This is a genomic window from Haematospirillum sp. 15-248 (assembly GCF_012102665.1).
In the GTDB taxonomy this organism is placed as follows: domain Bacteria; phylum Pseudomonadota; class Alphaproteobacteria; order Rhodospirillales; family Rhodospirillaceae; genus Haematospirillum.
Genome location: NZ_JAAVTF010000004.1, coordinates 1 through 56447, shown reverse-complemented (window position 1 = coordinate 56447; position 56447 = coordinate 1). Strand labels below are relative to the sequence as shown.

Annotated in this window: 56 protein-coding genes, 1 tRNA gene and 1 pseudogene; 10 read left to right on the top strand and 48 right to left on the bottom strand. The window is 63.1% G+C overall.

What is annotated here, in order from left to right; genetic code table 11:
* Positions 1 to 34: 34 nt before the first annotated feature.
* Positions 35 to 2896, top strand: a complete 2862-nt coding sequence (locus tag HEQ72_RS11595) for a M10 family metallopeptidase C-terminal domain-containing protein (protein ID WP_168022819.1) — start codon at positions 35 to 37, stop codon at positions 2894 to 2896.
* Positions 2897 to 4425: 1529 nt separating this feature from the next.
* A complete protein-coding gene (locus tag HEQ72_RS05585) occupies positions 4426 to 5580 on the top strand; it encodes a tyrosine-type recombinase/integrase (protein WP_168022818.1) in 1155 nt (384 codons plus the stop codon).
* 104 nt (positions 5581 to 5684) lie between these two features.
* On the opposite strand, the gene HEQ72_RS05580 is transcribed toward HEQ72_RS05585, so the two are convergent.
* From HEQ72_RS05580 to HEQ72_RS05435, 30 genes and pseudogenes are all read right to left on the bottom strand, one after another.
* Positions 5685 to 7661, bottom strand: coding sequence for a restriction endonuclease-like protein (locus HEQ72_RS05580; protein WP_168022817.1), 1977 nt, complete (start codon positions 7659 to 7661; stop codon positions 5685 to 5687).
* A gap of 1 nt (position 7662) precedes the next feature.
* Positions 7663 to 9675: an McrB family protein gene (locus HEQ72_RS05575; RefSeq protein ID WP_168022816.1), complete on the bottom strand. Its 2013-nt coding sequence runs from the start codon at positions 9673 to 9675 to the stop codon at positions 7663 to 7665.
* Between the two features lie 21 nt (positions 9676 to 9696).
* Positions 9697 to 10704: a DNA-methyltransferase gene (locus tag HEQ72_RS05570; protein ID WP_209316198.1), complete on the bottom strand. Its 1008-nt coding sequence runs from the start codon at positions 10702 to 10704 to the stop codon at positions 9697 to 9699.
* Between the two features lie 59 nt (positions 10705 to 10763).
* Complete coding sequence (locus HEQ72_RS11800) at positions 10764 to 10958, bottom strand: ribbon-helix-helix domain-containing protein (protein ID WP_168022815.1); 195 nt, start codon at positions 10956 to 10958, stop codon at positions 10764 to 10766.
* Between the two features lie 393 nt (positions 10959 to 11351).
* The gene (locus HEQ72_RS05560) at positions 11352 to 11591 is read right to left on the bottom strand and encodes a hypothetical protein (protein WP_168022814.1); all 240 of its coding nucleotides are present in this window, start codon (positions 11589 to 11591) and stop codon (positions 11352 to 11354) included.
* Positions 11588 to 12253 (bottom strand): structural protein P5, encoded by a 666-nt coding sequence (locus HEQ72_RS05555; RefSeq protein WP_168022813.1) that lies wholly within the window; start codon positions 12251 to 12253, stop codon positions 11588 to 11590. Before HEQ72_RS05555 ends, HEQ72_RS05560 begins: the two co-directional genes overlap by 4 nt.
* A gap of 42 nt (positions 12254 to 12295) precedes the next feature.
* On the bottom strand, positions 12296 to 13453 hold the full coding sequence (locus HEQ72_RS05550) for an SPASM domain-containing protein (protein ID WP_168022812.1): 1158 nt from the start codon (positions 13451 to 13453) through the stop codon (positions 12296 to 12298).
* A gap of 1 nt (position 13454) precedes the next feature.
* The gene (locus HEQ72_RS05545; RefSeq protein ID WP_168022811.1) at positions 13455 to 14477 is read right to left on the bottom strand and encodes a radical SAM/SPASM domain-containing protein; all 1023 of its coding nucleotides are present in this window, start codon (positions 14475 to 14477) and stop codon (positions 13455 to 13457) included.
* A 6-nt stretch (positions 14478 to 14483) separates the two neighbouring features.
* Positions 14484 to 15368, bottom strand: a complete 885-nt coding sequence (locus tag HEQ72_RS05540; protein WP_168022810.1) for a hypothetical protein — start codon at positions 15366 to 15368, stop codon at positions 14484 to 14486.
* Positions 15369 to 15379: 11 nt separating this feature from the next.
* Positions 15380 to 16450, bottom strand: a complete 1071-nt coding sequence (locus HEQ72_RS05535) for a hypothetical protein (RefSeq protein WP_168022809.1) — start codon at positions 16448 to 16450, stop codon at positions 15380 to 15382.
* Between the two features lie 12 nt (positions 16451 to 16462).
* Positions 16463 to 17644, bottom strand: a complete 1182-nt coding sequence (locus HEQ72_RS05530) for a hypothetical protein (RefSeq protein ID WP_168022808.1) — start codon at positions 17642 to 17644, stop codon at positions 16463 to 16465.
* Positions 17645 to 17648: 4 nt separating this feature from the next.
* The gene (locus HEQ72_RS05525; protein ID WP_245184179.1) at positions 17649 to 18140 is read right to left on the bottom strand and encodes a hypothetical protein; all 492 of its coding nucleotides are present in this window, start codon (positions 18138 to 18140) and stop codon (positions 17649 to 17651) included.
* 9 nt (positions 18141 to 18149) lie between these two features.
* Entirely contained in the window at positions 18150 to 20645 is a 2496-nt protein-coding gene (locus tag HEQ72_RS05520; RefSeq protein WP_168022807.1) for a phage tail protein, read from the bottom strand.
* On the bottom strand, positions 20543 to 22102 hold the full coding sequence (locus tag HEQ72_RS05515) for a hypothetical protein (RefSeq protein ID WP_168022806.1): 1560 nt from the start codon (positions 22100 to 22102) through the stop codon (positions 20543 to 20545). The genes HEQ72_RS05520 and HEQ72_RS05515 overlap by 103 nt, the downstream gene beginning before the upstream one ends.
* Positions 22092 to 22508, bottom strand: coding sequence for an NlpC/P60 family protein (locus tag HEQ72_RS05510; protein ID WP_168022805.1), 417 nt, complete (start codon positions 22506 to 22508; stop codon positions 22092 to 22094). Before HEQ72_RS05510 ends, HEQ72_RS05515 begins: the two co-directional genes overlap by 11 nt.
* Positions 22508 to 22975 carry a DUF1833 family protein gene (locus HEQ72_RS05505; protein WP_168022804.1) on the bottom strand — a complete coding sequence of 156 codons (468 nt, stop codon included), beginning with the start codon at positions 22973 to 22975 and terminating at the stop codon, positions 22508 to 22510. Before HEQ72_RS05505 ends, HEQ72_RS05510 begins: the two co-directional genes overlap by 1 nt.
* Positions 22972 to 23328: a hypothetical protein gene (locus HEQ72_RS05500; RefSeq protein WP_168022803.1), complete on the bottom strand. Its 357-nt coding sequence runs from the start codon at positions 23326 to 23328 to the stop codon at positions 22972 to 22974. The genes HEQ72_RS05505 and HEQ72_RS05500 overlap by 4 nt, the downstream gene beginning before the upstream one ends.
* Before the next feature lie 3 nt (positions 23329 to 23331).
* Positions 23332 to 26418, bottom strand: coding sequence for a phage tail length tape measure family protein (locus tag HEQ72_RS05495; RefSeq protein WP_168022802.1), 3087 nt, complete (start codon positions 26416 to 26418; stop codon positions 23332 to 23334).
* Positions 26405 to 26731 carry a DUF1799 domain-containing protein gene (locus HEQ72_RS11795; RefSeq protein ID WP_272487524.1) on the bottom strand — a complete coding sequence of 109 codons (327 nt, stop codon included), beginning with the start codon at positions 26729 to 26731 and terminating at the stop codon, positions 26405 to 26407. Before HEQ72_RS11795 ends, HEQ72_RS05495 begins: the two co-directional genes overlap by 14 nt.
* The gene (locus HEQ72_RS05485; protein WP_168022800.1) at positions 26728 to 27090 is read right to left on the bottom strand and encodes a hypothetical protein; all 363 of its coding nucleotides are present in this window, start codon (positions 27088 to 27090) and stop codon (positions 26728 to 26730) included. Before HEQ72_RS05485 ends, HEQ72_RS11795 begins: the two co-directional genes overlap by 4 nt.
* Positions 27087 to 28037: a phage tail tube protein gene (locus HEQ72_RS05480; RefSeq protein WP_168022799.1), complete on the bottom strand. Its 951-nt coding sequence runs from the start codon at positions 28035 to 28037 to the stop codon at positions 27087 to 27089. The genes HEQ72_RS05485 and HEQ72_RS05480 overlap by 4 nt, the downstream gene beginning before the upstream one ends.
* 68 nt (positions 28038 to 28105) lie before the next feature.
* Positions 28106 to 28528 carry an acyl-CoA transferase gene (locus tag HEQ72_RS05475; RefSeq protein ID WP_168022798.1) on the bottom strand — a complete coding sequence of 141 codons (423 nt, stop codon included), beginning with the start codon at positions 28526 to 28528 and terminating at the stop codon, positions 28106 to 28108.
* A complete protein-coding gene (locus HEQ72_RS05470; protein WP_168022797.1) occupies positions 28518 to 29222 on the bottom strand; it encodes a DUF6441 family protein in 705 nt (234 codons plus the stop codon). The genes HEQ72_RS05475 and HEQ72_RS05470 overlap by 11 nt, the downstream gene beginning before the upstream one ends.
* Positions 29219 to 29533: a hypothetical protein gene (locus HEQ72_RS05465; protein ID WP_168022796.1), complete on the bottom strand. Its 315-nt coding sequence runs from the start codon at positions 29531 to 29533 to the stop codon at positions 29219 to 29221. Before HEQ72_RS05465 ends, HEQ72_RS05470 begins: the two co-directional genes overlap by 4 nt.
* Positions 29530 to 29835: a hypothetical protein gene (locus HEQ72_RS05460; RefSeq protein ID WP_168022795.1), complete on the bottom strand. Its 306-nt coding sequence runs from the start codon at positions 29833 to 29835 to the stop codon at positions 29530 to 29532. The genes HEQ72_RS05465 and HEQ72_RS05460 overlap by 4 nt, the downstream gene beginning before the upstream one ends.
* Positions 29836 to 29861: 26 nt before the next feature.
* Positions 29862 to 30197 (bottom strand): DUF2190 family protein, encoded by a 336-nt coding sequence (locus HEQ72_RS05455; protein WP_168022794.1) that lies wholly within the window; start codon positions 30195 to 30197, stop codon positions 29862 to 29864.
* A gap of 105 nt (positions 30198 to 30302) precedes the next feature.
* The gene (locus tag HEQ72_RS05450; protein WP_168022793.1) at positions 30303 to 32252 is read right to left on the bottom strand and encodes a prohead protease/major capsid protein fusion protein; all 1950 of its coding nucleotides are present in this window, start codon (positions 32250 to 32252) and stop codon (positions 30303 to 30305) included.
* Positions 32253 to 32262: 10 nt separating this feature from the next.
* The gene (locus HEQ72_RS05445) at positions 32263 to 33786 is read right to left on the bottom strand and encodes a phage portal protein (protein ID WP_168022792.1); all 1524 of its coding nucleotides are present in this window, start codon (positions 33784 to 33786) and stop codon (positions 32263 to 32265) included.
* A pseudogene (locus HEQ72_RS05440) lies at positions 33783 to 35804 on the bottom strand (phage terminase large subunit family protein). Before HEQ72_RS05440 ends, HEQ72_RS05445 begins: the two are co-directional and overlap by 4 nt.
* Positions 35752 to 36297 (bottom strand): elements of external origin, encoded by a 546-nt coding sequence (locus tag HEQ72_RS05435; protein ID WP_168022791.1) that lies wholly within the window; start codon positions 36295 to 36297, stop codon positions 35752 to 35754. The pseudogene HEQ72_RS05440 and the gene HEQ72_RS05435 overlap by 53 nt, the downstream one beginning before the upstream one ends.
* A gap of 104 nt (positions 36298 to 36401) precedes the next feature.
* Here HEQ72_RS05435 and HEQ72_RS05430 point away from each other — a divergent pair, with 104 nt between their 5' ends.
* Positions 36402 to 36623: a hypothetical protein gene (locus HEQ72_RS05430; protein ID WP_168022790.1), complete on the top strand. Its 222-nt coding sequence runs from the start codon at positions 36402 to 36404 to the stop codon at positions 36621 to 36623.
* Between the two features lie 103 nt (positions 36624 to 36726).
* Entirely contained in the window at positions 36727 to 37320 is a 594-nt protein-coding gene (locus tag HEQ72_RS05425; protein WP_168022789.1) for a DUF3489 domain-containing protein, read from the top strand.
* 28 nt (positions 37321 to 37348) lie between these two features.
* Here the strand turns inward: HEQ72_RS05425 and HEQ72_RS05420 are convergent, their stop codons facing one another.
* Genes HEQ72_RS05420 through HEQ72_RS05410 form a run of 3 tightly spaced genes read right to left on the bottom strand, consistent with a single transcriptional unit; the run spans position 37349 to position 40219 of the window.
* A complete protein-coding gene (locus HEQ72_RS05420) occupies positions 37349 to 37573 on the bottom strand; it encodes a hypothetical protein (RefSeq protein WP_168022788.1) in 225 nt (74 codons plus the stop codon).
* A 17-nt stretch (positions 37574 to 37590) separates the two neighbouring features.
* Positions 37591 to 38841, bottom strand: a complete 1251-nt coding sequence (locus HEQ72_RS05415) for a site-specific DNA-methyltransferase (protein ID WP_168022787.1) — start codon at positions 38839 to 38841, stop codon at positions 37591 to 37593.
* Complete coding sequence (locus HEQ72_RS05410) at positions 38831 to 40219, bottom strand: site-specific DNA-methyltransferase (protein ID WP_168022786.1); 1389 nt, start codon at positions 40217 to 40219, stop codon at positions 38831 to 38833. Before HEQ72_RS05410 ends, HEQ72_RS05415 begins: the two co-directional genes overlap by 11 nt.
* Before the next feature lie 318 nt (positions 40220 to 40537).
* Here HEQ72_RS05410 and HEQ72_RS05405 point away from each other — a divergent pair, with 318 nt between their 5' ends.
* On the top strand, positions 40538 to 40678 hold the full coding sequence (locus HEQ72_RS05405) for a hypothetical protein (protein ID WP_168022785.1): 141 nt from the start codon (positions 40538 to 40540) through the stop codon (positions 40676 to 40678).
* Here the strand turns inward: HEQ72_RS05405 and HEQ72_RS05400 are convergent.
* From HEQ72_RS05400 to HEQ72_RS05340, 14 genes are all read right to left on the bottom strand, one after another.
* A complete protein-coding gene (locus HEQ72_RS05400; RefSeq protein ID WP_168022784.1) occupies positions 40667 to 41842 on the bottom strand; it encodes a Fic family protein in 1176 nt (391 codons plus the stop codon). The two genes, HEQ72_RS05405 and HEQ72_RS05400, sit on opposite strands and share 12 nt — an antisense overlap.
* A gap of 205 nt (positions 41843 to 42047) precedes the next feature.
* The gene (locus HEQ72_RS05395) at positions 42048 to 42491 is read right to left on the bottom strand and encodes a DUF6362 family protein (RefSeq protein WP_168022783.1); all 444 of its coding nucleotides are present in this window, start codon (positions 42489 to 42491) and stop codon (positions 42048 to 42050) included.
* Entirely contained in the window at positions 42479 to 42745 is a 267-nt protein-coding gene (locus HEQ72_RS05390; protein WP_168022782.1) for a DUF6378 domain-containing protein, read from the bottom strand. Before HEQ72_RS05390 ends, HEQ72_RS05395 begins: the two co-directional genes overlap by 13 nt.
* Positions 42742 to 43209: a crossover junction endodeoxyribonuclease RuvC gene (locus HEQ72_RS05385; protein ID WP_168022858.1), complete on the bottom strand. Its 468-nt coding sequence runs from the start codon at positions 43207 to 43209 to the stop codon at positions 42742 to 42744. Before HEQ72_RS05385 ends, HEQ72_RS05390 begins: the two co-directional genes overlap by 4 nt.
* A 150-nt stretch (positions 43210 to 43359) precedes the next feature.
* Positions 43360 to 43668, bottom strand: coding sequence for a hypothetical protein (locus HEQ72_RS11235; RefSeq protein ID WP_209316197.1), 309 nt, complete (start codon positions 43666 to 43668; stop codon positions 43360 to 43362).
* 27 nt (positions 43669 to 43695) lie between these two features.
* Positions 43696 to 45717: a phage/plasmid primase, P4 family gene (locus HEQ72_RS05380; protein WP_245184183.1), complete on the bottom strand. Its 2022-nt coding sequence runs from the start codon at positions 45715 to 45717 to the stop codon at positions 43696 to 43698.
* Positions 45714 to 46460: a hypothetical protein gene (locus tag HEQ72_RS05375; RefSeq protein ID WP_168022781.1), complete on the bottom strand. Its 747-nt coding sequence runs from the start codon at positions 46458 to 46460 to the stop codon at positions 45714 to 45716. The genes HEQ72_RS05380 and HEQ72_RS05375 overlap by 4 nt, the downstream gene beginning before the upstream one ends.
* A complete protein-coding gene (locus tag HEQ72_RS11585; RefSeq protein ID WP_168022780.1) occupies positions 46460 to 46666 on the bottom strand; it encodes a DUF6511 domain-containing protein in 207 nt (68 codons plus the stop codon). Before HEQ72_RS11585 ends, HEQ72_RS05375 begins: the two co-directional genes overlap by 1 nt.
* Before the next feature lie 204 nt (positions 46667 to 46870).
* Positions 46871 to 48553 (bottom strand): DEAD/DEAH box helicase, encoded by a 1683-nt coding sequence (locus tag HEQ72_RS05365; protein WP_168022779.1) that lies wholly within the window; start codon positions 48551 to 48553, stop codon positions 46871 to 46873.
* A 12-nt stretch (positions 48554 to 48565) separates the two neighbouring features.
* Positions 48566 to 49177, bottom strand: coding sequence for a hypothetical protein (locus tag HEQ72_RS05360; RefSeq protein ID WP_168022778.1), 612 nt, complete (start codon positions 49175 to 49177; stop codon positions 48566 to 48568).
* Between the two features lie 3 nt (positions 49178 to 49180).
* The gene (locus HEQ72_RS05355) at positions 49181 to 50098 is read right to left on the bottom strand and encodes an ATP-binding protein (protein ID WP_168022777.1); all 918 of its coding nucleotides are present in this window, start codon (positions 50096 to 50098) and stop codon (positions 49181 to 49183) included.
* Positions 50098 to 50385 (bottom strand): hypothetical protein, encoded by a 288-nt coding sequence (locus tag HEQ72_RS05350; protein ID WP_168022776.1) that lies wholly within the window; start codon positions 50383 to 50385, stop codon positions 50098 to 50100. The genes HEQ72_RS05355 and HEQ72_RS05350 overlap by 1 nt, the downstream gene beginning before the upstream one ends.
* 143 nt (positions 50386 to 50528) lie before the next feature.
* On the bottom strand, positions 50529 to 50750 hold the full coding sequence (locus tag HEQ72_RS05345; RefSeq protein ID WP_168022775.1) for a helix-turn-helix transcriptional regulator: 222 nt from the start codon (positions 50748 to 50750) through the stop codon (positions 50529 to 50531).
* 168 nt (positions 50751 to 50918) lie between these two features.
* Positions 50919 to 51659 carry a hypothetical protein gene (locus HEQ72_RS05340; RefSeq protein ID WP_168022774.1) on the bottom strand — a complete coding sequence of 247 codons (741 nt, stop codon included), beginning with the start codon at positions 51657 to 51659 and terminating at the stop codon, positions 50919 to 50921.
* Positions 51660 to 51677: 18 nt separating this feature from the next.
* Here HEQ72_RS05340 and HEQ72_RS05335 point away from each other — a divergent pair, with 18 nt between their 5' ends.
* From HEQ72_RS05335 to HEQ72_RS05320, 5 genes are read left to right on the top strand one after another with little or no spacing between them, the layout of a single operon-like run.
* On the top strand, positions 51678 to 51848 hold the full coding sequence (locus HEQ72_RS05335; RefSeq protein ID WP_168022773.1) for a hypothetical protein: 171 nt from the start codon (positions 51678 to 51680) through the stop codon (positions 51846 to 51848).
* Complete coding sequence (locus HEQ72_RS05330; RefSeq protein ID WP_168022772.1) at positions 51845 to 52744, top strand: ImmA/IrrE family metallo-endopeptidase; 900 nt, start codon at positions 51845 to 51847, stop codon at positions 52742 to 52744. The genes HEQ72_RS05335 and HEQ72_RS05330 overlap by 4 nt, the downstream gene beginning before the upstream one ends.
* Positions 52741 to 53247 (top strand): DEAD/DEAH box helicase, encoded by a 507-nt coding sequence (locus HEQ72_RS11230; RefSeq protein WP_209316195.1) that lies wholly within the window; start codon positions 52741 to 52743, stop codon positions 53245 to 53247. Before HEQ72_RS05330 ends, HEQ72_RS11230 begins: the two co-directional genes overlap by 4 nt.
* A complete protein-coding gene (locus HEQ72_RS05325) occupies positions 53172 to 54839 on the top strand; it encodes a helicase-related protein (protein WP_416046654.1) in 1668 nt (555 codons plus the stop codon). Before HEQ72_RS11230 ends, HEQ72_RS05325 begins: the two co-directional genes overlap by 76 nt.
* Before the next feature lies 1 nt (position 54840).
* Positions 54841 to 56190, top strand: a complete 1350-nt coding sequence (locus HEQ72_RS05320; protein WP_168022771.1) for a DNA-processing protein DprA — start codon at positions 54841 to 54843, stop codon at positions 56188 to 56190.
* A gap of 132 nt (positions 56191 to 56322) precedes the next feature.
* On the opposite strand, the gene HEQ72_RS05315 is transcribed toward HEQ72_RS05320, so the two are convergent.
* Positions 56323 to 56399: transfer RNA gene (locus tag HEQ72_RS05315), tRNA-Met, on the bottom strand.
* Positions 56400 to 56447: the final 48 nt, after the last annotated feature.

Genomic DNA, 56447 nt, shown 5'->3' with positions numbered 1-56447 from the left:
GCAACGCAGGCTCCCAGCCACGCAGGAGGGGACCATGAAGGAATACAGAGACACACCAAATATGAAAGAGATCTTCAGCGGCCCCGGATGGAATGATTCGGTGTCCTACGAAGACCGGCATGAGCCAATCAGGGTCGTCCTGCGCGGAAAAGAAAAAGCGACGGTTTATGTCAATGGTGTACCGGAAGATACGGTGAACAGTGTCGAAGGTGTCTACGGCAGTCAGGGCAATGATCATCTGACAGGTGACGAAGAAAGCAACGTTCTCAAGGGCGGCCCGGGCAACGACACACTGGATGGCGGTGCCGGAACAGACTGGGCCTGGTACGACGAAAAAGCGGAACCCGTCCGGGTAACACTGCAAGGATCGCAAAGCGCAACCGTGTACGTAGGTAATGTTGCCGAGGACACTATTCGTAACATCGAGAATATACGCGGCGGCTGGGCAAATGACGAACTGACAGGAGATGAAGGCAGCAACGAATTCCGGGGAGGTGGCGGAGAGGACTTTCTGGACGGGGGAGACGGCAACGACTGGCTTCGGGGCAATACCGGCAATGACGTCCTCTATGGTGGGACCGGAGACGATACCCTGGATGGCGGCAGCGGAAATGATGTTCTCGATGGTGTTGCCGGAAACGACACACTGAAGGGCGAACACGGTCATGACGCGCTGGACGGTGGTGATGGAAATGATTTCGCTGACTACACAGACAAGACAGCTCCTGTTCGCGTGACACTGCACGGTGCGCAGGATGCCGCCGTATATGTGGGGGGCATCGCCGAAGATACGGTCCGGAATATCGAGAATATACGCGGTGGCTGGGGAAATGACCAAATCACCGGAGACGAAGGCGACAACACCCTTCTGGGCGAAAGAGGCAATGACTTTCTGGACGGAAGGGATGGGCACGACATTCTGAACGGTGGTCCTGGTGTCGACACCCTGCACGGCGGCGCCGGAGATGACCACCTTGAAGGGGGAAATGGAAACGATTTCCTGTATGGCGGCGCAGGCAACGACATTCTCAGGGGAGGTCCGGGCAAAGACAGCCTGGATGGCGGCGAAGGCAACGACCTTATGTCCTACAGCGGGAAGACCGAACCCGTACGGGTCACGCTGCTGGGGTCACAGGAAGCAACCGTTTACATCCATCGCTGGGCTGAAGATACGGTCAAGAATATCGAAATCGTGTACGGAGGCTCTGGTGACGACGTGCTGACAGGGGATGAAAACGACAATACTTTCCGGGGAGGAAGAGGCAAGGACAGCCTGGATGGAGGATCTGGCACAGACTGGGCCTGGTACGACGGAAAGACAGCACCTGTCCGGGTAACACTGCATGGATCACAGGACGCCACTGTGTACGTGGACGATACAGAGGAAGATCGCATACGGAATATCGAGAACATCAAAGGAGGCCACGCGGGGGACCAGCTGACCGGGGACGAGGAAGATAATACGCTGGATGGTGAAGGTGGAAACGACGAGATCTGCGGTAATGCCGGGAATGATCGCCTGAATGGCGGAGAAGGACAGGACTGGCTGAAAGGTGATGGAGGAAACGATATCCTGACCGGGGGACCAGGTGCCGACACCCTCCACGGGGGCCCCGGGGCCGATGTCTTCCTCTACACCACGACAGCCGAAACCCATGGTGACCGAATCCTGGATTTCCAGCCGGGGGAGGACCGGATCGATCTTTCTGAAACAGGGCATATCTTTTCCCTGCTCGGAGATCGACCTACACCGGGATCCCTGTGGACAACCTTGGAAGGAGAGGATCTGATCCTGCGGGGTGATACAGACCACGATGTCAGCACGGCTGAAGTCGAGCTCAGGCTTATGAACAACCCACTCCTGACAGCAAACGATATCGACGGAGTTAACAACACCCTGACCATAAACGGGAATCACCTGAATGCTGCGGAAACAAAGGAAGACGTCATCCTTGGGCTTTCGGAGTTCAAAGGACTTAACAAGATTTCAGGTGGAAAGGGTAATGATATCCTGAACGGCAGCACAGGAGACGATATGCTCAGGGGTGGCTCTGGTGATGACACCCTGAATGGCGGTACGGGAAGCGATACGCTGCGCGGAAACAATGGTAACGACCACCTGAATGGTGGAGAGGGGCGGGACTGGATCAGAGGAGGAAATGGTGCTGATACCCTGCATGGAGGACCAGGTGCCGACACCCTCCACGGGGGCCCCGGGGCCGATGTCTTCCTCTACACCACGACAGCCGAAACCCATGGTGACCGAATCCTGGATTTCCAGCCAGGGGAGGACCGGATTGACCTCTCTCAAACAGGATACATCTTTACCCTCCTCGGAGATCGACCTGCGCCGGGGACACTGTGGGCCACCTCGGAAGGAAAGGATCTTGTCCTGAGAGGTGATACGGACCTTGACACCAGTACAGCCGAGGTCGATCTCAGACTCAAGGATAACCCCCTGCTGACGGCCAGAGACCTTGTGTTAAGGAACGCGCCTGATGCCATGCCGGCTGACATGCCGCATGAACCTGAAGATACTCCCGTCATCACATCTGACAACGCCGACAGTCCGAGGGTAGCTTATCTCAGGGTATCTCAGGAACAAGAGGGTATAGCGAACCGGGAAGATCATGGTCCAGCCCGGACCACAAACGCGCACGACATGGTTCTGGATTTCAGCACCAAACAAAATGATGCCATACAGACCGCACCCACCCTCCCCGAGATCCATACGCACCAGAAACCAAACTCTATGCAGCCTCCATCTATCCGGATAGAAAAAGCAGATAACAGCATAGTCTTGTACTTCGATACAGATGGAAACGCTGAAACAAAAGGCTTCAGCATTACACTAACAGGCATTGGATTCAGTGATGAAGGAACAATATTATTATAACTATATAAATAAAACTTCATTTAATTTGTAAAATACATGACAATATTTATTTCATTTTATCAAAAATGAATATTGATATTATTAAACGAGAATGATAATTTATTATGTTTTCTACCGATTAAAAATGCCAAAACTCCTCGATACCGGAACACAAAACCCATTGTTTAATATGAAACAGGCAAATATCAGGGAGAGCCACCTGAACATTATCAATCTGAATTCCGGTCCGAATTGTAGCCTTATGCGTTTGAAGGCAATGGAAAAATATCCTTTGCCCTGCTCTCGGCTGTACAGTTTCTCCCGCCTAGTAATACACATTTGATGTTCTGGTGGTCGATGAAGCGTCACAGATCCTGCCTGAAGACGCGTTCGGTGTGATCATGCGTACACGAGTCGTGAAAGGTAACTGCCAACATCGTTTTTCGATCGTCTGGTCAACGACGTGGATAACAATGACGACGAGGGGAAAATAATTGTTACCGGCACATCTGCTGCCGATATGGAAAGTACCCTGTCGTTTTGTGAAGCGCGGGATCTAAAAAAGGAATGGTATTATCGTTCCCGCGAACTATTGCCGATATTGGGTTAATAATGAAGAATTTTATGGTGACAAGCTTGTCTTGCCTGCTCTCAACCCTGCAGCTCGCTCCTGACATTGGCCTGAAGCTCCGGGAGTTTATACTTGTAGTGACAGTGGCCTTGAACGTCAGGGAAGAAACCGCGAAGCCTTCGTTGAGGCTGTCATCAAGCGTGCCCACACTTGGCCTGAACTTTTGCTGATACTGTTCAATGAACGTGACGTAATCCTGAATTAAGTGCGCTACGGCCCACAGGAACCCAATGGAGACATGATCACCATATTCTTTTTGGTCCATCAAGAGGGTGAGAAGCGGCGGCTGAACGTACCTTCTTCCCCGCAAGGGGACCCTTTGCTTCATTTGATTCCGGTGATACTGGCCTGTCGCGTTTATCCCGTGAATAATCCTGAAGCGGTTCCTGGCTTTAGCTAAAGCTGGATCATAAAGTCCCGGTTTAAGCGGGACATAGCAACCTTAATTCGTTTTTTGATATTAGTAGACGTACAAGTTTTTACGACGGTTTCCGACACTTGCGAATGTGATGGCATAATAGCCACCCAAGATCTAAATCTGATGCAATTCCCTAGAATTGTAGGACGCACCCATCATAACTCTCAAGCAAGATCTTTGTCTGACATCGTGAAATTACATTCACTGCAAACAATTGAGTTCATATTTTTTGGATGAGTCTATATTTTTGGTTGCGGGGGCAGGATTTGAACCTGCGACCTTCAGGTTATGAGTGGAAGGAAAGCGATTGCGAAGGAACACGCGGAATTTCTTTTTTCTTCGTATTTTCAATGACTTGGTTGACTTAGAGCGGGACGTCCCACACTCTGATTTTCGCAGGCACGCGCCGCGACTTTCACCCTCTTGCTTCCACAGTGCTTCCACGGGCGGGGGTAGCGGGTGCCTGGAAGCAGAGTGAGCATCAACAGCGGATCGCGGGCCATGCCGAAACTGACCAAACGCGTGATCGACGCCGCCGAGATTCAGGCGGCCGAGTATTTCATCTGGGACGACGAACTCCCAGGCTTCGCTCTCCGCGTCCTGCCCAGCGGTCGCAAGGGATACATCGTCCAGTACCGGGCCGGGCGACGTTCCCGCCGAATGAGCCTCGGCCCTAGCACCGTCCTGACCTGCGAACAGGCGCGCACCCGCGCCATCGGCATCATTGCCGCAGCCAGGAACGGCGATGACCCTGCCGCCGAACGCGACGCCGAAAGGAAGACGATCACGGTCAAAGAACTGGCCGAGCGCTTCGACAAGGAGCACGTCTCTGTCAGGGTCAAAGAAACCACGGCGAAGGGTTATCGCCGTCTCATCGAGCGGACGATTCTGCCAGCGCTCGGCCGGCATCGGGTCACCGAGGTCACTCGGGCCGACATCGCAAAGCTCCACCACGACCTGCGCCACATCCCCTACGAGGCCAATCGCTGCCTCGAAGTGATGTCCAAGATGTTCAGCCTCGCCGAGATGTGGGGCTTGCGCCCGGACGGGTCGAACCCGCGCAAGCATATAAAGAAGTATGCCGAGGAGAAGCGGGAGCGCTTCCTGAGCCCGGCCGAACTCAAGCGGGTCGGGGATGTCCTGCGGGAGATGGAGGACGAGGGGATCGAGCTTTCATCGGCGATCGCGGCGGCGCGACTGCTGATCCTGACCGGTTGTCGGCTTGGCGAGATCATGACGCTCCAGTGGGAACACGTGGATATCGCCGGAAAGGCATTGCGCCTGCCGGATTCGAAGACTGGCGCCAAAGTCGTCCATCTCGGGCAGCCCGCGATCGACGTCCTGACCGGCATCAAGAAGGTCGACAAGAACCCCTGGGTGATCGTCGGCACCCTCCCCGGCGCCCGGCTGACCGATCTTCAGCCTTTCTGGCAGCGCGTTCGAGCCCGCGCCGGGCTGAAGGACGTCCGCATCCACGATCTCCGGCATACGTTCGCATCGACCGCCGTTGCCTCCGGCCAGGGGCTGCCGATGATCGGCAAGCTGCTTGGCCACACCCAGGTCCAGACAACCGCCCGGTACGCCCATCTCGCAGCTGATCCGGTGAAGTTGGCGGCCGACGCGATTGCAAATACTATTAGCCAGGCTCTGGGCTGAGGATGACCCTTAGACCCTGTAAAACTACACCTGCAAATGCCAGATTTCGCGATGTCTGCTGCCAATCGCGGAAGGGCGGCGGGCAGACACAGCATCTTGAAAGTCTAGGGCGTCACCCCGAACCAAGCCTGCTCTTCAGCATATGGAACATCATTGCTGATCGCTTCCAGGGTCAGCCTCAGTAGCGCTCGAACAGCATCCACCTGCTCTCCTGTCCCCTCTGGGGTCAACGGGAAAGCCCCAACGCTAGGAACAAGCTGACCGCCACTCCCGCCTAGTGCAGAAGGGTGACGAACAAAGAAGTTGGGACTTGGATTGGTTGTTTGTCCGCCCACCCCGTCGCCGGGGAACAGGACATAGGCCCCCCGCGTGCTCAAGATGCCATCCCGATAGGTGTGCATTTTGAATAGGTCATCCTGCTTGTGCACACGCACGAGCTCGGTCTCGTAGTCTGCCGCGCCTTCCACAGCTGTGCCGTTCTCGTCGTCAGACTCAAACATCGCTTCGGCCTGCTGACGCTCCAGTCGGTACTTGGCGTCAAAGTGAAGCCAGTGTGCAGCGCCGGCGGGAGTGCGAACGACGATGCTATAGTCAGGGTCAAAGGCGGCCGTATAGCTGCCGCTCCAGTCTGCACAAGGGGCACGTGGCCGCAAGAACCTCCGATTGTAAAAAAGACTAACCGTCAGGGGGAGTCCTTTGCCGCTGATGAAATCAAAGCGGCACTCGCTCCGCCGTCCTTTGGCAAGCTGGATACGGAGCCCATCCGATGCGACGGTCAAGAAGTTACCCCCGCCTCTCTCTGTGCACAGGCTTTGCAAAATCTCACGGAGGACGAAGAAGCACCAGTACTCATAAATCTGGTTAACCGGGCGGCTGTCGCCCATGAGTCCATCGGCAAGTTCGGAGCCTTGCGACCACGCTAAGTCCAAGCTCATACGCAGAGCCACATCCAGCCGGAAAAGCTCCTTGTAGCCACGCTTGCGCAGCATCGTCTGCGAGTTGGCGGGAATCTGCCCAATGGGTCCGACTTCACGCCATAGGCCGTGCTGTAGCAGCTCATCGAGCTGCAGACGCCACGCCCTCGCCTCCCTCTCCGCCGCTTTGCGCTTGCGCGAGCGCATCCTGCTTTCCAGCCGTTGAGCCAGCAAGTGGCAGTGTTCGAGTAGCGCCTTGGCATAACGGTTTTCCGGCGTGTCGTGAGACTCGAACATCTCCCTCTGTGGTAGTTCGCGGGGGGTGTACCCCCCAAAGAACCGAGCTAGGGGACCGCCGTTGCTGAGTGACGAAACATCGAGATGGTCGATGATAAGGTCCGCCTGCCCCTCCTCGATTTCCTCGATAGACTTAACTTCTAACCGCTCGATGAGCCGCGAGTGCGGAGCCCTAAACACCTCGGCCATGGCAGCTGGAAGCTGGGCGGACGACATCACGTACCGCATGAGGAAATGCAGTGCTGCCTCGTTCCCGGCTTGCTCTTGCGAGAGCCCGAACGACAACGACACCGGCGTGTCGTAAGCCAGCAGCAGTTCCGTCGCCTTCTCTGCCAGGCTGTCGATGAGCGCCTTGAACTCGTCGAAATACCGCAGCTTGCGGCAGACAACCTCGGCACGAAAACTACCGCCCAGCGCTGTCCCAAGCTCCAGCACGCCCGCATGCGACCGCAGCCTGAACTGACCCGTCACCACGGTATGACGCCGCCCGGCCTGTTCGACTTCACGCCAGCGCTTCACCGGCTCGCGTGTGAACGCCGAGGCCAATCGAAGACCGAACGGCCAGGCCGGGTGCTCGGTCGAGCGCTGTGCTGCTTCAGCCAGTGGCAGTGGGATAGTCACATCGACGAAATAATCAGTGTCCTCCCGGAGCTGAAAGGGCTCGAATAGCACGCCGCCCTCACGCCAGCACATCGGAGGCACGCCCCCACTGCTCAACTGACCGGCGTCGACCTCTTCTTCCGCAGCGATCAGCGCAGGCGCATCAAGCAGTGCCGCGAGCGGCCGGCCACGACCGAGAGTGGCTTCGATCTCAAGCTGTATGCCAGAGCCCAGGTCGAACTGAGCGCGATGCAGCGCAACCGGCGACATATCACCTCACAAAGGACACATAGTTGCGAGTGACTAGACGGTCGTGCATTGCGAGCAGCTTCGCCATGCTGAGCTTGAAGGACGCACCGGCAGGCAAGGTCAGGCCCTTGCCTGCTTCAATCTGCACGACGGCATCAACGCCGAGCGAGTACTTCGCAGCCGGTGTGCTCTGCCCATCGCCTCCACCAAGGAACGCAGCGAGCGCCTTCAGGCTGTCGCCCAGAGCCGAACGGTTACCGTGAACCTTCGGCAGGACCTTCTGAAACAGAGCACGGTCAAGCCCATCAACCCAAGTGGCAAGCACGGCGATTGGCGCAGTGCCCATCGCTAGCTGAGCCTTGGTCCAGACAAGCATGTAGCTGTGGACCTCCTTCACGACCCGATAGGCAAACTCAAATCCTGTAGGCGAAAGCAGATGGAAACATCCATCGAGCACTTGCAGAGTGAGCGCTTTGCACTTGGCTAACTCGCCCGCATCGACACCATGCCTGCTGACCAGCGTATCAAGAACGGCCGAAGGGTCACCAAGGCGACCCTCGCCGGCGTCTCTGTCGTCGATTGCCTCGCGGAGCAGATTGTTCGCGTGTACCAAGTCAATAATCGCGTCAGGCGATGCCCCAGCGACATACTGGCTCGGCGCCAGTGCGCGCACCTCTAGGACATGCGCACGGTCGAGCACCTTCGGCGAAAACATGTAGGTCGTCTCATCGACGTTGACTGTCCCCACATAGAAGAGGTTCGGCGGCAGCGTCAGCGCCTGCTCGTTGGTGACCAACAGCCGCGCCGACTCAGCTTCGGGGGAGTCCTTGTCCTCTAAGTCTAAGAGTTCTCTAATCACAGCCAAGCTCTGGCGGTCAACGATAGGTGCGTTGGCCCCGTCTTCGAGGATGTTCGCTGCCTCCATCAGCGACAGGAACGGCGCGAAGTACCTCTCGACGTGTGAGAGATTCATCTCGTCAAACACGAGGAAGTGCGGAATCTTTGTTGACTTTGGATTGCATGCGCGAAGGATGATACGCAGCGTCTCGGTAATCTCGTAGCTCTCGTTTGTCTTGCTGCCGTCGCTGCGGGTCCGCTCGGCTCCGAATGGGGTTCGGTAGCCGAGCAGCTTCTTGGGCGAGGTCCAGTCAGGGCCGATGGCCACAAGCTGGAAGACTTGCCCGTCAACTGCTGCACCATAGTGAGCTTGAAGCTGCTCCGCCAGACGTAGCGTTGCCCGAGACTTCCCGGTGCCGGACGTGCCAGTCATGATGACGAACGGCTTCGCGGCTAGCGCTACTACCAGATCAAGGGAACAAGGGAGGCCGGCCATCGTCACGGCTGGCGATGCCGGTGCCGCAGTCAGGCCCGCGAGGTAACTCGCCGGTGAAGCAGCGCTTCCGCCTAGGTTCTCGTCACCAATGGTCGCGCCAGACGTATCGAACAGCTCCGCGATTTCAGCGGCAGTTAGGCCATAGTCGGCGGTAAAACTTGCTTCTAGCAGCTTGCCCCGGCGTGCTGGGTCCGTTTCGGTCCCTAGGGTCGGCTCAATATCGACATGCCGGTAGTTCCACACGGCGACTTCAGCGAGGTTCGGCTTGCCGAGGCGAGGCGAGTCCTTCAGCAGTAGGTCGGCCAGGTGCGATGTATAACCAGTTTGGAAGCTCGCCTTGCGAGGCTTATCAGTGGATAGCTCAATGATGGCTTGCCACGTGTTGCCGCCAATCGTCGAACCTGTCCCGTTCGAGATGTACTTGCCACTGCGAAAGCCGGCCTTGGTGTCGGCTGAGGCGAAGACGTTGAAAATCGCCTTCTCGGCACCGATTTCTATGTGTCCCGAATCCTCGACAGCGGCGAGCTCACGAGTTGCCTGAATGTAGGTCGGCTCCCCTTGCGTGATGGCAACCTGCGACGCTCCCTTCAGGGCGAGGGTTCGCTTGACAATGAGAAAGTCCAGCAAGGCAGCCTTGCCGCGCGTGTCTGCTAGGGCCTCAATCGCAGCGCTCAGGCGCTCGGCAGTCAAAAACTTTGGCATGTATCCTGCCCTCTCCAGTTATCAGTCCAGCGCGCGCAGCTGCTCAACCATCAACTGACAAAACTCAGTTTTGAGGTCGATACCGATGGCGCGAAAGCCATGCTTCCGAGCGAAGATCAAGCTCGTGCCACTCCCACCAAACGGGTCCAGAACAACTCCACGTCGCGGCGTGGTGGACAGAATAGGTATGCGGACCAACTCCTCGGAGAAGCGCGCCTTGTGCTTATGAATTCTGCGAGCTGGCGCAATTTCCCAGGTATCGGACGGCGGCAACACACTGCCGCTTGGCGACTTCCGGCCGACTGCTCCCTTGTTGAAGTAGTACCATCGTGACTTGACCAGGTGGAAGACGTACTCGTGAGACATCGAGCAGCGGTCGCGCACTTGGTCGGGGATAGGGTTTGGCTTTACCCACACGTTGTCATTGCGGACCAACCAATCCCGGTCCTGCATCGCTATCGCGAAGCGATGCGGAATAAGTAGGAGCTGCTTCGGCTTGCACAGCTCACCGTCGCCGGTGCGGTCTTGTGGCCGCAGGCCAAACCGCCGCGCACTTTGCTTGACCTCACCGCTCTTATGCTCCCCTTTGCCGCTCCAGTAGGTGTCACCTAGATTCACCCAAAGACTGCCGTTCTCCGCAAGCACGGGGCGGCTCGATTCAAAGCACTCCACTAGGTTGGCGATAAAATCGCGAGGGTGTTCCTCAAGGCCGATTTGTCCTTCTACTCCGTAGTCCCGCTGACCGTAGAAAGGCGGAGACGTGACCATGCAGTTCACGATGACCCCCGCGCGCGCTAGATGCCCCATCGCTTCACGCACGTCCATGTTCAAGATCAGAATGTTATCGTCGGCATAGAACGCAGCCTTGCGAAGCTCCTTGTCCGCGAAGGCAGCTTTCGAGGCGACCTGCGGTACCAATGCAGCGTTTGCTTTGGTCAGCGGCTTAACCTCCTCGATGTCCAGTACTGCAGGCTTTTTAGCCTTGCTCGTAGCCCTTCGCTGGGATGAATTCTTTGAGGTCTCAAGCATGGGCGGTTTTCTACTTCCTTGTTCGTCTGCTTGCTTTGACGCGCGCGGCGCTTTGAAGGTCAAGGTCGCGTCTCTAGAAGAGGCTTCTGGTCAGCGATGTATTTCTCGGCAGCATCGCGAATGACCCACGCCACGGAGACCTTCTTACGCTTGGCGATGTCCTGTAGCGTGCTGTACAGCTCCGGAGGGAGACTTGCGGACGCGCGTGTCGCGCGAGGCTTGCCAGTCGGCTTGCGACCACGTTTTGCAACCATATGGCGACATCCTCTAATTTTATGCAGCACCTTACATCAAAGTGACTCAGTATAATGCACTTTTGGGATCTGAGCAATCGCGCCGAGCGGGCGGACATTATCCGGCTTGAAATCTGGGAATCTGGCGGCAAAGCTGCGGCCGGCAAGGACTTCGAAGGGTTTGGCGCACCGCGAGAGCGGCAGTGTCCTCGAACACCTGAACCTGGTAAAGAGGAGGGCAGCCCCAGCGTAACCTACTCAACTGAACTGCAACCCCGCGCCTGATCGCGCATGACCTGGTAATCGGCGAGCATCTGCTCGATAGCTGCCCCAGGCGGCAGCTGCTGCAACTCCCCCGCCGCCCTTGCGAGGAACTCCCGGCTGTACGCCGGGACCGGCGGGCACCCTCCCCCATCAGAACGAGCCGTCTCGCATCCGGCGAGCAAGCTCGTCACGATCGCGAGGACGACGAGACGCGGCATCCAGTTGGTCATGTTGCACCTCGATGGTTCTGCGCATGCGTTCGACGCGCTCCGCATTGCGCCCGGCCTGACGGGCGCCAAGCAGAATTGCGGCAACAGCGCCCATGATTGCGAAGATCGTCGCAAGCTTGAGGGCATAGGGGGCGAGCAGTCGGCCGATGATCGCGATCACCGGAGCCCCCTGCGCCGGTCGTCGATCCGAGCCCAGATCATGTAGGCGATGCCGGCGAGCGCGGCGGCGCCGACCACCCAGGGCGCCACCTGAAGCAGCGACTGCAGCAGCGGGATCGCGGGCTCGACCTGACGGACCGCCTCCGCCGTCAGCCCGAGGACCGTGGCGCCGGCCGCCACCTGTCCGCCTTGCACGGTGCGCGTCTGCGCCAACGGACGCTGAGGAGGCTCGACACCGGCCAGGACCAGGCCTGCTTCGATTTCAGCATCGGTGTAGGGCTGATGGCCGTTCTCGTGGCGGATGATAGCCAAGGTTAGCGGACGCAGGATTGCGTAGTCATGCACGTCGATCTCGTCGTCCGCCCCAACGCCCACACTCGCGGCCACCGCCCGCACATAGGCGCCGGTATCGTTCTCGTTCGGCGGCGCCCAGCGACCGATCATCTGCTTGATGGTCTTAAGGCCGACCCTGTCCTGGTAGGCGATCAGGGTCCGCGCGAGCGCCCGGATGCCCCATTTTGCCGAGGCGAACTGGAAGAACTCTGCATCCGTCTGCTCGGCGGCCAGACCCTGCCAGGGATCGGCGGACCGGCGCAGATTGCCGGGATTGTGGTTGCGAATGCCGCGCGGCAGCGCGCGGCCTCGAGCGATCGAGGCAGTCATGGTCGTTCTCCTGGGATGAATGCCGCCGCGATGGCAGCGGGGTCAGGCGGCGGCGAGTTCCGCCGGCAGCGTGATCACGGGGATACGGGTCGGCAGGCCGTCACGGCGCATGACCGGGCCCTCGATTTCGACGAGGACGAGCCGGGTGAGCCAGTAGAGGGATGCCGCGAGGACGGCGAGATTGTGGGTGAAGCTGTTGTCGCAAGCCTGCCGCCACAGTCCGTCTTCGAGGAAAAGGCAGGCTCCCTGGCAGAGCTGCAGCACCGGACAACTCCGGCACTCGGCGCGCGTCGACCAGTGATGCGCCATGGTCAGACGAATATCCTCGAACGCCTCAATCGAACCGATCCGGTGCTTGGTGGCCGCACTCGTGTTCTGACAGGTCAGGGCATTGCCCTTGAGATCGACGGCCAGATCGGTCGGCCAGTCCACGCCGCATTTCTGACCGAGGGAGGATGCGGGCCGGGCTTGAGCGATCGAACGGAAGAACTCCTCGATCTTCGAGCGCAAGGTCGAGACCGGCATGCTCTCGCCGCGCACCGCCTCCCAAAACACCGATTCCAGATAGGCGCGATGCTCACCCTCGGTCTGGGGCGAGAAGGCGACACCGCCCTGGTCGTAGGGCAGTAGAATTTCCTCGGTGGTGAGCGGAACGTCGTCGACGGGCACGCCCAGGCGCTCGGCGATATGCCGCAGCACTGCGGCGAGCGACGTGTTGTGCTTGTGCAGCACGCAGTTGAACCCGATCCGACCCCAGGGGCGCAGACGGTCGTAGAGCTTGCGGATCGCGGCGCGCTGGTCCGGATCGTCGAGCGGGTCCGGCCCGCGATAGCGCATGGCCGGGCCGTCATGGCTGATGCCGACGCCGAAGCCGAGCTTGTCCAAGAACTCGATCTTGTCGTCGTCGATCAGCACGCCGTTGGTGATCACATTGAATCGGGCCTTGGGATAGGCGGATCGCAGCGCGCCCGCGAGCACGCGGATATCGCGGCTCTTGCGCCCCGGATTGGCCGGAGACACCGGCTCCGCAGGCGTCCAGTCCGGCGGCGACGGGTCGTAGCCCGTGCCGACCGCCCGCAGATCGACGGGCTCGCCGGTATCTTCCCATCGAAGTTCCGAGGTGTGCGGGCGGTAGAGCAGCGCGCGCGCGTATCCGTTCCGGCCCGCCATCGCGAGCCGGTATTCGAGGGTTTCCGTCATGTCAGGGCACCTTGATCTGATTGCGCGCGAGCGCGCCGTTCTCTTGTTCATCGAGCCAGGCAAGCACCCGATGTTTTTCGCGGGCCAGCCTGCAGTCGAGTTCGTGGGTCTGCGACAGATGGCAATTGCCCCGGCACCAGGAGCGCACCGGGCAGGCTTGGCACTCGGCGCTTTTCATCCAGCGCCAGGCATGATCGAGCGCCGCCTTCTCGATCTGATCTCGCGGGCCGGTCTCGTCGAAGAGATGGCCGGTCCGGAAGCCGCGTTTCACACTGTGGTGGCAGGCATAGCGGTTACCGGTAAGATCGACCGACAAATGGCTGGCGCTGTGGCATAGCGGCTCGACGGGAGCCGCCGCGCGCGCCAAACCACGCCGCCATTCATCGAGATGGCCGTCGAAGAACAGGCTGGCATGTCGATGGCCCGCCAGCCGCATCCGCGCCAGCTCCCAGAGGTGCTCGACATGACGGTCGAGGCTCTCGGGCGTGAACCAGTAGCGTGGCGCGCACCCCCTGGTCGTGCGGACCCAATGGGCATAGGGCCAGAACGGTCGGCCGTACTCCGCTTCGAGCCGGTCGAGCTTTTCGAACAGCGGCCAGATGACCGGGTTCTCGGCAGTGAACAGAAAGGAAATGCTCGACCGCTTGAGCCTGCGCACCATGTCCCATGCCGGCTGGCCGAACTCGCCATGGTCGCTGACGACGACGTAGAAGCTCCAGTCGTTCATCGGTCCAATGAAATCCGGTGCCAGCAGACTGCCATTGGTCGTGATGCGCACGAAGTCGAAAGCCAGGCCCGCCCGCTCGAACGCCGTATGAATGGCGCTGATCTCGCGCCAATAGAGCAGCGGCTCGCCGCCCCAATAGTCGATCCGCTTGATCCCTTTCTCCCGGACGAACGGGACGACGCGCTCGACGAAGGGCTCGATCGGATGACGCCGCCGCACGGCATCGGGCGCATCGAGTTCCTGAAGGCAGTAGCTGCAGGAGAAATTGCAGGCATAGCCGAGGAAGATATTGAGCATGGCGGCTCAGACCACGCGCACCGTCAGTTCGGCAACGCTCGTGAAATGCCGGAAACCAACCTTCACCCTGAAGCTGTCGCCGACCTCCAGCCCCAATGCGCCGACCCGGAACTTCGCCTTTCCCTTCTCGGTGGCGATGCGCTGCTTTGGCAGATAGCCGCCAGTCGGCTCCAGATAGAGCTCGGCATCCGCGTCGCGGATTGCCTTGCCTGCCCCATCCACGAGCTGCGCCGTCACGGTGTCATAGGCATCGGGCGCCAGATCGATGGTGTTGCTCGAAAGCGCGATCTCGGCAAAGGGCTTCTGAGCGCCCCGGAGCACGTCCGCATAGGTGACTTCGATGCCGGGATCGAGATTGCCGACGAGGCCGAAATCACGATGCAGCGCCACGCTGAAACTGCAGTCGTCGAAATCGCAGCTCGCAAAGGGGACGTAGATCTGCAGGGCGCAGTTTCGGCCCAGCATTTCGAGCAAGCGAGGTGTGCGCGCTTTGGTCTCCCGGGTCGAGACGAAGCGGTTGAAGGGCGCCTGCGGAACCCCCGCCTGATCGAGTGGAAAAATCCAGTTGGCGCGATCGGACCACTCGCCCCGACCCAGCATCCCATCGAGGTCGAGGCAGACACCGCCCAGTTCTTCGAAGACCTTGTCCGCGAGGTCTGTTCTGAGGAGTTCGCCCGCGATCGGACGACCCGGAAACAAGACCGTCGGCCACGTCGAACCATGTTCCGCCACCAGCCGCTGGGCTTCTTCCTTGGTGACGAGTGCTGCACTCGGGTTCGGCTTTCCGACCTCTTTCAGCGTGCGGCAGGTAACTTTCCGGCTGTCGCGCCTGACGACGACAAGAAGACGGAGCGGCAAATCGAAGAAGTGGCGATTGAACGGTTTGATCACGGCCTATCTCCTCAGTTATCGCCGCAGGCGCAATTGCAGTCGCAGGCACATGCGCAGTTACAATTGCAGTTCGAGTAGCAATTGAAGCCGCCGCAATTGCAGTTGTTGTAGGGGCGCCGGTATTCGCCGCCGCCGATCTGGTCGGCCGCCAGCGCATAGCCGCCATAGACAAAGCCGACCGAAACCGCCGCGTAACTGACGCTCGACCCACCCGCGAAGTCGAAGCCGCTCGGATTGCCCGGACCGAAGCCTAAGCCCCAGGTCCACCAGTTCCCGTTGGGCGGCGTCCATTGGGCGTTGCCGAAGCAATTGCCGTTCGGCAGATAGCCTGTGCAGTTGTTGGCGCGGTCGTCGAAGTATTGGTTGCTGCGATTGAGTTTGCCGATGTCGGTGCCGTCCGCGATCACGAAGCCCGTCGCGCGCGCATTGTCGCCGGTGGCGCCGGAGCGAACATTGCCCGTCGAAACCAGCCCCGGTGCGGTCAACGAGCCGGTCATGGTGTCCCCGGACTTGGCGACCCGGGTGCTGACATCCACACCGGCGCGAATATCGGCGATGGTCTGGGCCGCCAGATCGGCGGTGGCAATCGTGCCATCGGCGAGCTTGGCTGTCGTGACCTGCGCGTCGCCGAGCTTCGCCGTCGTCACCCCACCGTCGGCGAGCTTGGCGGTCGTCACTTGGCCATCGGCAATCTTCGCCGTGGTGACCGATCCGTCTTGCAGCTTCGCGGTCTGGACGGCGGCGTTGTCGATATCGGCCGCCGCGACCGTGTTCTTCACCGCGAGTGCCGCGAGCCCAAGATTGGTTCGGGCCGTCGCGGCATCCGACGCCCCAGTACCACCCTGCGCCAGTGGTACGGGCACCCCCAGCGGGATCCGGGTCCAGGTGACCGGAGATGTGGCCGTCAGCTCGTAGATTTGCCCAAGATCGGTCCTGAAGCAGAACATGCCGACGACGAGATTGGCGCTCGGAAACGTCGTGCCGGAGAAGGCCGACCGGACGGCTTCGTCCCGATCAAGAATGTCCTGGCGGCTATCCCGGACCGCTTTGGTTGCCGGGATATCGGGATAGGTCTGTGCCATTGAAAACCTCGTTCAGTAGCCTTCGGCCGACCAGCTCGCATTGCCGGCGACGGAAGCCAGGGTGTCGGGATTGATGAGCGAGAGCTGGAAGCCGGTCGTAGTGATCGTGCCGATCTGCGGCACGGCCAGGACGGCGCCACCCTTGAAAGTCGCCTGCACTTCCGGCGGTGCATTGAAGGACCGGGCAAAGTAAACAACCGTGCCGCCGATCGGCACGCTCACCGTTCCCCGGTCCCGAACATCGGGCACATCGATATTGAGCCGGGCTTCGGCCAGCGCCACCCGGCTGCCGGTCGTGCTTGGCGATTCGAGGGCAAGACGCAGGAGTGCTCGGGCATATTCGTAGTCGCCCGGCGTGAGATCGCGGAACGGGCCGTAGCCGAGCGGACGGCTCTCGGCGACAAGGGCCGCGAAACCTTCCGCGTCGAGCGGCGTCGACCGAAAGGCGAGATCGGCGATGACCGCCTCGCTGGCCCGCAAGACGCGATCCAGAACTTCGAGCTGTTCCGGGTTCAGGTGAACCACTGCGGTGGATACGCGATCCACGACCGAGAGCGCTTCGGCGATCTGGACGATGAAGCCGATGAGATCGCTGTAGGTCTCCGCCAGCACGAGGGTCTGGCACGCCTCCGGCTGGACGATGACGCGGCGGACTGAAGTCAGCCCAAGGCTCGACAGGCTCGGCTTGATCGCAAACCGCTCTGACTGATCGGCGAGCGATACGGATTCCTGCGATGCCCGCTGTGCCGCTCCCACACGCGCGTCGATGATCCCGAGCAACTCGGCGACGGCTCGAAGCATCCGCCGATCTGCGGCACCGCCGACCCCAAACGTCTCAAAGGCCGGCGTCGGCAATATCTGCTTCGGCGCGGCTTCGGCGATGGCGAAGGACTCCGCGACCTTCAGAACGAAAGCGATGAGATCGATATAGGTCTCGGCCAGCGCCAGCACCTCGGCGCGGGCAGCGATCGCCGTCTGTTGGCGCGCGTCGCCGACTACGAATGCATCGGCTCGAACCGCCAAGGGCAGCCGGGCTTCGAGCGCCGACAGGATCAGCCCGCCGCTTTCGGTAGCGACAAAGCTGGTCGCCGAGGCGTCGGCCCAGGCCTTGCCGCCTTCGGCGCTGTCCCAGGCAAACGGCGATCCGCTCCAGAGATAATCGGCGCCGGGCGTCGTGACGACTTCAACCGTCACGGCATCAGCTCATCGTGAAGGTGAAACGCTGGGTCAGCGTGTCGTCGGCACCCTTGTTGATCACGGCGAAGACCACACGATCCAGCATGGTGCCGGCCGACGATGCGTTGAGAACGCCGGCCTCGGTAATCGCGCCCGTCGCCTCGCCGGGATTGAAGGTCGCCTCAAACTGAAAGACCTTGGTGCCCACCGTGTGCGAGAAGGTCGCGGCCTTGCGTGCGATCTCGGTCTGCAGCGCCGTGTTGCCCGCCGCAGCGGCAGTGATGCCGGTCCCCACGGCGATATGGCTCATGACGCCGGGGCGCCCCGAGGACGCGCCGATCGCCTGCGCTACGAAGCTGAAGCCCGCGTCGACGATCAGGTTGTCTTTCACCCGCAGGATCGCGGTGCCATCCGGCTTGATCAGCCGGGCTTCCATGCGTCCGTGCAGGCAAAAGCGGTCTCCTTCCGCCTTCCAGCCCAGCAGGGCCAGAAGGTCGGCAATGCCGATCTTCATGATGTTCTCCTATGCGGGGTGAAGCTGCGCGCCGGTGAAAGCGCCTAGGGGAGCAAAGGGCTCGGCTCCCGACGCGATGACGCCCGTCTGGATCGAGGCGGCGAACAAACGGCGCGTGGTTGGCGTCTGGCAGATCCCAAACGTCACGAGATCGCCGGCGCGGCGAACGAGCGAGGCGACCACTCGGCGCCCATGGTCATCCTCCAGGGCGAACGCGCCGATGTTGGGCGACCAGATCAGGCGCAGGGTTCCGGCTGTACCCGTGAGCGCGAGATAGACGATCGGCTCGTCGAGCAGCGTGTCGAGCCGAACATCGAAGGTGGTCGAGAACTCCGAGGGAATGTTCACCGGCCACGCCGCCTTGGTGCCACCGCCGACCTTCAATCCCTGATCGAAGCGCGCCGGCGCATAGCTAAGATTGGCGGCTTGTGTCGCCGACGTCCCTTTGACGCCCATCACGTTGCCGGCCAGCCGGAAGCCTTCGATCAGGTCATTGGCGAGCGAAGCCTCGACCGCGATCTGCGTGCGCACCGTTGCCCCATCGACGTCGCCCAGCGGCAGCCAGGCGGACGCGGCTTCCGCGTCGTCCCAGCGGAAGGCGGCCACATCCCAAGTCAGGTCATCGGTCGGCACCGTAGCGATGCGCGCTTCCAGCCAGTTGCGCGCCCGCCACGTCCGACCGAGATCGACCGGGAAGACATACTCGCCACGCGGCAGGTTGGCTCCGCCGGTGCGCGCGAGCGCCAGAAGATTACCCCCGATCACTTCCATGCCCTGAGTCACGCCCGCCCAGTTCAGCGCTTGGCGGTCGCTGGTCAGGATGGCGTTGCGCCCGGTGAGTGGTGCGAGCCGCGTGGTGGAATAGGCGGCCGTGTCGCTGTAGAGGCCCGCGGGCGACACCGCCTTGATCCAGAACGTCTCTTCCGTGGCGTCTCGGATAGGCCAAAGTGCGACGAGATGGTTGCCGGCCGCCCGGCCAACGAAGCGCCCGGTGCCCCAGGTGAGCCCGGCCCGCAACTCGTATTCGACACCGCTGCCATCGACGGGCTCCCAGGATGCCCGGACGTGATCGCCCTGTGGCACGACATCGAACGCCGTCACGCCATCCGGTGGCGAGACGGCAGCCGCGACACTCGCTGCCGTCGGGCTCAGCAATCCCACTTCGTCGATTGCTTTGATGTAGAAGACGCGCTCGGCGGCGTCAGCGAGTGCAACGAACAGCGTCGTTCCACGATGCCGGGTGGTGACGACCGTCCCGGCATCCCAAGAGGCGCCATCGCGGATTTCGTAGCCGACGAGGTCGAGCGCCGAGACCGGCTCCCAACTGAGCTGCACCCCGTCCGCGCGACGCTCGGCGGCAAAGCCCAAGACTGCCGGCGGGGGTGTCGTTCGGCCCACGACCAGATGCCCGGCGATTTCCGTCCAGTCCGACGCGATCCCGGTGCGGCTGACGAAGCGCAGGCGTAGATCGTAGGTGACGCCGTCCTCGACCGGCTGCACGCCGACCACCAGCGTATCGGCTGGCTGGGTGGGCACGGCAGACCAAGGGCTGCTGCTGCCCGATTGGCGGTAGCGGATTTCGATCCCGTCTGGTGGATTGAGAGCGTCGGACGTCGGCGGATAGAGACGCACGACGATATGCGGGCTGGATCGCCCATCGGGTCCGCGCACCAGCACGGTCTCATCCGAGACCACCGACCAGACGACAGGCGCAGGCGGGCGGATCAAATCGATCTGCGCCGGTCGCGTGATGTAGCTGTCGAAGGGTGGGATCGGTCCGGTGTCGGCCTCATGCACGCCGGGAGCGGCCGGGATCAGGATCAGCTTGGCCGAAAGGTTCGGCCCCGGCTCGATGCCCTTCACCAGCATGGGGGCGGCCTCGCGGCCCGCCTCCCCGAACTGGAACAGATCGCCCGGCTCCGGCGCCAGGCTTTCCGGCAGCGCCGTCGCAAGAGTGACATCGCGGCTGTCCCCCGGTGCGGTCACCAGGGGCAGAACCTGACTAGCGCCGTCGGCACGCCGGACCCGCAACGCATAAGTCTTGCCGGCCGCCATGGGGGCCAGCTCGTCGAGCCGCAGGCCGGTCACCATGTCGTCCGTGACGATCAGGCCTTTGACCCGTCCCCATGCCAGTCCGACTAGGATGACGTCATGGGCGAACATGACGAGGTCGCCATCGGTCGCCCGCAGCGCCTCGACATCCTGGTAGATCTCATGGGTCTCGGGACGCAGCCGCCCGACAGCGAGGTGATAGCGCCCCTCCCGCCACGCCTGCTCGGAACGGATGCAGGCCATCATATCGACGGTCTCGAAGCGCTCGGCATTCGCAGCGCTATAGCCATCGGCATAGACGATGCGCTCGTCCTCCTGCCAATCCTTGTCCGGATTGACGAAGCGGACTTTCAGCGCGTGCGGCAGATCGATGAACTGCTTGCGGCCGGTGTAGTTGAAGGAGTTGCGCGGCGTGATGTGCAACACCGGCACGCTTTGCGGCACATCGCGCACGACCGAATGCTTGCCGTCGCGGATGCCGTAGCGCGCCGGCGCAGGATGTCGCAATAGGCCCAGGCGGGATTGCGCGAGAGCTGCCAGGACCAGGAAGCGCCATCCCAAACTTCGAGATAAGACGACGTCAGGCAGCTGATCTGCTGCAGCTGGTTGTTGATCTGCTCATAGGCCTTGAGCCGTAGCGCCACCATGGCGAGTCCGCTCATCGTGACCGGTGGATCGTTGGTGATCGAGCGCAATGCCGAGAGCGTCGAACTGTCGATCAGACGCGGACCGGTCGCGTCAGCCGTCGTTCGACGCAGCCGCACTTCATACTGACCGGCTTCCGGCAGGTCGAAACGCCCGCCACGACGCACCGGCGAGGACGACGCCTCCGTGATCGCGATCTTGCCGACCGCCTCGAAGCCCGCATCGCCGCCCGACTTCCAGGGGATGGCGCTCCAGGCATCGTTCCCGACCGCGCGATACTCGGCGTCGAACTCGACCGTCGCGTTCGAGCGCCCGCCCTGATCGTTGTAGAAGGCGAGCCCGCGATCGAAGGAGATATCGAGGCTGATCTCGCGCGCACCCGGACGCGAGGTGATCGTGCGCCAGCCGCCCGCCGCCGTGAGAGCAATGGAAAGCGGGTCTTCCTCGATACGCTGGGTATAGAGCGTGACCGGTGCGTCGTTCTCCCAGCCCTCGCGGATTTCGACCTCGGCGCCGTCGAAGGCCGAGATCGGCGTGGCCCCGACGCGGATGTCCTCGATCTTGAGGGGGCCATAGCCGACCAGCAGCAGGAGCCGCATATAGCGCTCGTTGCCGATCGTCTCGGTATAGGGCTTGGCCGCCAGAACCGGGAACAGACGCCGCTGGCCGAAGACGCGCGGGATCGCGCCATAGGGATTGAGCCGGTTGGACGTCCCCGTGATCGCATAAGCCGGTGCCGACAGACCGGCGGCATCGGTCCCGCGCATGGCAGGGCTCGGCGTGGGGGCGATCGCATTGACGAGAAGCGAGCCCACCATGGTGATGGCGCCCGCGATCACCAACTTGGTGAGCCCCATGGCCGTGAACACACCGGCCGCGTTGACCGCCGCCACTTCCACGCCAAACAGGGCTGCCGTCAGAGCCGGTGCTGCCCATGCCGCGAAGGCGATGACCGCGATGGCGCCGATGATGGCGAGCGGGTTCTTGCCACCCCCGCCCCCGCCGCCGCCCATGGCGTTGACCCGCACGAAGAGCCGCGCATTGACCTTTGGGCGCACCCGTGCCCACCAGTGGCGCGGCACTTCATCGTCGTCGACGAAGACTTGCAGGTAGGGCCAGTAGCGCTGCGGCAGGTCGGAGGCTTCGAGCATCTGCGCGAGGCTCAAGCCCGCAGGTGCAAACCTCTCCTCCCGCTCGGTCGAGAACGGGCGCGCGACCAGCGTCCAGCGGATCGGCATCTCGCTCTGCAATCCATCAAGCGGCATGGCGGTAGAACCCGAGCAAGCGGCGCTCCCAGCGGGAGCCCGCATCGAAGCGTTCGAGGACGCTGTCGCAATCTTTTTCGATGTGGAGCATCCAGCCGGACGCCACGACGACACCGACATGGATGGGCCGGCCCATCACGCGCAGCAGCACGCCGTCCCCTTGTTTCTCGCTGCCCATGGGGACAGGTGTCCAAAGCCGGATGCGCTCGTCCATCAAGGCGGCAAGCAGATCGCGGTCGTGGCCTGGCTGGTAAGCGATGCCCTCATATTTCGGGACGGCGCCGCCGAAGCGTTCGTTGATCACGAGGCGGAGCAGGCCATAGCAATCGAGGCCCTGCCGATCGCGCCCGCCCTCCTTGAAAGGCAGACCGACATACATGCCGGCCCAATCGGGAAGCTCCGACATCAAAACGCTCCCGGAAAACGCGCAGGCGTCATCTGCTCGCAGACCGGCTCGGAGAGAATGTCTTCGTAGACGAGGTCGCCGGAGATCTCGCCCGCGTCCCAGGTGACGTTGCGCAGCCGCATCCCGGCATATTCGACCTCGATCACATCGGGCTGGTCGGCGAGCACGACTCGCAGCGTGACGCTCGGCGGCTCGGCGATGGTGCGCACCTCATCGACGATCAGCCGCTCGGTATTGTCGATCCGGATCCGGGCGATCATCGGCCGGTCCTGGCTTTCAGGCGGGAGATCGACCTCGAAGGAATAGCCGATGAAGGTCCAGCCCTGATGCACGACATCGACATTGTCGTTGACGACGCGGATCGGCGTACTGAGCCCGCTCGCGTTGATCTCCAGAAGCACCAGCCAGACCTTGTCGGTCGCATCGGCATGCCCGGCCCACGTCGCCGCAGGCGAAATCGTCCTCACGGCATCTGCTCCAGTTTCAACGAGACCGAGAAAAGAACGGCGGTTGCTGCCGAGACGCGGGGCGCCTCCATGAATCGGTACTCCGCAACACCGCCTTCGCGCGGATGCACCCAGTCGAACGGCAGCGCGTCGCCGGCGGTGGTTTCTTCATAGAAGCTCCGCAGCACCGCGACCTGTGCTGCGGTCATCCGAAACGTCAGTTCGATCTGACGCGGAGCCGCCGTAAACCGCCGTCGCAGCTTGGCCGCGCCGGCATCCATCGCCGTGCGAAGCACGGTCTCAGCAAACCGCTCCTGATAGCCGCCGACCGTCGGTCTCTGCGGCAGGCTGCTCGGCCAGACGAGGTTCGACATGCATCAGACCCGCTTGGTCATGCGCCGCGAGCCATAGGTCTCGCCCTGCGCGCGATCGAGCCTGCGGATGGCTTCTTCGATCTTGTCCTCGATGAAGACCGCGATCTCGCGTCGGCCGTCAGCACCGCGCCGCTGCTCCGTGCGGGCCGGCGGCTGGTCGCGACCGATGCGCATGTCGTAGACATTCACCGCCACGTCATTGGAGGACGCCTGCGGCAGCACCCGATCGCGACGATCGAGGTTCCACCGGTGACGCGGATCGTTACGTGTCAGAACCTCCTCGCCGCGCAGCCCCAGGAAGGGCACCTCGTCAGGCCGCAAGCCCAACATGCCGCCGGCATGGAAACGTCCAGCGCCGGCGAAGGCGCCGAGCGCCACCATGCGCGTGTGCGAGGGCGCGATCCCGACCAGCGCACCGTCATGGCCCGCACCGAACAGACCAGAAAACCAGTTGCCGATGCTCTCGAAGAAACCCGGCCCCGCGCTGGCGGCCGCCGAAGCGCCTGCCGAAGCCGCCGCCTGCGGGGCGACGACGCCGAACAGGCTCGGAAAGGCGCCAACGATCTGGGTCGTGATCGGCAGGATGAATTTCTGCTCGATCAGGGTCACGGCGATCCGCGCCGCCATGCGCCGGAACAAGCCGACAGCGCCTTCGGCGAGATTGCTGAAGACGCTTTTGCCCGCCTTGCCGGCGTTGGCGAAGCCATCGACGAGGAAGTTCGAGATGTCGCTCGACAGGCTCTTGGCCTGATCGCGGATTTCGCTGAAGTAGCGCGCCTGCTCCCTGAATGCCGCCGCCGAATCCTGGGCTTCGAGGATCTGGCTATCGACCCCACCCAACCGCTCGCGCATGGACTGCATGCGCTTCTCGCGCTCGATGGCGAGCTCCGCCGCCCGACGCTGAGAGGGGTCGCTGAGACGCGCAGCCTGTGCCTCGCGCTCGGCGGCGGCCTGCGCTTCGATGGCCCGCGTCGTCGCCTCGATCGATGCCCGGAGCCGCTCTTCGGCTGCCCCTGTTGCAAGAGACAAGGCAGCCCGGGCGTCGCGGGTCGCGGCGAGCGACCGCTCGGCGATTTCGGCGCGTTGAACGGCGGCGGTGCCCTGTGCCTCCGCCTCGGCCAGACGCCGCGCGCTCTGGGCCGCGAGTTCCGCCTGAAACGCGGCACGGGCCTGCGCTTCGGCACTTTCGACCACCCGGCCGCGCAGGATTTCCTCGGCGCGGGAGGCTTGATCGACGCCGCTGCGATAGCCTTCCAGTGCTGCCTGGCGTGCGGCTTCCGCCCGGATGACGGCGGCCTGCCCCTGCCCATAGGCGTCGGCGACGGCCAGCGTCGCCCGGGACTGGATGTCCAGCTCGCGGGTCTGGTCCTGATATTGCTGGCGCTGTTGGGCGGCGGCATCGACGACCATGCGCCGTTTGAGGGCTTCGGCTTCCAGCGCATTGAGATTGCGCTCGCGCGCGATCGTCTCGGCCTGGATTTCGGCTTCGATGATCGGGCGACGCGCAGGTGTCGCGTCATAGACCCGCTGCCGCCGCTCGAGGTCGGCGATCTGCCGCGCGGTCTCTTCGCCAATCCGCATCGGCTCGGGTGCGACGGGGGTGCGTGCCGCTGCAGCAGCCTGCACCTGTGCTTGCGCCCGTTCACCTGCTTGCCGTAGCCGGTCCAGCTCTACGCGCGCTGCTTCAACTTGCTCCTGGACCTGAAGGCGCACGGCGTTGGGCGAGCCATAGCCAAAGCCAGGAATGACTACTTCTGCATTGGGGTCTCGATAGAGCCGAGTCTCGCGATTGAAGCGGTCAAGCCGTTCGACCGCCATCTGCAGCGCATCCTCGGCTTCAGCCAGAGGATCCCGCGCACGTGGCTGGGATGGGCCGAGCAGATTGGCCGCCCCCGAGATGGCCCCTTCGACGACCTGAAGCGTGACGCGCCCGACCGCACCCCGCGCGAGACTGTCGACCAGCCGGTCCCAGGCACGACCGATCTCGTTGAGCGACTTCTGGGTCGGCGATAGCGCCTGGTCGTTGAGGCCGCGAATGCGCTCCTGCAGCGCGTCGATCGCGACCCGGTAGGCTTGAGTGCGCTCGCCCTGCTGCGTAAGCAGGCGGATATTCTCGCGCTGCGACGGGTTCAGGAAGCCGTTGAGCGCCCGATCGAGCTTGATGATGGCGTCGTAGCCACCGGTCGCGAATTCAGCGAGCTGGCGCGCCGCGTCGCTCGCAGTCGTCCCCGTCGCCGCTGCGAGATCCGGCGCCATGCTGGCAAGCCGGGGGATTTCGCCGGCCGATAGATTGGGCGTGCGGACCAGCGTGGCGATGGCCGTGCGGGCTTCATCGCGCGCTACCCCGACATCGCGCAGCTTTTCGACCAGCTCGCCGAGTTGCTCGGCGGTCGTCTGACCCTGGCGGCCCATCGCGGCCAAGGCCACGTTGAACGTGCGCGATTGTGCCGAGAGATCGAAGGCGCGCGACAGAATGATGCCGAGCGGGATGCCAACCGCCGCCAAAGCCGCCGCCGCGCCAAGTGCCACCGGCGGAATGGCGCGGAATGTGGCGCCGATCCCGCCGAAGATCTGCGTAATCTGCGGACCCTGCTGAAGTGCGATCGTCAACGGGCTCATGCCCGTCGTCAAGGTCGTGAAGATGTCGTTCAGCTGCGGCTGCAGCTGCGCCATCTGCTGGGCCGTGATGCGTGTGCGCTGGCCCTGCTGCTCGACGGTCTGCCCAAACGTCCGGGCATTGGCGTTGGCGACCAGATACTTCCGGCCGATGCCTTCGAGCACGCTGGCATGCTCGGCCTGCGTCAGCAGACCTTTGCCCAAAAGATCGGTGGCGCGGCCCTGTTCCTGAGTCGCCTGATAGCCTTGAGCATATTGCCGCTTCAACCGCTCGGCGGAACGGGCAAGCTTCTCCTGCTCCCGGTCGGCCTTCTGCGCGGAGGCGCCGGTCTTTTCGAGGGCCGCACCCGCTTCCTGCGCCGCCGTCTCGATAGACTTCAGCGCCTGCTGGCCGGTGCGTCCCGCTTCGACCAGTTCGGCCTTGAAGCGTCCGCCATCGACCTGCAGTCGGACCGAGATGTTACGGTTGGCCATCGTCCTTCTTGTCGCTTCGCTTGGTGATGCCGCGCATCAGGCCGATTTCGGCGGCTGGCAGGAATTCGGCGAGTGCGGCTCGGCTCACGCCAAGCGCATCAGCCATGAGAAACATGGCCCCAAAATCGAGCCCGACCGGGCCCATCGGCCCCATGCGCAACTGGCCCGCACAGCGCTCCAAAAGATCCCAGACCTCCCAGCCCTCGGCGGTCGCCGGGACTTCGCGGTCATAGGGGCATTCCGGGCAGCGCTCGGGGCAAGCGGCGCAATAGTCCGGCCCGCCGCCGAAATGCCATTCGGCGCGGGCGCTCAGCCGTTTTTTTCGGTTTCGATCTCCGAGATCGGGCGGGCGTAGATGCGCTCGAACGCGGCAGCCGCCTGCCAGATTTCCATCAACGCATCGACCGCGTCCGGCGATACCGGAGCGGGCTCGCCTTTCGCGTCGGCCACACCCTCCCATTCGAGGATGGAGAGCCGCGCCAGCGCCTTGATGAAAGCGACACCGCGCAGGGCGTCGATGACTTCCGAGGCTTCCTCGCCTTTCGTATCGACCCGAACCATGGCCGATTGTGCGGCGAAGAAGAGTGCTGTGCCGAAGGGGCGGACCTTGATCCGCACGCCGGGCAGCAGGTCGAGCCAATAGGGCTCGGATTTGAGACCAAGGCGGATCATGGCGTGGCTCCATAAGCGGCGATGTCGTTTTTGAGGATGGCGGTAAGCATGCGGCCGAGCGTGGGATCCTTGGCGCCGCGAAACTCGAAGGTGACCTGAATCCCCGCTGGGCCTTCGATCGGTACCGAGGGCCGCGACAGCACCGCCTCATGCACGGTGAAGATCAGGCTCGTATTGGCGTCACGCACATAGCCGAACTCGAGTTCCATCGGCGTGCCGGCGATCGCTGCGTCGATCAGCGTCGTGCCATCGACGCGCACGACGACATTGCCGGTACACGCCGCGACCGTCGGCTCGACGCTGTCGATCAGACCGTCTGAGCGGATCGTCTCGATGCGGTCGAGCCCGTTGCGGTAGACGATCTCGGCCGAGACGACGCGGCCCAGTGCCGAACCGTCGCGACGAACGGTACCCTGGAAGGAGCCGAACCGCAGCGGGGCATAGGTCGTCGGCGACAGATCGCGATCGGCATTGTCGGCACTCTCGCCCTGCGCGATGAGCGACATCGTCGCCGTGGTGAGACCATCCCGGCGCAGTGGCAGCGTGAAGCTATCGACGCGCGCGCCAAAATGAGTCCGGCGTAAGGGCACGTCCGGATTGATGGCCTGACAGGCGAGGCTCGGGATCACGGACGCCGCCGATTGGAACGTGTGCGTAAAATTGGTTGTCCCGGTCGTCGCCGGTTCGCCCAGCAGAGCCTTCAGCCAAAAGCCGATCTGTCGCGCATCGCAGGGGACGGAGACTTCGCCGTCGCAGGTGAGCGCGCCCAGCACGGCCGGCGCCGGGTCTCGGCCTTCGCCGAGCAAATCATTGTCGATCAGCTGCTGGCGGGCCGAGAGGCCATAGCGGGAGAAGCCCAGACGATGATAGTTGTCCGTCGGCGGGCTTCCGTAGGTGGCTTCAAAGGCCGCAAGCAGACGCGCATTCGCGCCGAAACCGAGCGCCATGCCGGGTCTCCTTTCTCAGTTTGAATGGTGTGGGTCGGACATCCCGCGTGACCGGGATGTCCACGAACTCAGTTCAATGGATGCGCGGTCTCGTAGATGAGCCGCACCGGCACGATCGCCGCCTTGACGTCCGCGCCGCCCTCGGGCGCCGCCGCGTCGAAATCCGGCGCGCCGACATCGATGAGATCGACAAGACCGCCCAACGTCGGATCGGCCGTGAGGGCCGTGGCAATCGCCATGAGCAGATCGTCGAGATGGCCATCGGGATCCCCCGCGCTCGAGAATGCTTCGATCCGCGCCGCGTGGGTCCAGACATAGCTCAAGGGCGAGAGCAGGATTTCAGGCTCTCCGACATCGCCATCGCGCAGGATGATCAGGCCCTCGGGCGGGAGCCGCTCGGGGCGCAGGCGGTTCCGTTCGACCTTCACCAGCGGCACGGTTTGCAGCCGGGCAAGCAGCGCCTGCAGCACTTCTTCGCGCTTACTGGCCATTCCGGTTCGCGGTGTCCCGCGCCTCCCATTCCTTGACCACCTGATCGGGCAACCGGCCAGCCCAGGCTTCTGCGGGTCCCCGCCAATCCAGAAGCCGTGGCATCTGGACCTGGCGCACGAGAATGAACATCGTCATCCATTCGACAATTCGTCCCGCCTTGACGCGCCGCGCCGTTGCGGGCCGTAGCCGCTTGCCGCTCGTCGCCCGCACCACCGGCAAGACCAGGAGCAAGACGCCCGGACGATTGGTCGGCACGAGTTCCAGATCGCGTCCAAAGCCGCCGAATTTGGTGGCGCTCTGGATGTCGTCGGGCGTCATGCGGCGGCGGCCGCCAGCTTTCATCGGCACATTCTCGGTCGGGATGGCGAGGTACCGGCCGCCGCTGCGGCGGATCAACGTGCCTTCCTCGAACACTGCGACGATGTCGGCAGCACCTCCGCGTCCACCCTTGCCGGGACGGGCAAAAACCCACGCCGCCGTGCTCAGGCTCTCCCCGCGATTTGGATAGATGTTGAGCCGGACGGCATTGGCGAGGCGTCGACCAAGGCCCGCACCCATGACCTGCGAGCGCAGATCGGACTTCAGGCCCTCGCCGGTCTTGCGCACGGCAGCCGTGACGGCCGCTTCGGCAATGCGCACCTCACCGGCCAGAATCTTGGCAAGATCGCCATCGATGCGGACATCGAGTTTCATATCGCCACCACGTCGAGCCGATAGACCCGACCATTCATCGTCGGCATCGGTGGTGCCTGGACGCGGTAAAGCTGACCGTTTGCCTCGATCGTGTCCCTTTCAGCAATGGCCGGTGCGACAGCAGCTAGGACGTCGAAGACCGTGCCGTCCTGCACCAGCTTGGCACCGCCGATATCGACCACCGGCTGGGGCTGCACCCGAATGATCCGGATCGCCTGCCCCGCGCCCGTGTCGCCCGGACGCCAGAGCGCGTCTTCGGCCAGATTGGGATCGCCAAAGAGCGTCAGCAGTGCGGCATCGAACACCGTCATGGCCGACGCTCCTGCAGCCGGGTATCGATCCGGCGCAGCAATTCCAGCTGGGCGTTGGATCGCTCCTCGATACGCGCCAGTCGCTCGACGATGGCCGAGATCGTCCGTTGGTCGTCGTCGAGCCGCTGCTCGACACGCGCCAACCGCTGCTCCTTGACGGTGAGCCGGGACTCGACCGAGGAGAACCACCAGATGAAGCCGCCAAACTGGATGAGCAGCGTGGTGATGAGGGCGAGCGGAATGCGCCGGTCGATCGTCCAATGCAGCTCCGGCGGATCGCTGGGCTTTTCCGGGAGCGGCATGTCTCGGCTTCCTTCAGGACCGCTCGTCAGAAGCTGGCGCTCAGGCGAACCCGACCGATGGTCTCGCCAGTACCGTTTCCGACAGCATCGACTGCGACACCGATCAGCGTGTTGCTGGTGGCGGTCTTGGTCGTTTCCTTGGCCGTGTTGTCCCAATAGACCTTGTCGCCCACAGCCCAGGCCTGCGACGCGGTCTTCTTGAGATCGAACACGCCGACGAGGACAGCCTCGACGGCCTCGCCGTTACCGGCGGCGGCGGTCGCCACCCCGAAGATGGCGCCCACCAGCAAGCCGTCGCCGGCCGCCACGGCATAGGGTGCCGCAAGCGTGATGGTCTTTCCGGGCTGGACATAGTTCTTCATCGAAAACTCCTCTCCAAAAAACGAAGGGCGGCAAGTCGTAAGGATTTGCGGCTGCCGCCGCAGGGCCGCCCCTTCTTGTCAGGATGATTGTGTGAAACGTGCGCCTTACGCGCCGGGGTTCTTGTAGAGGCCGCGCCAGTCGATCGCCTTCGCACCGAAATCGAGGCGGCACTTGATCTCGACGCCATCGACATCGAAGCCGTTGCGGGTCTCGATATAGGCGCCCTGCTGACCTTCGAGATAAGCAAACTCGATGGTGTCGATTTGCGCGGGGTTTGCTGCCAGGAACCAAGCTCCGGTGCTGACGGCATCGAGACGCGGTTCGGAGATCGGCGTCAGCGTGCGGATCGATTGCGGCACCACATCCCCGGTCTTCGCCGGGACGAGGTTCTGAGCGATGAGCTGCTCGGCCGCGAGTTCGAGTGCGGCCGGCACCACCAGATAGCTCGGACGGATGGTCAGAACCGTTTTCTTGTCGAGGCCGGTCTGCTTGGCCATCGAGGCGCGGCCTTCGCCGACCGCCGCCACACTGAGAGCAGTACCCGTACCGGCGAGGTTCTTGTGAGTCGCATGGAACAGCGCCACGCCATCGGCCATGGCGGCATTGGTCGTGATGATGCCCCAGACCACATCGCTTTCGAGCGTGGCGATCGCCGTGCCGTACATCGCGGGAATGCGCGTGAAGGCGTCGAGATCATCGTTGATCAGGACCTGACGCGTGATGGCGACCACGCGGCCATAGGTCTCGATGCGATAGCTCTCCTTCGACTCCGAGATGGTGCCGCGCTTGAACTCGCCGCCCTCGCTCACCTTCAGCAGCTGCGGCGCTTCGCCGAGCTGGACCCGGTTCATCGCCTTGAAGTCGGTCGCGAGCACCTGACGGCAGAACGGCACGAAGGTGCGCGGATAGACGTCATACGCCTGGCGCAGCGTCTTGTTGGTGACGGCAGACAGCACTTCCGGGAAGTCGGAGGTCGAGTGCAAAGCTCGCGTGGCGATTTCGTCGCGCGACATGCCGCGCACATTGACGCCAGCCGAGGCAAGAAACTCCCGCGACAACTCCAGGAGCGTCATGCCGCGATATTCGCGCGCGGGATCGCTCAAGCCGAACAGCGTCGGGCTGTAGCGATGCAGCAGCGCATTGGCGACTGCCTCGCGCCGGGTCAGCCGCTCGTCACGCCCGCCGAGCGGAACCGAAACATGCGGGAAGGTCCGCGTCTTCTCGGCGGTGTCCGCCACCTTGTCGAGAATGACGCGGCGGGCTTCGTCGATGGCGACCCCGCGACCGACCAGGTCCTCGGCGAGACTGCGCTCCAGACCGAGGCGGCTTGCGAGATCGTAGATGGTGCCGACCCGCTCGCGCTCCGCCGTCTGGGCATTGGCGATGAGCGCCTGCGTATCGGGCTGGGGATCGGCCGCACGGGTGATCGGCTCGGGTGCCGTCTGCGCCGGCGTGGGGGTCACGTTGGTTTCTTCCATGGGAGTCCTCATCTGTTGGGGAGCGTCGTCCCGGTCCACGACGCAGGGGATCAGCGGGTCAACCGAACGGAAGCCGGCCGCCGGATCGGCCCCGACCGGGACCGCGGAAATCTCGAAAGGTGTCCAGTCGACCGCGCGCCAGACCTCTGGCGCATTGGCGGGTCGGCTGACCTCGAAGCGATGGACCTGATAGCCAATGGAGACGGCGCGCAGATGGCCCGCCCGCACATCGGCCCAGATCGGCTCGACATCGTCGCGCTCGCTGAAGCGGACCCGGGCAATGCCCCGACCGCTATCGATCCTGGCAGTCCCCGGCACGACGGAGCCGATGACGCTGTCGAGTGTGCGGAGATCATGAACTTTGAGCAGCGGCCCCCCGGCATTGAGCCGTTCGAGCCGCACGCTGCCGGGGTCCATACTGAGTTCTTCGTCGAACGGTTCGCCGAATAGCGGCTGCCGCCGTACCCTTGCGCCCGTCGACCAGACCACCTCGATCGAGCGATCCTGCTCGTCGAGCGTGGCCGGCAACAGGTCGGCTGCCCGGCGCATCGCCGGCAATTCGATCGTGCCATGCATATTGTCGTCCTTACGGTGAGGTGAGCCCTGGGTCGGGCTGCATCACGCCGGTCTTGGTGACCCGGCGCGGGTCGCTGTCGAAAATCAGTCCGAGCGCATCGATCTTGGCGTTCATCGCGGCGATTTCGGCCAGCACCGCATCGGGATTGTGACCTTGCCGGGCGATCGCTTGTGCCAACGTCATGGTGCCGGACCGCATCGCCAGAAGGTCGGCCATGGCATCCTTCAACGGATCGACCGCTTCAAAACGCGGCGGCGACCATTCGACCGGGATGCGCGGCTGCGGGAGCTTGCCGGCCGCCCAGGCCTGTTCGGTGAACCAGTCCCAAGTGGGCTGGCAGAGCATCGGAATGACGATCTGCCACTGGACCGCATCGATCAGGCGGCGGAACTCGACGAGCCCCGCCCGGATTGACGAATAGTTGACCTGACTGAGATCGCCGGTCAGCAGCTCGTAGGGCATGCGAAAGCCTGCCGCCACGATGTGCAGCTGGGCGCGTAGCCATTCCGCCACGCCGGCCGTCGTTGCCGGCTGATTGAAGCGGATATCCTTACCGCCGCGCGCATAGGCGATGAGGCCGGGCTCGAATTGCTCTACGCGATTGCCGTCGGCGTCCACCACGGACGGTGCTATTCCCTGCTCGGCCTCGTCGGCGCCAAGCACGATGCCGACCACGCAGGCTTCGGTCTTCTTGCGAACCAGCTCGGCTTGCGTCCAGTCGTCAAGATCGCGCAGTGCCCGCATGACCGGCGTGCCCCATGGCACGCCACGTACTTGGGCGCGCTGCTTCTCGTATAGATGCACGATGTCAGTCGCCGGGATCGCGAGACTGTCGAGACGCCGCCGCGTCGTGACCACGCTGTCGCCCGGGTGCTGCGCGAAAAGCCAGAAGGCACGCCGCTGTCCGAGGCTTGAGAACTCGATCCCCTGAACGACACGACCACCGTCCGCGAGATCGCCATTGCGCCCGGCGTCGAGCATGTCGGCTTCGAGCAACTGCAGCTGCAGCGGCACGTCCAGTCCGTCATTCGCACGACGCGGGCGGCGACGCAGCAGCACTTCGCCTGCTTCGATCATCTGCCGACAGGCCAGGGTTTGCAGACCGAGAAAGTCGAGCTGGCCGTCGGCATCGCAGCGCGCCGACCATGCCTCCCAGAGCGCATTGACCTGCGCGTCGAGCTTGTCGTTCCCGCTTACGGCACGGGCAATGATGCCTGAGCCGATGATGTTGTTGACCAAAACCGATACCGCCTTGGCGGCATGCGGATTGTTGCGCACGAGATCGCGCATGCGGTCGCGGAGCAACCCGCCCGCGACGGCGATCTCGCTGTCGGCCGATGTTCCGGCCGCGCGCCATCCATCGGGTGGACGGTTTTCGGCACCCCCGGCGATTTCACGCTCGATCGTGCGGATCCGCGACAAGAGGTCGGCGGCGGAGCCGTACTCGACGGTCTTGCCGTCGTAACTGACCCGCAACGTGCCAGACGCGTAGGCGCGTCGCAGCGCATCGAGTTCCGCATTGGTCCAGCTCATCGCAACCATCCTTTATCCACGCCCGAGAGCCAGTCGGATCGGCGTTTACCGCCGGCAACGGGCGCACGCGCCAGCACACCGGCTGCGATCGCGGCGTCGGGTTTCACATCGACGATTCCTTCAGGCGCCGGTCCGACCTGATCTTCCAGATCGCGCCATTTCTCATCGGTCCAGCGATCCGCACCCGCAATCCAGGCGGCCGCCCGGGCGTAGACCCGGCAGTCGAGAACTTCGTTGCGTTCGCGAAGCTTCTGCCATTCGAGCCGCTGGAATCCCCGACGGGTCTTCACGCTCACGAGTTGCTCGGCGACGAGCTGCTTCACCCACTACGCTTCGAGCCCGCGCGGCAGATGCACGAAGCCCGCCGGATATTGCGCGCCCTCGGCGATTTCCTCGTCGGTCGGGCGCATGAGCCGCAGATGCCGATAGGTCTCGCTTTTGAACGTCGCCACCGCGACCGTCCAGAGACGAGCGCCGCGCCGCAGCTTGCGGCCGGCTTCCGTGACGTCCACGAAACTTGGGCCCACGACGGGTGCGGCCCGGTTGAAGCCTTCGACACCCTTCAGGGGTGCGACCTGCGCATGGCCCGCCGATCGTGCCCAGGCATAGACGGCCGGCGACTCGTAGCCGCTATCGATGCCAAGTTTCGCGAGGCCAAGCCGGGCGCCATGGGCATGCGGCCAGGTCCGATCGAGGAGGCCTGAGAGCTGCCCCCAAGTCTCGGCATGCTCCGGCCCGCCATCGATGACGATATGGTCGACGAACCAGCTGGTCAGTCCCCGTCCCCAGGCCCAGACCGAGACCTCGATCCGGTCCTTCTGGACGTCGGCGCCTGCGGTCAGGAACAGACCGCCGCTCGGCACGGTGCCGATCTGCCAGTCCTCGCGGCGCTCATAGAGACGCTGCCAATCGGACGCTTCGCCGGTTTCGATCCAGATCTCGCCCAACACGCCGTTCTTGAAACTGCGCTTGGCTTCATCGGTCGCCAGCGACGCTTCCCACATGCGCGCGATCATCGCCCAGCTCATCCAGCCGACCGGCGAGTAGAGCGCCGACAGATGAAACCCGATCGTGCCGGGATCGGAGGCTTCCGCCGTCGGTCGCCAATCGCCGGCATGGAGCATCTCGATCTTGTGGTGCTCTTCGATCTCGCCGTCGCAGGCTTCGCATTGGTAATGCGCGGTATCGGGTTTTCCCTTCTCCCAGCGCAGCCGCTCGAAGCGCAGCCACTGCCGATGCTGGCAATGCGGGCACGGCACGAAGAAGCGTTGCTGATCGGATGCCTCGAACTCCCGCTCGATCCGCGACACGCCATGGATCGTCGGCGTCGAAGCGAGAAACACCTTCGATCGCCACGAGAAGGTGCGCGTGCGCGCCTCCGCGAGTGCGACCGGATCGCCTTCCTCGTCGGCCGAGGGCGGATAGGCGTCGACCTCGTCGAGAAAGAGATAGCGCGCCGGCATCGAGCGCAGGCCGACCGCGCTGTTCGCACCGGTGATTACCAGAAGACCAGCCGGAAACTCCTTCGATAGGACCGTGTTGCCGGCGTCCCGCGCGCGCGCCGGTTTGACGCGCTCCCGCAGGGCCGGGCTTTCCGCGATCAACGGTTCGATGCGCTGGCGCGAGAAGCGCTTGGCAAGCTCGACGGTAGGCTGCACCGAGAGCATTGGACCCGGCGCATGATGGATGACATAGCCGATCCAGTTATTGCCGGCCTCGGTCGCCCCGACCTGTGCTGCCTTCATGAACACGATGCGCCGAGCGGGGTGCGACGGCGACAGCGCGTCCATGATCGCACGCATATAGGGAGTCCGGTCAGTTCGATAGCGCCCCGGTTCGGCCGATGCGCGCGGGCTCAGAAAGCGATGCTTATCCGCCCATTCGGAAACAGTGAGCAGCGGATCCGGGGTGAGACCGTCGCGCCAGGATTGCCATAGCTCTTCAGCACCCTCGAAGCCGAACAGATCAACGGAACTCTGGTCGGACCTCGGCAAGTTCGGCGAGGTGGGCGCGGACATGTGTCTCTAAAGCCTTCTGCATCGGATGCGCCTCCACGCCAAGCTCGGCCGCGATCAGCGCGGCGACACGGGCGGGCCAATTGACCCAGGTGTCCCGCTCCTCACGCGCCATGCGGAAGACAAGTGCGGTCGCGCGCGCCCGGTCGATCAGTTCGCCCTTCATGCGCTGGAGCCGAAGGCGCGCGAGATGCGCCTTGGCGATCTCATGCGCAGTCCGCGCCTGGACGAAGGTCACGTTGCCGCTCGCCGGCAGGCCCTGCTCTTTGAGGGTCTCCCGGACCGATCCCATGGCCGCTTCGGCCACGGGCTTGAGCTTCTCGGGCTTGGCCTTGGACCGTCCGGGATCGGTCGAACGCTCCCAGGCAATGTCGGCCTTGGCCGGGTCGATCGTACCGTCCGCTTCCAGGGGTACCCGCCCGGCCTTGGCGGCACGCAGCACTGCGACGTGGCTCACGCCGCGATGCCGGGCATAGGCGCGGATTGATAATCCCATGATCGTCCCGGCTCGAAGAAAGCAATCAAATCATGCGCTTAAGAGCTTGGCTCCGGGCCACAGCAGCGCGTGTATGGCGTCACCATCAAGGAACGGAGAGCGCCATGACCAAGCCCCCGCTTAAGCAAACTGCCCTCGACGCCTTCATCGCCCGCAAGGCCGAAATCGACGCGATGCTCGACCGGCTAAAGACCCTGAGCGACGACCATTTCGACTACGCACCCGACGACATCAATTGGGGCCATGTCGGGACGCTCGCCCATTACGCCGAGCTTCTGAAGCGCATCACCGACAGCGCGTTCAAGGAAGGCGAACACGCCGAATAGACGGCTCCCCGCCCCGCTCCTGCCCCGACCGGCCAGGCCGGCGGGGCTTGGGCTCGTAGGAGGGCCGCGATGGTCGCGGCTCGCCAAGCAAGGAGCCCACACCATGGCGAAACTTTCCGATTCCCAACTCGTCGTTCTTTCGACCGCCTGCCAACGCCCGGATGGCTGCGTCTTCCCGGTTACCCTGAAACTCAAGGGCAATGCCGTCGGCAACGTCCTGAAGAGCCTCCTCACCAAGGGATTTCTCGAAGAAGTCCCTGGCCGCGCAGACGATACCGTCTGGCGCTACGACGATGGCGCGCCGCTGACGCTACAAGCGTCGCGCGCCGCCTATGACGAACTTGGTATCGAGCCCGAGACGGATCCCGCCACCGAGGGACGCCATGCTGCCGCCATCGACGATGGCGGACTGGTGGGCGGCACCCCAGCCGAGCAAGGCATCGTCACGGCCAGGATCGAAACCCGAGCGCAGAAGACCGATCAGGCGCCGCGCACGCGCGGAGACAGCAAGCAGGCCAAGCTCATCGAGATGCTCAAGCGCCCCGAGGGCGCCAGCATCGAGGAGATCGTCGCGGCATTCGACTGGCAAGCCCACACGGTCCGGGGTGCGATTGCCGGCGCCCTAAAGAAGAAACTCGGTCTCGACGTGACGTCGGAGAAAATCGAAGGGCGCGGTCGGGTCTATCGGATCGCCTGATCGCCATAAACATCAGCGCCGTCGGGCATCAAAGCCTGACGGCGCTTTTGCGTTCGGCGCGCACCCGGAATTCCTCGAACACGCGGCGCAGCGCAAAGGACCGGGCAATCGACACTGCCGTGAAGATCAAGCCGATGACCAGATTGTCGGCGAGCGACACATGCAGACCGAAGATCGGGAAGACCGCGATCTGCGTCAGCACCGCGATGCCAAAGCCGATCACGACATTCGCGATCGATTCGACCAGCGACATGCTTCGGGATTGCTTGTTCATGGGCCGCGCTCGGTTCGTACATCTTCGAAGGACCGACCATCGGTCTCGAGTTTCGCCTTGGCGCCGGTGAAGGATTGCCAGCGCTCGATGATCACATCGCAATATCGCGGATCGATCTCCATCGCGAAGCAGCGGCGCTCGATGCTCTCCGCCGCGATGAGCGTCGTGCCGCTACCGGCAAAAGGCTCATAGACCGCATCCCCGCGTTCGCTGTTGTTGATCATGGGGCGACGCATGCATTCGACCGGCTTCTGCGTGCCGTGGACGGTCGCCGCATCCTCGTCACCGCCACCGCCGATCATCCAGACCGTCGATTGATCCCGCGCACCTTGCCAATGGCCGGTCGCGCCCTTCCGCACCGCGTAGAAACAGGGCTCGTGCTGCCAGTGATAGTCGCCGCGACCGAGCACAAAGCGCGACTTCGACCAGATGATCTGCGAGCGGATCGGAAACCCGCTCGCGTCGAGACTTTCGGCGACCGTCCGCGCGTGAACACCAGCGTGCCAGACATAGGCGACATCGCCGGGGAAGAGCGCCCAAGCCTCCCGCCAGTCCGCACGATCGTCGTTCGACACCCGACCGGTGCGCGTCGTCGCCGACACGCCAGCATCGTTGCGCCAGGACGGGTCGTAATCGACGCCGTAGGGCGGGTCAGTGACCATCAGATGCGGACGAACATCGCGAAGGAGGCGCGCGACATCCGCCGCACGCGTCGCATCGCCGCAAAGGAGACGATGACGCCCGAGGATCCAGAGATCGCCGGGCCGTGAGATCGGCGTGACCGGCGGCTCCGGGACGACATCCTCGTCCTCGTTGCCGCCCTTCTCACCATCCAGCCCAGCGAGCAGCCGATCAAGCTCATCCTCGGGGAAACCGAGAAGTTCCAGATCGACCCCATCTTCCTTGAGCCGCGCAACCTCGACCGACAACAGCGCATCGTCCCATCCGGAATTGAGCGCGATCTGATTGTCGGCGATGCGATAGGCACGCGCCTGCGCGTCGGTCAGATGGTCGAGTCGAATGACCGGGACCTGTGAAAGTCCGAGACGCTGGGCAGCGAGCAGGCGGCCATGACCGGCAACCAGCACCCCGCGCTCGTCGACGAGGCAGGGGACGTTGAAGCCAAATTCCGCGATCGATCCCGCGATCTGCGCAACCTGCTCATCCGGATGCGTTCGGGCGTTGGCCGCATAGGGCAGCAGCCGGTCCAGGGGCCATAGCTCGATCTGGATCTGGTCACGCCGCATCGTCGATCTCGATGCCCCGTTCGGCCGCGACCGCTTCGAACGATTGCCCATCGCCGTCGAGGACGATGGCGGAAGCCGGGAAAAGCTGACGCCAACGCAGTAAGGCGACGTCGACATATTCGGGCGCCAACTCGATCGCACGCACGCGGCGTCCCGCGCGCTCGCCTGCGACAAGCGTCGTGCCGGATCCGGCAAACGGCTCGAAGACGATGTCGTTCTGGTCGCAGTAGGTGTTCATCACGAACTCAGGCAGTGCCACGGGGAATACCGCCGGGTGCTCGGTCTCGATGCCGCGCGCCTTGTGCCGAGTGATGCGCAGGACATTGTCGGGGATACGGGTTTCCTGGACGCCCTGGCCGGCATGGGTCCATTCGCCGACCGTTCCGTCCTTGCCGCGCATGCCGCCATGGCTGTCGTTGATGTGGCCGGCCCATTTGCAGGGCACGATCTTGTTCGGCTTGCGCGTTTGCCGATTGAAGTGAAAGAGCAGCTCGAAGGCAGGTGCAAGGCGGCCATTCCAGTCGCCGGGCAATCCCGGACCCTGATCCCAGACGTAGAAGCCGAAGCGTCGCCATCCGGACGCGCGCATCCAGTCAAGCCAGCCATTCCAATAGGGCTGCCACTCGTTGTCGCGATGGATCATGCCGAGATTGACCAGGACCTGGCCGTCTTGCGCCATGACTTCGTCGAGCCGACCGAACACGCCGCGCATCAAGGCTTCCCAATCGCCGATGCCGCCGGTCGTGTAGTTGCGCTGATTGCCATAGGGCGGGCTTGTGAAGAGCAGTGCGGCGCGCTCGCTTTCCATGAGCCGCGCGATCGCAGCACCGTCCGTGCTGTCGCCGCAAAGCAGGCGGTGCTCGCCCATGCGCCAGAGATCACCCGATCGGCTGACCGGATTGCGGGGCGGCTCGGGCGCCTCGTCGGCAGCGTCTGTAGCATCGCCGCCAGCACCAGCATCGTCGTCGAGCGGCGCCATCAGGCGATCGAGTTCGGTTTCGTCGAAGCCGGTGAGTTCGAGATTGAATCCTTCGCCGGTCAGCGCGTGCAGCTCGGCGGCGAGCAATTCATCGTTCCAGCCCGCGTTCAGCGCCAGCTTGTTGTCGGCGATCACATAGGCTCGGCGCTGCGCCTCGCTGAGATGATCGAGCACGGGGACCATGCTCAAGCCGAGACGCCGCGCGGCATCCAGGCGGCCATGGCCGGCAATCACCGTCCCGTCGCCCGCGACCAGGACCGGGTTGGTCCAGCCGAATTCGACGATGCTGGCCGCGATCTGGGCGACCTGCGCGTCGGAATGCGTGCGCGGATTGCGCGCATAGGCACGCAGGCGGTCGAGCGGCCAATGCTCGACGCTGTCGGGCAAGCGAGGTTGCATGACGGGATGGCGTTACCAGGGGTTCGATGGTCGGGGCGGTAACCGGGCTTGCCGGTTACCGGATCGAGTTACCAGTCCCGCTTGCCCGCAAGGTCGCGCCATATCAAAGGCTTGAAGCGGCTGATCGCGCCGGGGCCGTGGTAACTGGTAACTCGGATTTCGGGGCAGTCGGTAGCGAACTTCCGCGCCACTGCCGCCAGCATCAGATATCGGCCAGGAAGGACCCGGGCCTTAGGGGAGCATCGATGCGCTTGCGCGCGCCTCTCCCGATCTTGCCGCCAAAGCTAGCCCAATTCGGCGAATCTGTCCGATGGGAAAGTGTCTGGCAGACGCTTTTCGCTGCGACACGCACAGATCGAAGATGCCCTGCTGGTGCTGATGCTGATGACGATGATCATCGTCATCGTGATCGTGATCGTGATCGTGATGATCCGCATTGGTCGACATTCATGCGGGTAGCGGCTCTGTCCCTTTATCGAGAAGAGCCAGGTACTTCGAGTAGGCGAAGAGTCTGCCGCGTTGCTTCCCAGTGGTCTCCCGGACGATATCCGCCGAGACCATCAAATCGAGCGCTTTGCCGACCGTAGGCACTGACAGATTCAGTTCCTTCGATGCGGATTGGATTGTCACCATCGGACGTTTTTGAATCAAGTCATGGACCCGCAGGGCCGAGGTCGCGGCGCGCCCGAGTTTGCGAATGGTCAGACGGTCAGCTTCAAATAGCGCCATCAGTTCGCGTGCCGTGTCTGCCGCTTGTTCAGCAGTCTCGGCGACGCCGGTCAGGAAGAACTCCATCCATGCTTCCCAGCCACCCGCCTGCCGCACCTCCTGCAGCAGGCGATAGTAGTCATCTCGCCTGCTCTTGAAGAAAAGGCTCAGGTACAGGATCGGTTCACGCAGTGCTCCAGCGTCGCAAAGCATCAGCGTGATCAGCAGACGACCAAGCCGTCCGTTCCCGTCAAGGAATGGATGGATCGTCTCGAACTGTACATGTGCAAGGCCGGCGCGAATAAGCGGCGGCATCGATTGATCCTCGGTGTGCAGAAATTTTTCGAATGAACCGAGGCATTCGTCGAGGCGATTTGGTGGTGGTGGCACGAACAGAGCGTTGCCCGGCCTCGTCCCCCCGATCCAGTTCTGTGACCGGCGAAATTCCCCAGGTTGCTTGCTCGCACCACGACCGGACTTCAACAGGATCTCGTGCATCTCGCGCAGAAGACGCAGCGACAGTGGAAATCCGTCTCGCATGCGCCGCATGCCGTGGTCGATGGCCGCAACGTAATTCGACACCTCCGTCACGTCATCGATCGGGACGTGCGGAATCTCGTCGTTCTCGAACAACAGCAGGTCGGATAGAGACGATTGGGTCCCCTCGATCTGCGAAGAGAGCAACGCTTCCTTGCGGACGTACATGAACAGGAACAAGGGGGTCGACGGCAGGATCGTGGTGACGCCATCGAGCCGCCCGACCGCCCCGCGCGCACGGTCGTAGAGCGAAATGAACTGACTGAAATCCAGCGGGGGCACAGGGGGCAAAGGGGCTGGCACAAAGGCGCGCACTTTTTCCCCGCCAGCCGAGGTTTCGACGTATTCTCCAAGCCGCCCGCCTGATGTTCCTTTCATGTTCTTGCTATCCTTTAATAAGCCGTCGTCGCTAGTAAAGGATAGCGCCATTTCGTTTAATTGTGAAGGGCCGTAAAGAAAGGTTCGGACGCTGCTCGGCATCCGCTTCCGCCACCCGATTCTCCCGATCTAGACCCAAGAATAGCCATTTTCCGCGATTCTGACCGAATAGGATGGGTCTAGCAGACGCTTTACGAAGGGCGCCTCACCCGAGAGCGGCCCGCGTTTCATCGATGACGCGGCGCTTGGAGACGTTGCGCCGATGCTGCTTGCCATTGAGCTGCCATGCGATGACGCAGAGCGCGTAGAGCCAGTGCTCGTTGGCGGCCGCCCGCGCAAGACCGACCTTCCAGCAGATCGTCTTCCAGCGATCGCCGCCGGCGCGCAGCCAGACGATCTTCGCATCGACCGGATCGAGACCGAAGGTCCAGCTCAGCGTCTCCTCCATCCGCGTGATGGCTGCCGGCTGCGGCCAAGGGCGTCGCATCTTGGGCGGCTCCTGGCCGACCAGATCGCTGAACTCGTCGACCATGCGCGGCCAGGTGTTGAAATAGCCGCGCACCTTCACCTCGGGCAGCCGCTTCAAGACATCCGCTGCTTCTGCCAACCGCTCTTCGACCAAGCTCGGGGTCCACTTCACTTCGTGCATGTCGTCACCTCCGTCAGCAGGGCGGCATAGCCAGCGACGTCGAGCGCGCTGTCGAAATGCCGGGGATTGTCGGTGAGCCGGGCGACCTTCAGGTCGATCATGCAAAGTGCGACCTGCGCTGCCGTCACGGGATAGCCGAGGGTCAGCGTCCAGCGCTTGGCGATGCGCTCGAACAGGGCCGATGCCGGGCCGTAGTCGTCGCCACGTTCGCCGACGACGATCGCCGCCTGTTTAAAGAATGCGTCCGCCTTCATCGGCCGACCTCCGCCTCGCGGATCGCCCAGTCGAGCAGCGCCAGCGCATCGGCTTCGTTGTCGTCGGCGGGCGAGAACCCAAGCGCTCGCATCGCGGCGATCACCGCGTCCTTGGGCGCATTGCCCTTGCCGGTCGCCGAGCGCTTGATGGTGCCGACCGGGACGCCGCGATAGGGCACGCCCTGGTGCTCGCACCACGCGGTCAGATGGGCGACGAAGCCGCCATAGACATGGGCCGCACCCGTGCCGGCGTGACGGCGGACCTCCTCGAAGAACACGGTCTGGATCGAGCCCACCGTGCGCACCATGCCATCGAGCCAGTTGCGGAAGCGCAGCCACGCCATGCCGCCGCCCTCGAAGCGGCCGGGCCGGAACTCGACGGTGCCGCTCGTGATGGCGCCATCGGGCAACCGCACCGCCCAGCCGAGGGTCGAGCCGAGGTCGAGGGCCAGCAGCACGGGCAGGCCGGATTCGGGGCTCCTGACAGATCTGACAGATGAAACGGTTTGCACCGTATATCGTGCGCGCACGCGCGCGCGTGACGTCTATAAGGGGTCGATCTGTCAGATCTGTCAGGCGGGTATTTTTGAGCGTTTGCAGGGGCTGCATCGTAGTCAGAACTCCATATCGGTGGTGGATCGACTTGCGGCCTTGAGCGCAATGCCGCGAAATCCCCTCTGGGTACTCACGGGCTCGCGCCATTTCTCGAAGCCACGGGTGGTCAGGTTTTCCGAGAAGCGGCGGATCGAGCCGACATATTCGCCGGCCGCTTCCGCCCACACCTTCCAGGCGCCGTAGAGCGTGGCGACCAGTTCTGTGCAGCCCGGGCCGGTGACGCAGGCATCCGCCATCCACCGCCCGATGGCGTCCTCGTCGTCGAAGTATTCGTCGGTCGCCGCTTGCACCGCCGCCGGCGGCTTCAACCCGATGCGCTGCCATTCAAGACAACCCTAGATCGCCCAAGCGAGGATGCCGTTGCGCTCGGCCAGCAGCCGGTCGGTGAGCGTCTTGTCGCGCTTGGCCGGTGGGATGGTCACGGTGAACGGCACCATGTGAAAGCGCCGTCGCATGGCCTCGTCGATGTTGCGGATGGCGGGCTTATGGTTGCCGGCGATGACGAGCTTGAATTGCGGCATGAACTCGAAGAAGTCCTGCCGCATGAAGCGCGCCTTGATCGGATCGCTGCCGGTCATGAGCTTCAATTTGCTCTCAGCCCAGCGTCGCCCCTGCTCGGTCTCGACGGCGGACACAAAGCGCGCGCCGCGAAGCCCCGCGAGATCGGTCGGATGCCGCTCGCCGGTCGTGGCCATGAACATGTCCATGGGTGCGGTCGTCGCGTAGTCGCCATGGATGGCGGCGACCACGTTGCAGAAGACCGACTTGCCGTTGGCGCCGGTCCCGTAGAGGAAGAACAGCGCGTGTTCGATCGTGAGACCGGTCAGCGAATAGCCGACCATGCGCTTCAGGTAAGCCTGCAGCTCGGCGTCGTTGTTGGTGACGGTCGCCAGGAACTCCTTCCACGTGGGGCAATCACCCTCGGGAGTCGCGCCCGAGATCCGGGTCATCCGATCCGCCCGATCGTGATCGCGCCGAGCGCCCGAGCGCAGATCGACGATCCCGCCCGGCGTGTTGAGCGCCCAAGGGTTGCGATCCCACTCCTCGGCCGTCGCGGCATGCCGCCGATCCGCCCGGGCCAGTCGTTCGACCGCTGCCACCGTGGCGGCACTGGCGAGCTTCGCCGCGAGGCGGGCGCGCGTGCAGCGCCCGGCCGCCTCCCGGCACACCAGCCGGGAGAGATGCAGGCCCATCAACGTGGTCTCATGACGCCAGTAGGTTCCGGTCCAGACGAGCCATTGCCCCCAGGCCGCCACGAACCGCCAATCCTCGCCGTATCGGCGCGTGAACTCGAGGGCGAGCGCATCCTCGGTGAATTGCGGCGGCGGAGCTTCATCGTCGGGACCGCCGTCGCCGGGCACGTCGCCTGGGGTTCCGGGCGATCCCCCACCGCGCTCGGCATCCCGCTTCCAAAGCCGTTCGGCTTCATGCTGGAGCTTGTCGAGGGGCCAAGGCGGATCGATCCTGGCCTCGTTGTAGGCGACGATCTCGTCCCAAGCTTGCGCCGGGGTGACGTGCCCCTCGCGGCAACGCCGGATCCAATAGCCGATGACCCGAGACAGCGCGTCGAACCGGGTCGTGCCGTCGACGCCGCCCTCGCGGATCCGACGCCCGAACAGTTCCGGGACCGCCCCCCTGCCGGCACTGGCGTCGTTGAAATCGAACTCGGAAATCGCCTCGCCTTCGAGCGGCGGCATGGCCATCACGGCTTCGGCCAGATCGCGCAGATCGAACTCGATGTCGGTCCGCTTGAGGATTTCGACGGCGCGCCTGACGCCGCCCTTGGCATGCACCGAGCCCGCAACGCGGATCGGCTGGTGCGCGGAGCGGAATGACGGATCGCCGCCAACCTTGACCGCGATCGCATGTCGCAGACGGCAGACCTTGGCGATCTCCTCGCCTTCGGCAGGTTCGGTCAGCCGCCAGTAGAGATGGAGCTTGCGCTGGCCTTCCGGGGTGATGCCGCCGGATGCGACTTCGAGCGTCGGCGCGCCGAGGTGCCGCAGCAGGTGATCGCGCTTGGCCGCAATGCCCCCATGATCGAGATCGACCAGCACCACTTGGGTCTGGACGATGTCCTCGGCTTTCGCCTCGCCGGGAGCCGCGACGGTGCCGGGCACGACGAAGAGCGCCATGCCGGCCTCGTTTGCCCAGCCCGCCTGAACGGCGAGCTTGGACGCCAGCTCCTTATCGGCCACGACGAAAGGCGTGTGCGGCGGCCGGTCGTTCGCCCCCTTTTCGGCAAGTGCGCGAACCGCGACCCAGCCATCGCAATAGCCGAACACGACTTCGACATAGGCGGCGATGCTGACCGCGTCCGGGGTGACAGGCAGCGGGACGGTTTCCTGCACCATCATGCCCAGCACCGCTGCTTCCAGGCACAGAAGGCGCACTCGAAATGGCCCGGCTCAGCAGCGATGCGCGGCAGCCATTCGCCTGCGTCGCATGCCTGCAGGATGCGCACCGCCTTGTCGCTGCAGGCCTGCGCGAGGGCGCCGTCGAAAGGCACCAGTTCGTGCCAGAGCTCGCTCGTGTCCTTGTTGATCGCGGTGAACAGGGCCGGCGCATCGGTCAGCCCCATATAGGCCTGATAGAGAGCGATCTGAGCGGCGTAGACGGGCTTTGCCGCCACCACACCCCGCTTGACGATCTCGCGCCAGTTCTTGGCGTTGGCCGTTTTGCATTCCCAAAGGGCGGGCAGCGCCATGTCGATCGCGGTGGCGACGATGACGCCATCGATGTGCCCCTGCACGCGCCCACCGGCGACCGAGAAACCGAACTGATCGCCGGCGCGATCTCGTGTGCGCCAGTCGAGCCCGGCCTTGCGCAGCCATTCGACTGCCAGGTCCTCCAGGCTGTGGCCCACCGCGAAGATGCGCAGGCTCTGCCCGCTGAAGCGGCCATCGGGATCGCGCGGCAAACAGAGAAACTCGTACTGCAGCCGGCGCGCGCAAGGATCGCCCAGACGCGAGCCACCAAGATAGGAGCGCGGCGCACGGTCCTCGTTCTCGGTCACGAGTGCAGCGTCGATCCGCACATTGAGCGTGTCCGCGAAGGTCGGCTCTTTGGGCCGATGATTGAAATCGAGAGCGTCGTCCATCAGAAGGGAATCTCCGATGCGTCAGTCTTGGCGGTCGCGCGCATGGCGTCTTGGAAGCCGCCGACCGCGCATTCGATCAGCGTCAACACCTGCTGCTCGGTCAGTTCATTGAGCCGCACCGACCAGCCGATCTCGGCCATGATCTCGGCAACTGGTTTCATGGCAGCGCGCATCGCCGCCTGTTCCTGTTCGGTGAGGTCAACCACGGCCGATGACCTCCGCGCCAAGTGCGACCAGAGGCCTTGGCACGCCATCGAGCAGAACCAGACCGAGGGGCGCGGCTGCTTCGAGCGCACCGGGTCGAACCATCCAAAACCACGGGTCGGTCGTCGGCAAACCGCGCAGAGCGCGCCACGCGGATGCCACAGCCTCAGTCGCTGTTGCGCGGACATGGGGGACGATCCCTTGCGTCATGCCGCCCTCCCGAGACTGGCCCGGAAGACCGCCGCCTTGATGGCGTCCCGGCTCCACAGGAAGTTCAGGTGGCAGTTGGCGGCGTATTTCGAGAGGCCGAAGTCGAGCGATGCGTCCGGATACCCCGACCTGCGCAGCAGCTCCTGTTGCTTGAGGCTGGCGGGCTGCGAGAGCCAACCCCGGCTCTTGCTGGCAGCATCGGTGCTTTCGACATGGCGGAGAAAATCATCGGCCGCCGCCAGAACCTGCGGGCGGTCCCCGACCGCGAGGTGCCGAAGCCGTCCTTGCCGCGGGCGCCCAACCGCATGCCAGTGCGTGCCATCGAAGAACACGCCGGACCAGGCATCGAAGCCGCTGGCGATCAGCGCGTGATCGTCGCCGAACAGGTCGCACCAGCGGAACGGCGAGCGGTGCAAGAGATCGATCTCGGTGAGGTCGAAGCTGTCGAGAACCCGCTTCTCGCGAGGCTGCCGTGCCCAGACGTGACCGCAGAAGGGACAGATCGACGTGCCGAGCGGTAGTTCCGCCTCGCATTCAGGGCAGGTCTTGTAAGGGGCAGCACCCGGCTCCGGCTCTTCGACATCGAGCCGCACTTCCTGCTCAATCGAGCCATGGCGCTGCGCGGCACCCGCGAAGTCGAGCACGATGCAATCGGTCTTGATGATGCCGGGAAAGCGCTCGGGATCGACTTTGCGCAAGCCCCGCCCGACCGCCTGAATGAACGTGCCCTTATGCAGCATCGGCCGCAGGATCGCGATGCAGCCGACCGGCTGACTGTCGAAGCCCTCGGTCAACACCATGCAATTGGTGAGCACCTGGATCTCACCGCGATCGAACCGGGCGATGATTTCGGCGCGGTCGCGCGTGGCCATCTCGCCGGTGATGGTGTCGGCCGTGATGCCTGCCGCCCGGAACGCGGTTGCGACCGACTCCGCGTGCTCGATGGTGGCGCAGAAGGCGATAGTCCGGCGATCTGCAGCCCTGGACTTCCAATGCTCGACCACCGTGTCGTTCAGCACGGAGTGATTGAGCACGCGGGCGGCGGCGTTCATGTCGAAGTCGCCGATCGATGACTGAATCTCGGAGAGCGCGTCGCCGACGCCGAGATCGATGGTGAACGTGCGCGGGGGCACCAGGATGCCCTGCTCGATCAGCGTGCCGATCGACAGCTGGAAGCCGACATTGCTGAAGGTCTTGCGCAGGCTGCGCCCATCTCCACGTTCGGGCGTCGCCGACAGGCCCAGGAGCTTCACGCCGGGGTTCAGAGATCGTGCGTGACCGATGATGTTCTGGTAGCTGTCGGCAGCGGCCCGATGGCACTCGTCGATGACGAGATGCGATAAGGCGCCCATGCGGTTGCGGCGATTGGCGCGCGCCAGGGTCTGGACGCTGCCGAAAACCACACGACCTGACCAATCGTCCTGTTCCGCCTTAACGATGCTGCCCGGCAACCCCGTGACCGCGCTGATCGTCCCCCGGTTCTGCTCGATCAGCTCATCGGTATGCTGCAGGACCAGAAAGCGGTCATCGGGGCGCTGCTTCGCCTCTTCGCCGATGAAGAAGCCGGCGATGGCGGTCTTGCCGGAGCCGGTCGGCAACACGAGAACCGTGTTGCCGTGCGCGGCGGTCTTGGTGCGGGCGGCGGCAACCGCCTCCTTCTGATAGTCCCTCGGGATCATGGCCGGCCTCCATCAGCGCGCCCAGAAGGGCGCATTGCCGGCGGGCGGCGGGGTGGCTGCCGTGTTCCCGGCCCAGGAGGGCGCGGACGCCGGGGCAGAGGGCGCCCCACCCATGAGACGCGCGTAGTCGGCGTGCTCCGCAGCAATGGCGGCGGCGATGACGTTGCGCCCCTCCTCGCTGGGGTTGTTGCGGTCCTTGTCGATGCCGACCTTGGCCACGAACTCGAGACCGTTCAGGTCGCCGAAGCCCCGGATGGTACGGGCGACGCGCGCACGCTCGGACTGATCGTCGCTGCGCGCACCACGGGCGGATTCGAGGATGCCCCGGATCAGCGCACGCCCACGATTGGCATAGACGTCCTCACCGCGATCGTTGACGCCCTTCCCCTTCACGCCGATGCGCGTGTAGATGCGACGGCGCGCATGCGGTCCTTCGAGCACGACCGCCTCGGTGTTGAGATAGAGTGCGTCGCTGATCTTGCTCTGCGTGAGCCAGCCCTCGGGGCCAGCACCACCGGGACGGATGGTGATGCGCACCTTGAGCAGCGTGTTGCTCGGGATGTTCGCCAGAGCCGCGTCTTGCGTCTCAGCGCCGTTGAAATCGATCGTGTTGGCCGTGGACATGGCTCAGGCTCCTTTGGTCGCGTCAGTGGAATTGGGCGTGGGATTGGGGATGGCGTCGGCGGCAGCGGGGCGCCCGAACTCCAGGCGTGCGGGCGGCGGATCGCCAAGCGGGCGACGGATTTTCTCCATCAGCCGGCCGAGATGCGGCTCCTCGTTCGCATCGAGCCGCCCCGAGCGGTCCTTCGCCGGATAGCCAAACGGGTTCAGCGTCTGGCAGATGAAGGCCCGGTAGGGCTTGCCGTCCTCGGTCTTGAGTTCGGCCATCGTGACGACTTCATCGACGATGCCCGGCAGTTCGAGGCCGGTCTTGGCGCCCTCGATCTGCAGCGTGAAATACGGGCGATTGAAATCGTCGAGACGCTTGTCGAGGATGCCGACCAGCCAGACGTTCTTGCCCGGCGTGTGCTGCAGATGCGTGAGCCAGGCGATCATCTCCTGGCCCAGCAGCCCGTAGGCGCCGCGCATGTCGGGCTTGCCGCTGCGATCGGACGTCGCCTGCGGCTGACCCTTGCACCATTGCAGGCAAAGCCTTGACGCGACCGTGATCGAATCCACGAACAGCGTGTCGTATTTCGCGAGGCTCACGGGATCGCCGAAGGTCGCAGAGACCCGCTCGTAATGCGCCGCACTAAAGGTCTGGTCCGCGCGCATCGCCGGGTTGGGACCACCAACCCAGCACGCGAGATCGCGCGCCAACTCCCAATCGCGGATCCGCACCTCGTCGCCGGGCCAGCCCTGCACGGCGAGTTCGCCCGCTTCGAGATTGAGGAACAGCGTGCGGCCGGCATCGAGCGTCCACAGCTGGGACGTCTTGCCGATCCCGGAGATGCCGGTCAGCACGCCCTTGATGCCGCGCCGTTCGGCGAGACGCTCATCGGCGGTGATGATCCGGAACCCGGTCGAAGCGAAGGGGGCACTCATCACGCCACCTCCTCGGCACGGGCCGCCGCCGCGACGGCCAGCATGTTGCCGAGCGCGCCCTCATTGCGCGCCAGGTCGTAGATCTGCTGCAGCGCGTTCGTCTTGCGGTAGATCGCCGACGACTGCTTGCTCAGCGCGCGGATCGCGAAGGCCAGATCATCGAGGCTCGCCTCCTCGATGGACTTGCTGGTAGCGGGACGGCCACCGATCGCGGGGATATCGATGCTGTCGGGGATATCGGACAGCCACGACTTCTTGCGAAGCCGCTTCAGCGGAGTGTCGAACATGGGCTTGGCTCCTATTTCGCCGCGCCCCGATGTCGTCGTGTGGTTTGCTACTGCCGGGCTCCGACGCCGCTCGGAGCTTTCGCGGTCCAGGTATTCCCCTTTCGGGTTTTGCATTCCCTGGAGAACCCGGCATGAAGCCGGGGTCAGGCGCTCCGCGCGAGGGCGGGCGTCTCCGGAATCTCGGACGTGCTGGCGCGGGTCTGCTGCGCTTCGAAGGCCTCAACCTCCTCGACGCGGTAGACGACGCGGCCGCCGATCTTGATGTAGCGAGGGCCCTGGCCGAGCCAGCGCCAGCGCTCAAGCGTGCGCGGGCTGATGCTCCAGCGGCGGGCCAGATCGATCTGGTTCAGGTGTTTGACGGACATCGCGTCCTCCAGCAGGCGGTGACGAAAACCTGCGAGGAAGATGCGGGGTGCGAGGGTAGGAGCCGGGAAGGTGCGAGGTAGGGCTCAGGGTAGGAATCGAGAAGCTGCGTCGGAAAACGAAAAAGCCGCCCCAGCGGGCGGCTTGATGGTGGTGATGTATGGCGTGGCTTAGTGGAACATCCAGCAGCGGCCGTGCTCCTCCTTGATGAAATCCCGCCAATCTGTTCTGCCGGAGAATGCCTTGTTGAGCGTGTTGACGCTGGAGCTGTATTCGGCGTTCTCAAGAACCTCCACCGTCAGACATTCTGGCTTTCCGGCTGCCCACGCCTCGTACAGCTGCCGGATGACGGCACGCTGCTTCGATCCTGGGAACGCGTAGCGCTTCCCTCCGACGGTGACGAACGCACCATCGGCGGCCATGGTGATCAAGGCATCGGTCGACGTCGTGCCCGTTGCGACACGTGCGGCCAGCAGATCAGAATCGACGACCAAGCCGCTGGCATGATCAACGATGTCGCGGACCGCAATGATCGAATGGCCTTGATGGATCTGTGCCGGAAGCCGGTCGGCCGGCGTCAAGCTGAGCACGATCCGCAATCCCGGCGCCGGGCGTGCGCGCACAGTGTCGGCAAACCTGCCCCATACTTTCGGGTCGGCAAGCCTGCGGCCGATCCAGAGCGGCACGCGTTTGCTCCGACCAGGCAGCCTCACCTCCCCGATTTCCCACAGGAGGTCGGGCAACAGGACCGTCGGTGACGCACGTGTCGAAAGATCGAGCCGCTCCAGCATGCGCTTGAACAGCTTCTCGAAGTTGATGCCGAACGACGCCATCTGGCCGTCCGAGACGGGCACCCATCCCGCAGATGGGCTGAAATAGCCATAGCCACGATGTTCGGGCGACCAGGACAAATTGACCGGCTCATCGTCGTGGTCCGCGAGGGAGACAGCCGCGCGGCGGAGTTCCTGCTGGACGAGAAGCGCGAGTCGCCGGAGCCCAGCGATGTCGACCTAGCCTTTTTCCGCAAATACCAGGAAATGCCGATCGATACGAAGAAGCGCCTTCGCCAGATTCTGGAGGCTTGGGAAAAACCCGAATGAACCAGCTCGCATCCGGGAAAGCGTGGGCAATCCGGCTCACACAGATATTGAACAAGGTGCCGGGCATCGAGCGCTTCCCCGTCGACGTGAGGGCGCTGGCCCAGGACTATTCCCGGCAATGCTTCCCCGACCCCATCACGATGGTGAAGGGCGAAAAGCTGGACGGCTTCGAAGGGGCCCTCTTTCGCAGTAAGGGCGCGAAGCCGATGTGGAGCATCGTCTACAACGACTCCCTCTCTGTGCCGGGCCGCATCAACTTCGTCCTCGCCCACGAATTTGGGCACTACCTGCGACACCGCCAGGAACTTGACGAATTCTTCTGCAGCCAACGCGACGTCACGCAATGGGATCGCGAGGATGCGGCGCGAGAAAGCGATGCGAACCAGTTTGCGTCGTACCTGCTGATGCCGATCGACGATTTCCGAAAGCAGATCCTGGGGCAGACGATTGATCTCGATCTCCTCGGCCATTGTGCCGATCGGTACGGCGTCTCCCTCACCGCTGCGACGTTGAAGTGGCTCGAATTCACCGAGCAGCGCGCGCTCCTCGTGGCGGCGCGAGAAGGTTTCATACTCTGGGCCAAGCCCAGTGATCCCGCCCTAAAATCTGGCGCATACATCCGATCGAAGGGGCTCGTGGTCCCCGTACCGAGCGGTTCTGTTGCCGGCGGCGCGTTCGGCGATAGTGAACTGCGTGCCCCCGTAGCCCTGCCGGCCGGGGTGTGGTTACCGAATGAGCCGGTAACCGAGATGACGATCGTCTCCGATCGCTTCGATATGACCCTGAGCCTGCTACTGCTCGAAAATGCTCATTCTGGTGTCGGGCTTGACGAAGATGTTGGTGAAGACGTTTTCGATCAAATTGAAAGATCCCAAAATCGGGGGCTAGCCCGATGACGGAACATTCTGTCGCCCTCGCTCTTCTGCGACGTGCCCTTGACGATAAGGCCGCGACGTTCCGCGAAGGGCAATGGGATGCCATCGACGCGCTGGTTAATCGAAGAGAGCGATTGCTCGTAGTGCAGCGCACCGGCTGGGGGAAGAGCTCTGTCTATTTCATCGCGACGCGAATCCTCAGAGATCGTGGCCTTGGGCCGACATTGATTGTGTCTCCCCTCCTAGCTCTGATGAGAAATCAAATCGGCGCAGCAGAACGACTCGGCATCCGCGCATTAAGCATCAATTCAACCAACCGCGACGAATGGCCGACCTTGAAGCGCCAAATTCTCAGCAATCAAGCTGACGCACTGCTTATTTCACCCGAACGACTGTCAAACGACGGATTCGTCCAAGACGTCCTGCTCCCGTTGCAAACAGCATCGGCATGCTTGTGGTTGACGAAGCTCATTGTATCTCGGATTGGGGGCATGACTTCCGACCTGACTACAGGCGTCTGGTGAACGTTCTCCAAAGAATGCCTGACAATATGCCGATCCTAGGCACCACCGCGACCGCAAATGATCGGGTCATCGCTGACGTCCAAGCACAGTTGGGAAACATCAAGATTCAGCGTGGATCGCTTATCCGGGAATCTTTAGCGCTCCAGGTCATGAAGCTTCCTTCGCAAGCTGCACGACTCGCTTGGCTGGCTGAACACCTCCCAGCGCTACCAGGAACTGGAATTGTCTACACGCTGACGAAACGGGACGCGGACCAGGTCTCGACGTGGCTGAACAACAAAGGGATTGTCGCTCGCGCCTACTATAGTGGCGTCACTGGAGATGGATTTCCAGACTCAGATTCCTATCGGCAGCACCTCGAAGAGCAGCTCCTGAAAAACGAAATAAAGGCCCTCGTAGCCACAACAGCGCTTGGGATGGGATATGACAAGCCAGATTTGGGATTCGTAATCCATTACCAAGCGCCCGGCTCTATTGTCGCTTACTACCAGCAGGTTGGACGTGCGGGACGAGCGATTGATCTTGCATATGGCGTTTTGATGTCCGGCGATGAGGATGACGATATTCGCGACTACTTCCGTAAGAGCGCCTTCCCTCGGGAAAAATCTGTCGTGTCAATCTTGCAGGCGCTTGAGGACTCAGACGGCCTAACGACGGCTCAGGTAGAGGAAGCTGTGAATCTTAGGCATGGCCAGATTGAGCAGGTACTGAAGTTTCTGTCCGTGGATAGCCCAGCGCCAATTATCAAGGATGGTTCTCACTGGAAACGCACCCCGATTCCGTACCGCATGGATCACGAGCGGATACGGCGTCTGACCACGCAACGCGAAACCGAATGGGGCGAGATCCAGGGTTACTTATCTGCGCCCGGTTGCCTGATGGAGTATTTGGCTAACTCTTTGGACGACGAGAATGCTGAACGCTGCGGCAAGTGTTCAAATTGCCTCGGAAAGCCGATCGTTGATCCGAGCTTTTCCCGGACGCAAGCGATCGATGCTTCACTCTTTCTGCGACATTCGGAATCCCCCCTCGAATGCAACAAGCAGGTCGCGCGCGACGCGTTTGTTGAGTATCGCCTGCAAGGCAATCTCCCCCAGAACCTAAGAGCTGAAACTGGCCGCGTCCTATCGCAATGGGGAGATGCCGGCTGGGGGCAGTTGGTTGCTGACGATAAACACTCCGGCCGTTTTCGTGACGAACTCGTCGAAGCGGTCGCGGAGATGTTAACTGCGAGATGGAAGCCAAACCCTGGACCCCGATGGGTCACCTGCGTGCCGTCGAAAAATCATCCCACGCTCGTCCCTGACTTTGCGGGTCGGCTTGCCAAACGGCTGGGAATTCCTTTCATAGAATCTGTGACGAAGGTACGTGTGAACGAGCCGCAGAAAGAACAGCAAAACCGCTTTCATCAGTGCCGAAATCTCGATGGAGTATTCGCTATTACTGGCAACGTTTCTCGTGAGCCGGTTCTTCTTGTCGATGATGTTGTCGACTCGGGTTGGACCATGACCATCATCGCGGCACTGCTCCGGCGGTCGGGGGGCGGCGCCGTTTGGCCCGTTGCGCTGGCAACATCAAGCGTAGGGGGCTGACATGCATATTGGCAGCCAGACACAAGCAGTCCTGCTCCTCACGGTCCATTTCGGGAAGGACGAGAAGCACGGTGAAAAGCCCCTCACAACCAGCGAGTGGGCACGGTTTGCCATCTGGCTTAAAGAGCACAACCTCCAACCTGCCTCGCTGCTGTCCGGGGGCGTTTCCTCGAACCTTTCCGGGTTGATTGACAGATCGATCACCGCACACCGTGTAGAGCGCCTGCTTGAGAGAGGGGGCGCGCTTGGGCTTTCCCTCGAACGCTGGGAGCGCGCCGGATTGTGGGTGCTGACTCGGTCGGACCCTGAGTATCCCGATCGCCTGAAGCGCCAACTACGGCAGGATTCTCCGGCTGTCCTCTTCGGCTGCGGCAACAAAGCATTGCTGAATTCAGGGGGGATTGCGGTTGTCGGGTCACGCGATGCCACGGATGCCGACATGGCATTTGCTGATGGCATCGGACGCGATGCTGCCACGCAAGGGCTGTCTATTGTCTCCGGCGGAGCGCGAGGTATCGACCAGAGCGCGATGCTCGGCACGCTTAAGCGCGAAGGAACCGCTGTGGGGGTCTTGGCGGATAGCCTTTTGCGGTCCGCCACTTCGTCTGCATACCGCAAGCATCTTATGTCGAACGATCTAGTCCTTGTTTCGCCCTTCAGCCCGGAGGCAGGCTTCAATGTCGGCAATGCGATGGCTCGAAACAAATACATCTACTGCCTCGCCGATGCTGCGATTGTCGTTTCCTGCACACGGGAAAAGGGAGGGACCTGGGCTGGCGCCATCGAGGATCTGAAGGCGGGCTGGGTTCCATTGTGGGTGAAGCGCTCAAGCGATAGATCGAGCGGGAACGCAGACCTTGTTCAGCAAGGCGGCAGGTACCTTTCGGATCTGCCACTGCAGTTGAAGGACCTGATTAGCGCTACCGGCCTTCCGCAAGAAGCTTCCGATATTCCACTTTTGATGCGCGATTCAGAACCACCACATGCGCGCGAAGCGCATGAAAGTGTCGACTCCTCAGTTAGCGTTGAGCAGGAGATCATTAAAAGAGACGACACGACCCACACCGGCATCGTGGCAAAGGACCAGCACGCGGGATCGGCGATTGATGGGCAGGCCCAACATCCCAAGAGCCTTTACGACATGTTCGTAGAAAGTTTGATCGTCGCCACGAGGGATAAGCCGCTGAGCGCTGACGAACTCGCGAAAGAGCTCGATCTGACCAAGCAGCAGGTTTCGGCATGGCTAAAGCGAGCCATCGCGGACAAGTCGGCAACTAAGAAGGGGCGCCCGATTCGCTATCAGGGGATGAGTCGCGAAAGGGGGCAGCCGTCCCTGTTCGGCGAAGATTGAGTTCCACCAAAGAGATCGATCCCCTGCGAAGAAATACGCTCCCTCTTGCTTCCACAGTGCTTCCACGGGCGGAATCGGAGTTTAATCGCAAAACGAAAACGCCCGCTAACCTTTTGAGTTAGCGGGCGAATTTGGTTGCGGGGGCAGGATTTGAACCTGCGACCTTCAGGTTATGAGCCTGACGAGCTACCGGGCTGCTCCACCCCGCGTTTGTTTTTTATTTTGTATAGAAGCAAGTTTTTTTTGAATTGAGAGAT

What these genes read in the sequence shown, in the direction of transcription:
- HEQ72_RS11595 (WP_168022819.1), top strand. Translation starts at nt 35, where the DNA reads ATGAAGGAATACAGAGACACACCAAATATGAAAGAGATCTTCAGCGGC.
- HEQ72_RS05585 (WP_168022818.1), top strand. Translation starts at nt 4,426, where the DNA reads ATGCCGAAACTGACCAAACGCGTGATCGACGCCGCCGAGATTCAGGCG.
- HEQ72_RS05580 (WP_168022817.1), bottom strand. Translation starts at nt 7,661, where the DNA reads ATGTCGCCGGTTGCGCTGCATCGCGCTCAGTTCGACCTGGGCTCTGGC.
- HEQ72_RS05575 (WP_168022816.1), bottom strand. Translation starts at nt 9,675, where the DNA reads ATGCCAAAGTTTTTGACTGCCGAGCGCCTGAGCGCTGCGATTGAGGCC.
- HEQ72_RS05570 (WP_209316198.1), bottom strand. Translation starts at nt 10,704, where the DNA reads ATGCTTGAGACCTCAAAGAATTCATCCCAGCGAAGGGCTACGAGCAAG.
- HEQ72_RS11800 (WP_168022815.1), bottom strand. Translation starts at nt 10,958, where the DNA reads ATGGTTGCAAAACGTGGTCGCAAGCCGACTGGCAAGCCTCGCGCGACA.
- HEQ72_RS05555 (WP_168022813.1), bottom strand. Translation starts at nt 12,253, where the DNA reads ATGACTGCCTCGATCGCTCGAGGCCGCGCGCTGCCGCGCGGCATTCGC.
- HEQ72_RS05550 (WP_168022812.1), bottom strand. Translation starts at nt 13,453, where the DNA reads ATGACGGAAACCCTCGAATACCGGCTCGCGATGGCGGGCCGGAACGGA.
- HEQ72_RS05545 (WP_168022811.1), bottom strand. Translation starts at nt 14,477, where the DNA reads ATGCTCAATATCTTCCTCGGCTATGCCTGCAATTTCTCCTGCAGCTAC.
- HEQ72_RS05535 (WP_168022809.1), bottom strand. Translation starts at nt 16,450, where the DNA reads ATGGCACAGACCTATCCCGATATCCCGGCAACCAAAGCGGTCCGGGAT.
- HEQ72_RS05525 (WP_245184179.1), bottom strand. Translation starts at nt 18,140, where the DNA reads ATGAAGATCGGCATTGCCGACCTTCTGGCCCTGCTGGGCTGGAAGGCG.
- HEQ72_RS05515 (WP_168022806.1), bottom strand. Translation starts at nt 22,102, where the DNA reads ATGCCGCTTGATGGATTGCAGAGCGAGATGCCGATCCGCTGGACGCTG.
- HEQ72_RS05510 (WP_168022805.1), bottom strand. Translation starts at nt 22,508, where the DNA reads ATGTCGGAGCTTCCCGATTGGGCCGGCATGTATGTCGGTCTGCCTTTC.
- HEQ72_RS05500 (WP_168022803.1), bottom strand. Translation starts at nt 23,328, where the DNA reads ATGTCGAACCTCGTCTGGCCGAGCAGCCTGCCGCAGAGACCGACGGTC.
- HEQ72_RS05495 (WP_168022802.1), bottom strand. Translation starts at nt 26,418, where the DNA reads ATGGCCAACCGTAACATCTCGGTCCGACTGCAGGTCGATGGCGGACGC.
- HEQ72_RS05485 (WP_168022800.1), bottom strand. Translation starts at nt 27,090, where the DNA reads ATGATCCGCCTTGGTCTCAAATCCGAGCCCTATTGGCTCGACCTGCTG.
- HEQ72_RS05480 (WP_168022799.1), bottom strand. Translation starts at nt 28,037, where the DNA reads ATGGCGCTCGGTTTCGGCGCGAATGCGCGTCTGCTTGCGGCCTTTGAA.
- HEQ72_RS05475 (WP_168022798.1), bottom strand. Translation starts at nt 28,528, where the DNA reads ATGGCCAGTAAGCGCGAAGAAGTGCTGCAGGCGCTGCTTGCCCGGCTG.
- HEQ72_RS05470 (WP_168022797.1), bottom strand. Translation starts at nt 29,222, where the DNA reads ATGAAACTCGATGTCCGCATCGATGGCGATCTTGCCAAGATTCTGGCC.
- HEQ72_RS05465 (WP_168022796.1), bottom strand. Translation starts at nt 29,533, where the DNA reads ATGACGGTGTTCGATGCCGCACTGCTGACGCTCTTTGGCGATCCCAAT.
- HEQ72_RS05460 (WP_168022795.1), bottom strand. Translation starts at nt 29,835, where the DNA reads ATGCCGCTCCCGGAAAAGCCCAGCGATCCGCCGGAGCTGCATTGGACG.
- HEQ72_RS05455 (WP_168022794.1), bottom strand. Translation starts at nt 30,197, where the DNA reads ATGAAGAACTATGTCCAGCCCGGAAAGACCATCACGCTTGCGGCACCC.
- HEQ72_RS05450 (WP_168022793.1), bottom strand. Translation starts at nt 32,252, where the DNA reads ATGCATGGCACGATCGAATTGCCGGCGATGCGCCGGGCAGCCGACCTG.
- HEQ72_RS05445 (WP_168022792.1), bottom strand. Translation starts at nt 33,786, where the DNA reads ATGAGCTGGACCAATGCGGAACTCGATGCGCTGCGACGCGCCTACGCG.
- HEQ72_RS05435 (WP_168022791.1), bottom strand. Translation starts at nt 36,297, where the DNA reads ATGGGATTATCAATCCGCGCCTATGCCCGGCATCGCGGCGTGAGCCAC.
- HEQ72_RS05430 (WP_168022790.1), top strand. Translation starts at nt 36,402, where the DNA reads ATGACCAAGCCCCCGCTTAAGCAAACTGCCCTCGACGCCTTCATCGCC.
- HEQ72_RS05425 (WP_168022789.1), top strand. Translation starts at nt 36,727, where the DNA reads ATGGCGAAACTTTCCGATTCCCAACTCGTCGTTCTTTCGACCGCCTGC.
- HEQ72_RS05420 (WP_168022788.1), bottom strand. Translation starts at nt 37,573, where the DNA reads ATGTCGCTGGTCGAATCGATCGCGAATGTCGTGATCGGCTTTGGCATC.
- HEQ72_RS05415 (WP_168022787.1), bottom strand. Translation starts at nt 38,841, where the DNA reads ATGCGGCGTGACCAGATCCAGATCGAGCTATGGCCCCTGGACCGGCTG.
- HEQ72_RS05410 (WP_168022786.1), bottom strand. Translation starts at nt 40,219, where the DNA reads ATGCAACCTCGCTTGCCCGACAGCGTCGAGCATTGGCCGCTCGACCGC.
- HEQ72_RS05400 (WP_168022784.1), bottom strand. Translation starts at nt 41,842, where the DNA reads ATGAAAGGAACATCAGGCGGGCGGCTTGGAGAATACGTCGAAACCTCG.
- HEQ72_RS05395 (WP_168022783.1), bottom strand. Translation starts at nt 42,491, where the DNA reads ATGCACGAAGTGAAGTGGACCCCGAGCTTGGTCGAAGAGCGGTTGGCA.
- HEQ72_RS05390 (WP_168022782.1), bottom strand. Translation starts at nt 42,745, where the DNA reads ATGAAGGCGGACGCATTCTTTAAACAGGCGGCGATCGTCGTCGGCGAA.
- HEQ72_RS05380 (WP_245184183.1), bottom strand. Translation starts at nt 45,717, where the DNA reads ATGATGGTGCAGGAAACCGTCCCGCTGCCTGTCACCCCGGACGCGGTC.
- HEQ72_RS05375 (WP_168022781.1), bottom strand. Translation starts at nt 46,460, where the DNA reads ATGGACGACGCTCTCGATTTCAATCATCGGCCCAAAGAGCCGACCTTC.
- HEQ72_RS05365 (WP_168022779.1), bottom strand. Translation starts at nt 48,553, where the DNA reads ATGATCCCGAGGGACTATCAGAAGGAGGCGGTTGCCGCCGCCCGCACC.
- HEQ72_RS05360 (WP_168022778.1), bottom strand. Translation starts at nt 49,177, where the DNA reads ATGTCCACGGCCAACACGATCGATTTCAACGGCGCTGAGACGCAAGAC.
- HEQ72_RS05355 (WP_168022777.1), bottom strand. Translation starts at nt 50,098, where the DNA reads ATGAGTGCCCCCTTCGCTTCGACCGGGTTCCGGATCATCACCGCCGAT.
- HEQ72_RS05350 (WP_168022776.1), bottom strand. Translation starts at nt 50,385, where the DNA reads ATGTTCGACACTCCGCTGAAGCGGCTTCGCAAGAAGTCGTGGCTGTCC.
- HEQ72_RS05345 (WP_168022775.1), bottom strand. Translation starts at nt 50,750, where the DNA reads ATGTCCGTCAAACACCTGAACCAGATCGATCTGGCCCGCCGCTGGAGC.
- HEQ72_RS05330 (WP_168022772.1), top strand. Translation starts at nt 51,845, where the DNA reads ATGAACCAGCTCGCATCCGGGAAAGCGTGGGCAATCCGGCTCACACAG.
- HEQ72_RS11230 (WP_209316195.1), top strand. Translation starts at nt 52,741, where the DNA reads ATGACGGAACATTCTGTCGCCCTCGCTCTTCTGCGACGTGCCCTTGAC.
- HEQ72_RS05325 (WP_416046654.1), top strand. Translation starts at nt 53,172, where the DNA reads ATGCTTGTGGTTGACGAAGCTCATTGTATCTCGGATTGGGGGCATGAC.
- HEQ72_RS05320 (WP_168022771.1), top strand. Translation starts at nt 54,841, where the DNA reads ATGCATATTGGCAGCCAGACACAAGCAGTCCTGCTCCTCACGGTCCAT.